The sequence below is a fragment of the Thauera sp. ZXT1-4 genome (assembly GCF_052598215.2).
Genome location: NZ_JBQWSN020000011.1, coordinates 54,468 through 109,060, shown reverse-complemented (window position 1 = coordinate 109,060; position 54,593 = coordinate 54,468). Strand labels below are relative to the sequence as shown.

Sequence of the window (54,593 nt, the reverse complement as noted above, 5' to 3'; positions counted from 1 at the left end):
CCGAGCCCCGGCCGCCCGCGGCGGCGCCCCTGGTCGAGCCCGCCCCGCCGCCGCCGCCGCGCCAGGCCGCCGCCGCCGCCCCCGCTCCCGCCCCGGTCCGGGCCGGCACATCGGCGGACCCATCGGCGGACGCGCTCTATCGCGCGCTGCTCGAAGGGCTCGCCGTGGAGGCCCTGCAGGACCGCAAGGGCCTCGACGAGGATTTCATGCGCCTGATCGGGACCCTGCTGAGGCAGAGCGTGGAAGGGGCCGTACGGCTCATGACGGCGCGCGCCACGGTCAAGCGCGAGGTGCGGGCCAACGTCACCCTGATCGCGCCGGAGCGCAACAACCCGCTCAAGTTCTCGCCCGATGGCCGGGTGGCCCTGATGTACCTGCTGGGGCGCCGCTATCCGGGCTTCATGGAGGCCGACGAGGCGGTTCAGGAAGCCTTCGCCGACCTCTACGACCACCAGGTGGGCGTGCTCGCCGGCATGCGCTCGGCCCTCAGCCACGTCTTCGAGCGCTTCGACCCGGAGACTATCAGCCGCAACGCCAACGACCACGGCGTCATCGAGAGCATCCTGGCGGTGGGGCGTAAGGCGCGCCTGTGGGATGCCTACGGACGCTATTTCGAGAACACGCGGGACCAGGCGATCGATCGGTTCCAAGACTTTTTCGGGGCCGTTTTCGTGGACGCCTACGAGGAGGCGTCCGCCAAGGCAGACGGCCAGAAGCAGAGGGAGCGGCAGGGATGAACCTTTCCGTGGCGTACTGCTCCGCCTTGGGCGGACGCGAGGAGAACGAGGACTGCGTGGGCTTTTGCGCCGACGAGCGCATCGGCTGCTTCGCCCTGGCCGACGGCACCGGCGGCGCCAAGGGCGGCGCGCTGGCGGCCCGGGCTGTGGTGGGCGAGGTGCTGCGCAGCTTCCAGCAGGTACCCGGCGTGCGCAGCTGCAACGTGGACTGGACCCTCGCCGCCGCCCGCCGGGCCCTCGGGCTGGCACGCCAGCGCCATCCCGACTGCGCCCAGATGAACACCACCCTCGCCACCCTGGTGATCGACACCCTGGCGGCGACGGCCTCCTGGTGCCACCTGGGTGACAGCCGCATCTACCTCTTCCGCAAGGGCAGGGCGCGTATCCTGACCCACGACCACAGCGTGCTCCAGGCCATGCTGGACGCGGGCCTCGCCCGTGGGGAGGTGCGGGCCAGGCCGGAGCGCAGCGCCCTCTACGCCACGGTCGGCTCGCGGGACATCCCGCCCACCGCCATGTGCGCCGGGCCGCTGAAGCTGATGTCGGGCGACGTGTTCCTGCTGTGCAGCGACGGCTTCTGGGATTCGGTGGACGAGGGGGCCATGGAGGAGGCGCTCGACGAGGCCGCTTTCCCGGAGACCTGGATGGATGGAATGCTCGGCCGGATTCCGGACCTCTCCGCTTCCCACATGGACAACGCCAGCGCCGTCGCGGTCTGGGTCGGGCCCCGCATCGAGATGACCCGGGTCATGCGTGCCCCCTGCGCCGACGCCCACCGCGCCGGATAACCGCCTAATGGAACTGCCCTTCATGCGCCGCAAGGAGGAGCCCCTGGCCGGCTGGTTCGGGAAGCTTCCCTCGGTCGGGGACTTCGTCGGCCGCGGCCTGCCGGCGGCCCTGTGCGAGCTCATCCACGGTTGGATCGCGGAGGGGGTCGCGGAGTTGCCCCGTCAGGTGGGCGAGGACTGGCGGGACGCCTACCAGCTTGCCCCCCTGTGGCACTTCGCCATGACCCCCGGCATCTGGGAGGCACGGGCGCTCCTCGGTTGCGTCGCGCCGAGCGTCGACCGGGTCGGTCGCTGCTCGCCCGTGATCGCCCTGCGGACGGTCCATGCGGAGAACCTAGAGCTGTATCTACCACCCAGGAGCCAATGGCTCCACGAGGTCGACGCCCTGCTGCGCCGGGCCATCGCCGGCAGCAGCGCGCCAGACGCCGTGCAGTACGCCTTGGAGTCTGCCTCGGTTCGGGAGGGGGCGGCGGATGCCGATACCGAGTCCGCAGGGGAGATCCTCGCCGAGCTTGGCATCTCGGGCTCGGTCAAGCCCGGCACTTATTTGTCCTGGCCCAACCTAGTGCAGATTTTCCGGGAAAGGCCCCGCCGCAGTTTCTGGTGGTGTGAGCGTTCGCCCCGCGAACCGCCCCGCCAGGTGACCCACAGCGGCGATCCGGACGCCGACCTCTTCGTCTTGCTGCTGAGCGTGCGGAGAGAGGCGTGAACGCCAAGCGTTTGGGCGGAGTTTTCCTCCCCACCTTGCTGGACCGGCTGATCGAGCATCCCGACGGAGCGCCGGGGCCGGCTTCCCGGGCCGCCTATGAGGAGGCGGTCCTGCGGGACCTGCGTTGGCTGCTCAACTCTACCGCCGTGCTGTCGGAGGACGCGCTCGAGCCCAATCCCTGGGTCCGCACCTCCGTGCTCAACTTCGGCATCCGCAGCAACTACGGATCTGCCCTTTCGGGAGACAGAATTAGGACAATGGCGTCCGAGATTAAGACCGCAATCCTTGCGTTTGAGCCGCGGGTGTTGCGCGATAGCGTGTCGGTATCGCCTGAAAGCGAGATTGAAGATGGGCGCTCGGCCCAGGTGACATTCAAAATTAACGCCACCTATTGGTACGAGCCCTATCCAATCGAACTTTCAATGTGGGCGAGGTGGGACATCGATTGTGGCTTGTTGGCACTTGACACGGAGAGGTGATGCTTCCCCATTCTCACTGAGCGGTCTGCATAGCAGTGACCGGCCGCCCGTAGGTTGTCGGCGATGTGGCCGAGGGACGGCCCGAACAGCTTGGACCCGCCGGTGTCGATCAGCACGAGATTACTGCCGGTTTTGACCAGGTAAGCGTTGATCGCGGCCTCCATGGCCGACCCCTTGAGGAAGGCGGGCGCCAGGAGCCTGCGCATGTCCCGGGGCCACAGCGGTTCTTGACTTCCATGTCCATCAGGCGCTGAGCCACGAAGGCGATCATGTCGCGAACGATATCGTCGGCGCCGGCCTTCTCAAGCAGCTCGGAAAGCTGCATCCTGCCTTGGGTCATCGGGTTCTTCCTCACGCTGTTACGCCACTTCCCGGGACACCGCCCACGTTTCGATGCGAATCCGCCTGCGCATCCTGATCATCGAAGAGGTCTGCGAACGTACGCCTGGTTTGGGTTGACGGGTTGTCTTGCGCGAGGCTAGGCAGGGACGGATTGCCCGGCATGGCCGGAACAGTGCCGGCGCTCTTTGGGTGCGGTGCGGATCTCGTCCAAGCGGGATGCGTTTGCGTCTGGGGTGCCTCCAGTTGAACTGACGTGGGCGCTTGGGGGGAGCGGCTCTGCGGTGTGACGTATTTGTCACAATCGGGCCGGACAATCCAGGCTCGTGTACCCGGAGCCCGTCATGGAGAAAACCGAAGCTGTAGCCAGTCTGGGCCAGACCGAACTGCTGAAGCCGGCGCGCGTGCGCGCCGCGCTGGCTGCCAACGACCGGCTCAAGCTCTATCTGAGCGCCCTGCAGGCAGCGCAGGCGCATGCCATGGGCGGCGAGTCGCAGGCGGTCGATCTTTCGCACGAATTCGCTGCGGTGGGTGTGAAGGCGCCGTGGCTGCTGGAATTGCCCTCCAGCGCGTTTCGCGATGGCTCGCGGCTGCACATCCCCGATCTGCCGAGACTGCGTTCCAGCATCCTCGTGGATCTGCGGATCATGGGGCGCCCCGTTGCGGGGGATCCGTCCCTGGATGGCCGCATAGATCACTGGTGCGCGTGGCTGGAGCAGTTGCAGCCCGATACGCTGTCGGCAGGCGACATCCAGGCGCTGACGAGCGGCAAGCGCGGCAAGGACGACAGTCTCCATTTGCTGGTCATGGACCTGCACAAGGCGATCAATCGCCTGGCCGCGGATCTGTCGAGCGAAGCCATCGACGGCGCGCACGTGTGGCAGATCGATGATGCTGACCGTGCGCGTGTCGCGGCCTTCATGCGGGGTGTCAACCGTACACGCCCGCTCAAGCTTGAGCACCCGGGGCTCGACACGGCCGCGACGCGCGACGGCGACCGGCTGCTGTTACAGAACGATATCGGCACCAATGATGCGCACGTTTTGGTCATGCAGGTGCAGGACCGGGTCATCACCTTGACATACTCGGATCTGCACCACCGCCGCTTCGCCTTCTTTCAGTCGCTGTTGAGCGAGGTTGCTGCGGTGTGGAGCGAACCTCAGGCGCGCAGCACTGCCGGGCTGAATCTCGGCGCCACCTATTACGTCGGCACCGCGCGCTTCGAGTGCGATGACGACGAGGAGGTGGCGCAGACGCTGGAGTGCATCGGCGAGCGCATCGTGTTCCTGATCGACTGGAACCGTGCGCGCAAGCGTCTTGAGCAACTGGTCAGCAAGTCCGATGCCGTCGCCATCCTGAATGAGGCTGCACGCAGGCAAGTTGGTCACATGGCCTGGCTCGAGGCGGGGGGCGAGAAGCTGGTGTTCGGGGCCATGCAGGCGCTGGGTGCAGGCTATTTCCGCATTGGCGACCGGCTCGACGTGGTGATGGGAAGCGAGAAGGCGACGGCGTTTCTGCTCGACGTGATGGCGCAAGCCCTGGCGGCGGTGCGGCAACGTCAGCCCCAGACACTGGTCGCCGACGATACGCGCTTGCTGCTCGCGGGCTATCTGCGCAGACATGACGAGTTCGACCTGCTTGCCGAGCACGCTGCCTACTGCCATGCCATGGCAGAGGGCTTGCGCGATGGGCTTGCGCACAACCATGAACGCGACAAGAAGGCCGCGCGCAGGTTTGCAGAGCGGGCGAAGGAGTGGGAGCGCAGTGCCGACCAGCTGGTGATGGATGCGCGTGCACGGGCCGAAGCACGCCCGCGCTGGGAGGCGTTCGCCGAGTTGGTCGAAACCGCCGATGACGTCGCTGATGCGCTCGAGGAGGCCGCATTCCTGCTTTCGCTCATCGCCGCGGATCATCACCAGGGGTGGCGGGGTCAGGTCCACCAGACCATGCAGTTGCTTGCCGACACGGTGCTCGGTGCCGCACAGGATCACGTGCGCGCGCTCGAGATCGCTCGCACGCTCGGTGAGGACAGCAATGCTGAGGATCATGAGGAGTTCGTGTCTGCGCTCTGGCGGGTGCTCAATGCAGAGCGCCAGTGCGACGTGCTGCTTCGTGACGTGCGCCGTGCGCTTGCAGAACACATCAGCGATGCGGCGACACTCAGCCTGAGCACTGATTTTGCGCAGGCACTCGAATCCGCCTCGGACTGGATGCTCGCCACCGGTTATGGCTTGCGGCGGCTCGCCTTCAGCCGGGTAGGGGGCGGACAATGAGCGGGCGTGCGGCGGATGTGAAGGGTGCGGAAGCAGTGCCGATGCGGGCGGACGAAAGGTGTGTCGTGCAGACGATCGAACGGGATGCGCCGCTGCCTGCCCATGGGAGTGCGCGCGTGCTTGGTGCCAAGGCCTGGAATCTTGCGCGAATGGCTGCGCTGGGCTTGCCGGTGCCGCCAGCCTTCGTGATCGGGACGGGCTGGTGCGCGCAGTCGAATGGCATCAGAAGCCATCACTGGCTGCCGGCGCTGGAAACGCTGGAGCGATCCTGCAGGCTGCGCCTGGGGGATCCACGTCACCCCTTGCTGGTTTCGGTGCGCTCCGGAGCGCCAGTGTCGATGCCAGGCATGATGGAAACACTGCTCAACGTTGGCCTGACGGAAGAAACCCTGCCGGGGTTCGTGCGCATCACCGGGCATCCGCGTTTGGCCTGGGACGCTTACCGGCGACTCATTGCCGGTTATGGTGAAACCGTGGCGGAGATCGATGCAGCACACTTCGAGGAAGATCTCGAGGTGCTGCGGGGAGCGCTCGACGAGCGGGAACTCGATTTCGCCACGTTGCGCGAGCTTTCACGACGCCACCTCGCAACCTACCAGCGCGAGGCCGGGGAAGCTTTTCCGCAGAATGCACACGAGCAGCTAAGGCAGGCAATCGCTGCCGTGATGGCCTCCTGGCAGCGTGAAAAGGCGGTCACCTACCGCAGGCTGCACGGTATAGACGATGACCTGGGGACGGCGGTCATCGTGCAGCGTATGGTGTTCGGCAATGCCGGCGGTGTTTCCGGGGCCGGAGTTGGCTTTACGCGTGACCCGAGCAGTGGCGAGCGCCGTCCATGGGTCGATTTCCTGTTCAATGCACAGGGCGAGGACGTGGTGAGCGGGCGACGCAGCGCGCTCGGGCACGATGAGCTTGCCTCGGTCGCACCGGCTGTCTGGCAAGCGCTGCTTGAGCTTGTGGGCTTGCTCGAACGCAACTTCGGGGACATGCAGGACTTCGAGTTCACCGTGCAACATGGGCAACTCTATCTGCTGCAGACGCGCAACGGAAAGCGGACGCCGCTCGCGGCAGCGCGCATTGCGCTCGATCTGATGGACGAGGGCGTGATCGACGCCGGTACGGCGGCCCGACGGACACACGGCCTCGACGCTGCCGCATTGACGCAGCGGCATGTCGCCGCGAGCGATGGCACCTCGATCGACCCGGTCGCGCGAACCTTGACACTGGCTGGGCGGCTGTTGCACGAAGGGGCTCTGATCACGCTCGATGGCAATGAGGGCACGATCTACCTGGGCGCAACGAAGATCGTCGAAAGCGTCCCACAGGAGATCCTCACCCGCCTCGAAGGCTTGCGTTGCGGGCAGTCGATGGCGTCGGGTGGGTGATACCCGGTGTACGTTTCGGTATCGACGTATCTGCCGGTCTGGTACGGGCGCTCGACGAGATCGACGCACGACCCGGAGAAGGTGTGCAGTGCGGGGATCGGGCAGGTCAGATGGTGGAGGCAGGGTGGCGCAAGCCGGTGTCGATCCCCCGATCGACGTGTTCCGTCGCCTGTACCAGGATCCGGTCGAGGATCTCCGGCACCTCGAACAAAGCCCGGTTTTCCATCTGGCGGACGCGGGCCTTGAATGCATCCATGCCACTGAGAAGTTGGGCTACTGCGCGCTCGATGGTGCGGAAGCTGCCGTGGACGATGCCCACGCCGTTCTCTCGCACCCATTGTGCGTTGTAGCGCTCCTGCGGCATGGTCCATGCGTTGTCGACGACGATCACCGGGAGGCCCTGCTGCACGGCCTCGCTGATGCTGCCCGGCCCCGGCTTGCCGATGAAGAAGTCGGCAAGTTGCATGTAGTAGGGGATGTCCGAGGTGAACTCGACCACCCTTCTCGGTGCGATCACGGGAAGCTGGCGCAGGCGTGCGGCGAGCGCCCTGTTATGGCCGCAAATCAGGATGAGCTGCGTCGTTGCTGCCAGGCGCTGCGCGATGCCGAGCATCGCCTTCGAGCCGTGGCCGCCGAAAAGCACCAGGCCGGTAGGGCGTCTGGGGTCCAGACCGAGGCGCAAGCGTTCTTCCGCACGGTCGACCTTGGCGGGTGCATAGAACTCCGGGCGGATGATCATCCCCGAGGTGAGATGAATGCGCCTCGTGTCGTGGCCGAGGATCCGTGCCTGCTCGGCGGCCCGGGGCGTACCGCAGATGAAGTGCTGTAGCTGATCGGGTTCGATCCAGAAGCTGGGCGGCAGATCGGCCAGATCGGTCAGCAGCGTGACATAGGGCACCCCCGGAAGGCTTGATGCAAGGCTTTCGTGGAGCGCCCGGTTGAAGTTCGGTACGAGCGAAACGACCAGATCGGGCTCGGTACGCAGCCAGTGCTGCTGCAGGGACCGAAGCAGCAGGGGGTGGGCGAAGCGTATCGCCGCCTGCAGCAGCTTCAGTTCCTGCGCCATCCCTAGCGTCCAGCCGCGGGAGAGGCGCTTGTTGTACCAGTCTTCCGGGCCGCTGCCGGTAATGGACCGGAACTTGTCCTGCGGATCGAGCACTTCGAACAGGTTCACCAGGCGTACCTGCCAGCTGGGCGCCTGGCGGTGCAGCGCCGCCTCCAGAGCCAGCGCCGAGGCGCGGTGCCCGCCACCGGCATTGAAATAGATCAGATCGATCTTCGTCGTCATGCGCCTCTTCCTACTGCGTCGCCGGGGGCCGGATCGGGGTGGGTTTCCATCTCCAGCCCGATCGGAGGGAGAAGGTCTTCCAGTGCGAGCGTGTGCAGCAGTTTCTCCCTGAACTCGGTTGGTGAGGCATGGATGAAATCCTCCGGGACGCCATGCGTTTGGCGCAGCCGGCTCCGGTCCTCTGCGCCGTAGGCGACGATCAAGGGATACATGCCGGCACCGATGGCCGCGAGGTAATCGCTGAACTCGTCGCCGCAGGCATAGCAGCGCGCCGGGTTGATGCCCAGGCGCACGCGCGCATCGCGGAAGGACGCCGTCTTGTCGCCGCGCAGGGGAATGCATGCGAAGTGATCGAACGCATCGATGTCGATGGCGTGGCGTGCGAACAAGCGCCGGAGCGTCTGTTCCGGGTCGATCGTCACATTGCGCGTCACCATGCCGATGCGAACGTGCGGCGTGGCGATCAGGGTCTGCAGCAGGGCTGCGATGCCGGGGTAAAGAACGGCTTCGTCGCGGTAGAAGTCGGTCAGTGTCTCCAGCAGGCGCTTCCGATTCTGCTTGCCGAACTGCTGGCGCAGGTTGTTCGGGAACTCGCGCAGCCCGCCCAGATACTTGAACAGCTTGCGCCGTCGCTGGAAGCGTTCGAGATCGCCGATGGCCATGCCATGGCGAAGAAAACTCTGCTCGATCGCATGGAAGGCGTCGATGGTCGTGCCGTCGGCGTCGAAGATGACCAACTGATCTCGGTTTGGGTAGGGGACCATGCAGCAAAACTAAGCGAACATTGCGACGAACGCGTGACAGTCCTGTATGTAGCGCTGCTACAGGCCCGGTTCGTTTGCTCAAGCAGGAACAGGCAAGGATCGGATGGCGTCCAGGGGGCGGCGTGACTCCTGACACAGCTCCAGCCTCAGGCGTCTGGTTGTAAGGATTTGCCAGCGCCTCCGACCAAGGAACAAACCGACCCGGAGCAATGCAATGCGCGATACCTTCCCCCTGTTGGTCAAGACCGACTTCCCCGCGCTCACGCGCGGCCGTCTCGAAGTGCTGCAGGCAAACCTTGGCTATCGCTGCAACCAGGCCTGTCTGCACTGCCATGTGGCAGCCAGCCCGCGCCGCACGGAAGAAATGAGCTGGGACACGATGGCGCTGTTGCTCGAGGTCGCCCGCCGACATCGGGTGAGCACGCTGGACCTCACCGGCGGCGCGCCGGAGATGAATCCCAACTTCCGGCGGCTTGTCGCCGAGGCTCGGGCGATGGGGCTTCATGTCATCGACCGCTGCAATCTCACCATCCTGGGCGAGCCGGGCTATGAAGGACTGGCCGATTTTCTGGCCGCGCAGCGGGTCGAGGTCATTGCCTCGTTGCCGTGCTACCTGGAGGACAACGTAGATGCCCAGCGGGGCGAGGGCGTGGGCCGGCAAAGCATGGAGGGTTTGCACCGGCTCAATGCGCTCGGCTATGGCCAGGCGGACTCAGGGCTTGTGCTCAACCTGGTCTACAACCCGCTCGGCCCCAGCCTGCCGCCCGACCAGCAGGGACTGGAGCAGGCGTACAAGCGCGAGCTGGCGGCACGTTACGGCATCGTATTCAATCAGCTCTTCGCGCTGGCCAACATGCCCATCCAGCGCTTCGGCAGTCAGCTCGTTTCGCGCGGGCAGTTCGATGACTACATGGCATTGCTCAAGGGCGGCCACCGGCAGGAGAACCTGGGCGGGGTGATGTGCCGCACGCTGGTGTCGGTCAGCTGGCAGGGGCAGGTGCACGACTGTGACTTCAACCAGATGCTCGGGCTGCCGCTCGGCGCCCGGCCACAGGTCACGCATCTGTCGGATCTTCTGGGCGATGGCCTGGAGGACGGAGAAATCCGGGTTGGCGAGCATTGCTACGGCTGCACCGCCGGGCAGGGGAGCAGTTGCGGCGGCGCGCTCGAGCATTGAGCGAATCGGCAGGCATCCGGATGAATCCGCGCAAACTCGTCGTGCTGATGGTTCTCGCTGCCGCGATCGGCAGCTTCTTCCTGTTCGATCTCGGCCAGTACCTCAACCTGCAGACGCTCAAGACGCACCAGGCCGCCATTGCGGATTATCGTGACCACAACCCGGTCTCGAGTGTCGCCCTCTACTTCGTCATCTATGTGCTCGTCACCGCCTTGTCCGTACCCGGCGCGGCCTTGCTGACGCTGGCCGGCGGTGCCGTGTTCGGGGTGCTGTGGGGCACCGTGATCGTCTCCTTCGCGTCCACCCTGGGTGCCACCGCGGCTTTTCTCATCGCGCGCTTCCTGCTGCGTGACTGGGTCGGGCAGCGCTTCAGCCAGCGCCTGACGGCCATCGACGAGGGCATCCAGCGCGAGGGTGCGTTCTACCTGTTCACGCTGCGCCTGGTGCCGGTGTTTCCCTTCTTCCTGGTCAACCTGCTGCTCGGCCTGACGGCGATGCGCACCTGGACCTTCTTCTGGGTCAGCCAGCTGGGCATGTTCGCAGGCACCGTGGTGTATGTGAATGCCGGCACCCAGCTCGCGCGCATCGACAGCCTGGGCGGCATCCTGTCGCCTGCCTTGCTCGGCTCGTTCGCCATCCTCGGCGTGTTCCCGCTGCTTGCGCGGCGCGTGGTGGAACGCATCCGCCGCAACCGGGTCAATGCGCGCTGGCCCCGGCCGAGGCGGTTCGATCGCAACCTGGTGGTGATCGGTGGTGGCAGCGCAGGTCTCGTCACGTCCTACATCGCCGCGGCGGTCAGGGCCAAGGTGACGCTGGTCGAGCGCCACAAGCTTGGCGGCGACTGCCTCAACACCGGCTGCGTGCCGTCGAAGGCGCTGATCCGCTCGGCGAAGTTCCTGTCGCACGTCGCGCGCGCGCCCGAATTCGGCATTGCCGCGGCCGATGCGCGCTTCGACTTCGCCGAGGTCATGGAACGCGTGCAACGCATCATCGCCCAGGTCGAGCCGCACGATTCGGCCGAGCGCTACGCCGGGCTGGGGGTCGAGGTGGTGCAGGGCGCTGCGCGCATCGTGTCGCCGTGGGAGGTCGAGATCGACACCGCCGACGGCGAGCGCCGGCGCCTCACGACGCGCGCCATCGTCATCGCCACCGGCGCGCGGCCGACGGTGCCCGCGCTGCCGGGCATCGAGGACATCGATTACCTGACCTCCGACACCGTCTGGTCGCTGCGCACGCTGCCGCGCCGACTGCTGGTGCTGGGCGGCGGACCGATCGGCTGCGAGCTCGCCCAGGCCTTCGCCCGCTTTGGCGCCCAGGTCATTCAGGTCGAGCGCGGGCCGCGGCTGCTGCCGCGCGAGGACGCGGATGTGTCCGAGCTGGTGATGCAGCGCTTTCGCGACGAGGGCATCGACCTGCGCCTTCAGCACCAGGCCAAGGCTTTCGTGAAGGAGGGCGAGCAGAAGATCCTGATCGCCGAGCATGCGGGCGAGGAGGTACGCATTGCCTTCGACACCGTGCTGATCGCCCTCGGGCGCAGCGCCAACCTGAGGGGCTACGGGCTGGAGGAACTCGGCGTGCGCTGTGGTCGCACGATCGAGACGAACGCGCTGCTGCAGACCAACTACCCGAACATCTACGCCGCGGGCGACGTGGCGGGGCCTTACCAATTCACCCACACCGCGGCGCATCAGGCCTGGTATGCGGCGGTCAACGCCCTGTTCGACCCGATCAAGACCTTCAGGGCGGACTACCGCGTCATCCCGTGGGCCACCTTCATCGAGCCCGAGGTTGCCCGGGTCGGACTCAACGAGCAGGAGGCCCGCGAACAGGGCATCGCCTATGAGCTCACCACCTTCGGCATCGACGACCTCGACCGCGCCATCGCCGACAGCGAGGCGCACGGCTTCATCAAGGTGCTGACGGTGCCGGGCAAGGACCGCATCCTGGGCGTGACCATCGTCGGTGAGCACGCGGGCGACCTCATCGCCGAGTACGTGCTGGCGATGAAGCAGGGCATTGGGCTGAACCGCATCCTCGGCACCATCCACATCTACCCGACCCTGGCCGAAGCCAACAAGTACGTCGCCGGCAACTGGAAGCGGGCACACGCACCCGAGCGCCTGCTGCGATGGGTGGAACGCTTCCATACCTGGCGCAGGGGGGCTGATGAAGAGAGCGCAAGCCATCGTGCCCTCGCCAACGGCTGCAGATCTCGTTGGTGGGCCGTCGATCGTGATGCCAGTGCTCGATGAGGCCGTCGGCATCGTCGCGCGCCTTCAGTCGCTGCAGCCGCTGCGCAGGCAGGGGGTCGAGCTGATCGTCGTCGACGGCGGCAGCCAGGATGAAACCGTCGCACTGGCGGGGCCGCTGGCGGACCGGGTCGTGGCCACGGACAGGGGGCGCGGGCGGCAGATGAACGCCGGTGCCGTCTGCGCTCGTGGCAACGCGCTGCTTTTTCTCCATGCCGACACCGTGCTGCCCCCCGACGCGATGTCGGCGGTGCGCCAGGCGCTCGCAGGCGGTGCCGCGTGGGGGCGCTTCGATGTTCGCATCGTGGATGGGCCTGCGGGCGTCGCGGTGGTCGCCTGGGCGATGAACCTGCGCTCGCGCATCACCGGCATCGCGACCGGAGACCAGGCCATGTTCTGCACGCGCGAGGCCTTTTCGGCGGCGGGGGGCTTTCCCGAGATCGCGCTGATGGAGGACATCGTGCTGTCGCAGCGACTGCGTGCGATCTCGCGCCCGGCCTGCCTGCGCCAGCGGGTGGAGACATCCGGCCGGCGCTGGGCGCGTCATGGGTTGGTGCGCACGGTGCTGACCATGTGGTGGCTGCGGCTTCGCTTCTGGCTCGGCGCCTCGCCGGATGCGCTTGCCCGCGCCTACGGATATACCCCCCGATGAACGACGACGCCTCGACGCGCATCGAGCTGGCAATCCTGGCCAAGGCGCCGCTGCCCGGCTTGTGCAAGACCCGGTTGATTCCGTACCTCGGCGCGGCCGGCGCGGCGGCGCTGCAAGGCTGGCTGCTGCAGTGCACGATGGCCACCGCGGTGACCGCCGACATCGGGCCGGTCAGTCTGTGGTGTGCCCCTGACGAGACGCATCCCGACTTCCAGCGCTGCCGGGCTTTCGGGGACGTCCGTCTGCTGCCCCAGCCACAGGGCGATCTTGGCGCACGCATGCAGGCCGCCGTTGCCGCATCGCGCACACCGGCGGGCACGCTGGTCATCGGCACCGACTGCCCGGTGCTAACGCCCGACTTGATCCGGCAGGTGGCCGATGCCCTTGACCGCCACGATGCGGTGCTGGTCCCGGCCGAGGATGGCGGCTATGTGCTGATCGCGCTGCGTCGCGCAGATCCATGGCTGTTCGAGGCCATCGACTGGAGCACGGATCGTGTCATGGCACAGACGCGCCAGCGCCTGCGCGCGCTCGGCCTCGACTGGCACGAAACAGCGCCGTTGTGGGATGTCGACCGCCCGGCGGATTTCGAGCGGCTGGCCACACGCTTTCCGGCGCTGCGCTCGGTGCTCGCCTCGTCGGGGCAGGCATGAAACGGCTCGTACTTGCAGGCGCAGGGCACGCCCACCTGCACGTGCTGCGCGCCCTCGGCGAGGCACCGTGGGCGGGCGTGGAGGTCGTCCTCGTGACACCGTATCCGCGCCAGATCTACTCCGGAATGGTGCCGGGCTGGATCGCCGGGCACTACCGTCTCGACGAATGCGTGGCCCCCGTCCTGCCGCTGGCGGGTGCGGCTGGTGTGCGCGTCGTCCAGGATGCCGTGTGCGCGCTGGATGCGAACCGGGGCCATGTCACGCTGGCCGACGGAGGCACCATCGAATTCGACGTGTTGTCGCTCGACACCGGCGCACGTCTCGCCATGGATGCAGGGCTCGCGAATCACCCGGGGTTGCTGCCGGTGCGCCCGCTCGAGTCCTTCGTGGCGAAATGGGAGCAGGCGCTGCCAATGCTTCTCGGCGATGACAACGCGCGGGTGGCGGTAATCGGCGGCGGCGCGGCGGGTGTCGAACTCGCACTTGCGGTCGCGTACCGGCTGCGTCGTGAAACCGGCGTCACCGCGCCGCGGGTGATGCTTGCGTGTGGGGGTGGGCTGTTGCCCGGGCACGCGCCTGGCGTTGTCCGGCGGGCACGCGCGGCACTGGCAGGGCAAGGCGTCGAGCTTGTCGAGCAGCGGGTGCGGGCCGACGGATCCGCGCTGGAAACTGAGGCGGGCGTGCCGCTTGCCGCTGACTGGGTGATTGCGGCAACGGGTGTGGGCCCACCGGACTGGCTCCCACAATCGGGGCTGACGCTCGCGCCGGATGGCTTCATCGCGGTCGGGCAAGGCCAGCAGAGCGTGTCGCACGCGAACGTGTTCGCCGCGGGCGATGTGGCCTCGCGCATCGATGCACCCCATGCCAAGTCGGGCGTCTACGCGGTGCGCGCCGGACCGGTACTGACCGGGAACCTGCAGCGTGCGCTCGCGGGGCGTCCCCTCGAGCCCTATCGGCCGCAACGCCGCAGCCTCTACCTGCTGGCCACCGGGCCCCGGGAGGCGATCGTCTCCTGGGCGGCATTCTCCGCGAGCGGCCGGCTTGCGTGGCGATGGAAGGACTGGATCGACCGGCGTTTCATGAGGCAGTATCAGTCGTCGACTCGCCGCGGGACACTCGCCGACAGCCGGAGCCGTAACTGAAACGCATCTGCTGGCGTATGCGGGGCTGTGGCGCATGGCTCCTGCGGAGTCCTCGTGCTGTCACGAGATCTTCATATTGGCGTCACACTCGCGCATCTATACTTCAAAACTTCTAAAAATATCGTTGTATTGGAGTGTGACATGAGAGTGGGTATCAACGGCATGGGCCGCGTCGGTCGTCTGGCGCTGCGCGCGGCGATGGGGGCGGCGGAACGGCAGGCGGACGATCCACGTGCGGGCAACCGGCTGGAGGTGGTGCACCTCAATGAACTGAAGGGCGGCGCCGCAGCGACCGCACATCTGCTGGCCTTCGACAGCGTGCAGGGCAGGTGGCGTGCGGACTTCCGTGCCGAGAGGGAAGATACGATCCGCATCGAAGACCGCACGCTCTCCTTTTCCTCGCATGCCACCCCAGCCGACATCCCTTGGGGGGATCTGGGCGTGGACGTCGTACTCGAATGCACCGGCAAGTTCATCACGCCTGAAACCCTGCAGGGCCATCTGGATCGCGGCGCCAAGCGGGTGATCGTCGCCGCGCCGGTAAAAACGGGCGGCGTGCTGAACATCGTCGTCGGCATCAACCATGAGGCCTACGATCCCTCGCGCGACCGTATTGTGACGGCGGCCTCCTGCACGACCAACTGTCTCGCCCCCGTGGTCAAGGTGGTGCACGAGAGCCTCGGTATCCGCCACGGCCAGATCACGACCATCCACGACCCCACCAATACCAACCTGGTGGTCGATGCGCCGCACAAGGATCTGCGTCGCGCGCGCAGCTCGCTGATGAGCCTTGCACCCACGACGACCGGCAGCGCCACCGCGATTGCGCTGATCTATCCCGAGTTGAAAGGAAAGCTCAACGGCCATGCGGTGCGGGCGCCGGTGCTCAATGCCTCGCTGACCGACTGCGTGTTCGAGCTGCAGCGGGAGACCACGGCGGAGGAGGTCAATGCGCTGTTCAAGGCGGCCGCGGAAGGCCCGCTTGCCGGCATCCTCGGTTATGAGGAGCGCCCGCTGGTGAGCGTTGATTACGCCCGTGATACACGCAGTTCGATCGTCGATGCGCTGTCTACGCTGGTCACCGACGGTACGCTGCTCAAGGTGTATGCCTGGTACGACAACGAAATGGGCTACGCCTGCCGCATGGTTGACCTCGCCTGCCACATGGAAGCCATTGGCATCTGAATCATGGACAGGCCTGCACGCTCAACGCGCTCGCTACCCCCCGAGGGGGCTGATCCCCCCTTGGGGAGGCCCGGCGGAGGCCCGCACCACGCCGTGCGCAATTACGCCATCGTCACCGCTGCCTACTGGGGCTTCACGCTCACCGATGGTGCGCTGCGCATGTTGGTGCTGTTGCACTTCTATCGCCTGGGCTACTCGCCGTTCACGCTCGCCTTTCTGTTTCTGCTGTACGAGGCGGCGGGCGTGCTGGCGAATCTGGTGGGTGGCTGGCTGGCGACGCACTTCGGTATTGCGCGCATGCTTGCGGTCGGCCTGGTCACGCAGATCACCGGCTTCGTGCTGCTGTCGGCGCTCGATCCGGGGTGGACAGCGGCGATGGCGGTGGCCTGGGTGGTGCTGGCACAGGGGGTCTGCGGCGTGGCCAAGGACCTGACCAAGACGGCGAGCAAGTCGGCCATCAAGATCACCCAGGCGGAGGCGAAGGCCGAAGGCGCCGGCCAGCTCTTCAGGTGGGTCGCGTGGTTCACCGGCAGCAAGAACGCGATGAAGGGTATCGGCTTCTTCCTCGGCGGCTTGTTGCTCGAGGTACTGGGCTTCCGGGGTGCCCTGTGGGCGATGTCGGGCTTGCTGGCCGTGGTGCTGTTGGGTGTGCTGTTGTCGCTGCCGCCGATGATGGGCAGGAAGAAGGCTTCGCGTTCGGTGCGAGAGCTGTTCGCTAAGAGCCCCGGCATCAATGTGCTGGCCGCCGCTCGCGTGGTGCTCTTCGGTGCGCGTGACGTGTGGTTCGTGGTCGGGGTGCCGGTGTTCCTGTATTCGGCGGGGTGGACCTTCACCATGGTCGGCACCTTTCTCGCCGTATGGACGATCGCCTATGGCCTGGTGCAGGCGCTGGCGCCGCAGATCGTTCGGCGCAGCACCGACGGCTTGAGCCGCGAGGTGCCGGCCGCACGCCGTTGGTCTGCTGCGCTGGCCGTGATTCCTTCCGCCCTCGCGGCGGCGGTGTGGCTGGAGGCGCCCAATCTGGAGTGGGTGGTGGTAGGTGGCCTCGGACTGTTCGGCTTTGCCTTCGCGGTCAGTTCATCTGTGCATTCGTATCTCGTGCTGGCTTATGCGGGCTCGGAGAAAGCGGCCGAGGACGTGGGTTTCTATTACGCCGCCAACGCGCTCGGTCGCTTCATCGGCACCCTGCTGTCGGGGCTGCTGTACCAGTGGGGCGGACTGCTGTATGCACTCATAGGCTCGGCGGTGATGCTGGTGTTGTGCTGGCTGGTGACGCTGGCGCTGCCGCTCGAACGACCTGCATTGACCCGGACGGTGCCTTGAGTGTCGGCCCAAGGAGAACGATCGATGGAAAAGAGCGCCGCCGTTCCGGTCTTCGAGGCCTTGTCCTCGGGCGTGCGACTGGATGTGTTCCGGCTCTTGGTGCGGATGGGCCCGCAAGGCATGGTGGCCGGTGAGCTTGCCGCCGCGCTCGATCTGCCCGCGACCAACATGTCCTTTCATCTCAAGACCTTGGCTCAGGCTGGGCTGGTCTCGTCCGAGCAGGAAGGGCGTTACCAGCGTTACCGCGCCAACATGCCGCTGATGCGTGCGTTGATCGCCTACCTCACTGAAGAGTGCTGTACGGGTATGCCAGAAGCCTGCGGCATCCCGCTGCGTCGCAACGATGTTTCCCAGACCAAACCGGAGTTTTCCATGTCGGACAAGACTTACAACGTGCTATTCCTGTGCTCGGCCAACTCTGCGCGCAGCATCATTGCGGAGGTCGTGCTCAATGAGCTCGGCAAGGGGCGCTTCAAGGCCTACAGTGCCGGGAGCCACCCGAGTGGCGCGGTGCATCCGCTGACCTTGCAGGTCCTGCAGGCGCAGGGTTATGAAACCGGGCATCTGCGCAGCAAGAGCTGGGAAGAGTTCGCCCGCCATGATGCGCCAAAGATGGACTTCGTGTTTACCGTGTGCGACCAGACGGCCGGTGAGGTCTGCCCGACCTGGCCGGGCCAGCCGCTGACCGCGCACTGGGGATTCGCCGACCCCGTGAAGGTCGAGGGCAGCGAACAGCGCCGACTCGATGCCTTCAGCCTGGTGCAGAACCAGCTCGTTAATCGCCTGCGCCTGTTCCTGAGCCTGCCGCTGGACAAGCTCGACCGCCTTGCGATCAGGCAGGAGATCGACCGCATCGGGCTGGAGCCGGTCGACACGGGGGCCTGAGGTGGGGGTATTCGAACGCTACCTGACGGTCTGGGTCGGCCTCGGCATCCTTGCGGGCGAAGGCCTCGGGCTGCTCGCGCCCGAGGCCTTCGGGCTCATTGCCGGGCTCGAGTGGGCCCGGGTGAATCTCGTGGTCGCGGTGTTCATCTGGGTGATGATCTATCCGATGATGATCCAGATCGACTGGCACGCAGTGAAGGACGTGGGCAAGAAACCACAGGGCTTGATCCTCACGCTGGTGGTGAACTGGCTGATCAAGCCCTTCACAATGGCTGCGCTCGGGGTGTCGTGTTGCCGCTGCTGGCCGGGATGGCGACGCGGAGCGTGCTGGAGCAGCGCTCGGCGCTCGCGGTGGGTGCGTTCGTCGGCCGCCTGATTGGTACCTCGAATTTCTTCGAGCTTGCGGTGGCGGTCGCGATCTCGCTGTTCGGGCTGAATTCGGGTGCGGCGCGCGTTGCGGCGCGAAACGCGCCCCCGGAGCCGAGGTAGCGTTGAGGTTCGTAATATACGGTTGTATATTACGAACCTCAACGACTCCGAGGATGGCTCCATGGGGCTGCGCAGGATCACGAAAGAAGTGCTTGCGGCGATTGTGTTCGCTGCCGCGGCAGGGTGCGCACATGCGGGCGAATTGACCGTTTCCGCTGCGGCAAGTTTGACCAATGCGTTCAGGGAGATCGCCCAGGACTACGAGGCGCGGCATGCCGGTAGCAAGGTGCTGCTGAATTTTGGCGCCTCGGGCGCATTGTTTCAGCAGATGGCGAAGGGGGCTCCGGTTGACGTATTCGCTACTGCGGATCAGGAAACCATGGACGAGGCGGAGCGGCAGGGCCTGCTGGTTGCCGGGGCCCGACAGGACTTCGTGCGCAACACGCTGGTGGTGATCGTCCCCATCGAGAGCACGCTTGTTCTTGAGGACCTGCGCGATCTGCGGCAACCCGGTGTTGCCCGGGTTGCCGTCGGTAATCCCGCAAGCGTGCCGGTTGGGCGCTATGCCAAGCGTGCGCTGGAAGGTGCGGGCCTGTGGTCTGTGATCGAGGCGCGTGCGGTTGGCACACAGAGCGTCCGTCAGTCGCTGGACTACGTCGCGCGTGGAGAGGTCGACGCTGGTTTCGTGTATGCGACCGATGCCGCGGTGATGAGGGACAAGGTACGGATCGCTTTCGAGGTGCCGATCGAGGTGGCGATCCGCTATCCGATTGCGCGCATCGCGGCCAGCACCAATGCGGAAGAGGCGAATCGCTTCGTTGCGCACGTGCTGTCGCCCGCGGGGCAGGCTGTGCTGAGCAAGTACGGCTTTCAGAAACCCTGACCGGGACGTGGCTGCAGGATGGATACGGCATGGACCGCGCTCGCCCTTTCCCTGCAGGTGGCCGGCTGGGCGACGGGGATCAACCTGGTGCTCGGCGTGGCGGTTGGTCTACTGCTGGCACGCGGCCGTTTTCCCGGGCGTGACCTGCTCGACACTGTGCTGACCTTGCCAATGGTGATGCCGCCCACCGTGCTGGGCTACTACCTGCTCGTGCTCATCGGCCGCCACGGCACCCTGGGTGCGTGGCTGCACGAGACCTTCGGAATCAACCTGATCTTCACCTTGAAGGGTGCGGTGATCGCCGCGACCGTCGTGTCCTTTCCGCTCGTCTTCAAGCCAGCACGTGCGGCCTTCGAGGCGGTCGATGGCCAACTGGAGCAGGCCGCGCGCGTACTCGGCCTCGCGGAGGCGGCGGTGTTCTTCCGCGTCACCCTGCCGTTGGCCTGGCGCGGCATTCTCGCCGGCGTGCTGCTCGCCTTCGCACGTGCGCTGGGCGAGTTCGGCGCGACGCTGATGGTGGCCGGCAGCATTCCCGGCAAGACGCAGACCCTGTCGGTGGCGGTCTACGAGGCGGTGCAGGCCGGGCAGGACGACGCTGCCAACCTCCTCGTGCTGATCACCTCGGTGGTGTGCATCGCAGTCCTGCTCGGTGCCGGGCGGCTTGCCCCGGGCCGTATCGCCAATCGTGCGGGATGAGTCCTCATGCAGCTTGATCTCGACATCCGCAAGACCCTGAACGCGGGCAGGCGCACCTTCTCGCTGCACGTGCGCCTGCGGTCGAATAGCCAGCGCATCGTCATCGTCGGGCCCTCCGGTTCGGGCAAAAGCCTGACCTTGAAGGCGATCGCTGGCCTGCTGCGACCGGATGCGGGCCACATCCGTCTCAACGGCCAGGTGCTGTTCGATGCGGCGGCCGGTATCCACCTGCCGCCGCAGGCGCGCGAGGTGGCCTACGTGTTCCAGGACTATGCGCTGTTCCCACACCTCACCGTGCGCCAGAACATTGCTTTTCCCCTCACGCCCGGCTGGTTCAACCCGGGTTCGCGCCACCGCGATGAGACGGTCGAGTACTGGCTGGCCGCCTTCCGCTTGCGCGCGCTTGCGGACCAGTTCCCCTGCGAACTCTCCGGCGGGCAGCGTCAGCGCACTGCGCTTGCGCGCGCGCTGGTGTCGCGCCCGCGCGCGTTGTTGCTCGACGAGCCGTTCTCGGCGCTCGATCCGATGCTGCGCGCGACCATGCGCAATGAACTGGACGAACTGCAGCTGCGCCTGCAGGTGCCGATGGTGCTGATCACCCACGACCCGGAGGATGCTGCAGTGTTCGGGGAGCACGTGCTGAACCTGCAGGACGGTCGGCTGGAGCCGATCGGGACCGCTCATCCCATGGCGGAGTGGGCCACATGAGCGGCGGGCGTCCGACCGGGGCAAGGCATGCCCGCGATTTCGATGTGCGTTTCATCTACAGCGGCCGATGCATGGCCGTGCGGGGCACCGGTTGCTCAAACACATGAAGTTGGGAGCCGAAGGATCATGAAGGGTACGAGTTGTCTGCACGACCACGAACTGGCCCGCTTGCTGGCCGAGGACGCCCCATACGGCGACCTGACCACGGAGGCGCTGGGGATTGGAGGCGAGGGTCATGTGGTGTTCCGTGCGCGCCACGCAGCGACGGTGTGTGGCGCCGAGGAGGGGGCTCGGCTGCTCACGCTCGCTGGCGCAACGCCCACCGTCCTGTGCCCAAGCGGCAGCCTGGTCGAGCCCGGCACCGTGCTGCTCGAGGCCACGGGGCCGGTGGCGGCACTGCACCGCACTTACAAGAGCGTCCAGGTCCTGATGGAGTGGGCTGGCGGCATCGCCAGCGCTGCCGCGGCGATCGTGGCCGCGGCGGGTGGCGTGCCGGTTGCGTGTACGCGCAAGAACGTGCCGGGTACCCGCGCACTCTCGGCCAAGGCGGTGCGGGCGGGCGGTGCGCGACTGCACCGGCTGGGCCTGTCGGAAACTCTGCTCGTGTTCGACGAACACCGGTTGTTCCTCGATGAGGACCCGACGACGACGATTCTTCGCCTGAAGGCGGCAGAGCCGGAGAAGAAGATTGTTGTCGAGGTCGCAGAGGTCGATGAGGCGCTGCGCTGGGCGCAGGCCGGAGCCGACGTGCTTCAACTGGAGAAATTCGCGCCGGAGCGTGTCGCGGCCTGCCGTCGCATCGTGGACGTTGCCCGCCCCGGCGTGAAGCTGGCCGCGACCGGTGGCGTCGATGCGGGCAATGCGCGCGCATATGCGGCCGCAGGCGTGGACCTGATTGTCAGCTCGGCGCCCTACTGGGCGCCGCCGCGGGATGTGAAGGTGGTGTTCGCTCGTTTGGGTGGCCCCTGCGTTGTCCCTGCTTGAGCGACGCCGGGGATCTCATCGAGCATCGTCTCGGCTCGGCGGGATCGTGGTTCTGCTCAGGCAGGTGTTGGTTCGGCACGCTCCGTCGTGCGGTGCCCGGAGCCGCAAACAGCTATCCTCTCCCCGGTTGCGAACAGGGAGTCGGTGCATGGAAGGCAAGAAAGCGGGGATCGAACTGCACGGATCGATCTGGATGACAGTGGGCGGTGCCAACCTGGGCGGCCCAGGCCGGATCGAACTGTTGTCGAGGATCGCCGACTGCGGCTCGATCACACAGGCGGCCAAGGCGATCGGGATGAGCTACAAGGCCGCTTGGGACGCCATCGACACGATGAACAATCTCGCCGGCGAGCCACTGGTAGAGCGTGTCACGGGGGGCAGGGGAGGCGGTGGTACGCGGCTCACCCGGCGCGGGGAACAACTGGTGGAGAACTTCCGCCTGATCGAGCGCGAGCACCGCCGCTTCGTGGACCTGCTCAGCCAGCAGGCCGAGGGCATTGCGGACGACTATCTTCTGATACGGAGAATGAGCATGAAGACCAGCGCGCGGAACCAGTTTCTGGGCAAGGTCATCGAGGTGCAGCGGGGTACGGTGAATGACGAGGTGGCGCTTGAAGTGGCTGGCGGCCACCGTATCGTCGCCATCGTCACCCACGGCAGCGCGGAGGGCTTGTCGTTGCAGCAGGGTGCGGAAGCCTTCGCCCTCATCAAATCGTCGTCGATCATTGTCGTGACCGATGACGAGGGCGCGCGCTTCTCCGCGCGCAACTGCCTGTCCGGCACCGTGTCGCGGGTGCAGCCGGGCGCGGTGAACACCGACGTGGTCATCGACCTGCCCGGCGGCGGCGCGGTTGCTGCGATCGTCACCAATGAGAGCAGCGATGCGCTCGGGCTCGTGGTGGGCAAAGCCGCTTCGGCAATCTTCAAGGCCTCGAGCGTAATCATCGGCGTCCCGGCCTGATGCTCCAGCGAGCGATCCCTGCCTTGCCAAGGGTCGGAACGCTTCCCTGGCCGAGCGAGGGCGAAGCAAGCCTGGACGGGGCGCGCCCGTTAATGGGGATGCTCATTGCGGCGCAAGGATGTGGCTGCAGCGAGCCCCGCGAGCATCATGATCATCACTGCCGAATAGACTTGGTCGAGTGCCAGTGCGAGCCCAAAGGCGAGCACATGGGCCGTGGCCCCAAGCGTCGCTGCCTGCAGTACGGCAGCCAAGGCAACAGCTGGCGCGCAAGCAGGGACTTCGATACGGCACCGAGCAGCATGATCCCCGATGCGGCTGAGGTACCGTACACGGCTACGTCCCGCCACTGCACGAGCAGGAGCTGCCCCTCGACTGCAGACGCTGAAAGCAAGCGCACCTGTGCGTGGTTGTCGGCTAGAAGGAGGCTGGCGCTCCAAGCCAGAAGCATGACCAGGAGGTGACGTGAGCTTGCCGCCACGGTTGCTGGCTTCGGGGCCCACAGGCTGACGCTGGCCGCCAACATCGCGAGCCCCCAGGCGCCGATCAGTGCCGGCAAGCCTGTGATGGCGGCGATCATCGCGCCGAGCACGGCGACCTGAGCGTGGCTGAAGGCCGATAGCGCCTCGTCGCGCAGACGCAGGAGGACGCCGAGCGCTGCGAGCACTGCGGAAAGCACCAGCCCGAGCACGAAGCCGGGTGCGAAGAGCATCATCTGTTCAAGCATCGGGCAAAGCCTGGAGGTGAACGCGACTTGCTGCCTGGATCGTCTCGGCGTCGTGCGTTACCACCACAATCGCAGGGCCCCGGGACCGCGCGGCGGCCCCTTCCAGCCAAGCCAGGAAGGTGAGGCGGCTTGCGGCGTCAAGATGCTGGGCCGGTTCGTCGAGCAGCAGCAGGTCGCAGGGGGCCGTGAGCGCCATGGCGAGCAGCAGACGCTGTCGCTGGCCGCCGCTGAGCTGATCGACCCGCTGCCTGGGGTTGCCGGGCACCCACGGGTGAACAAGCGCGGGTGTTCCCGCCAGACGGAGTAGGTCATCTACGCTGAATGGCCCTCCTGGCAACTGGGCCGCATGTTGACTGAAATGGCAGATGCGCAGGCCAGGTGCGGGCTGCACAGTGCCTGCGAAGGGTGCCTGCTCCCCGGCCAAGGTGCGCATCAGGCTGCTTTTTCCGACGCCGTTCTCCCCGCTTACCAAGGTGACGGAGCCGGCATGCAGGGCCAGGTCGATCGGTGCGAACAGGGCGGTGGCCAGCCCGGCTTGCAGGCCGCGCGCCTGGAGCAGCGTTGATGTATTCATCGCGCGAGGTTGTCCACCCAATGCTCCATGAGGGCGAAGTAGGCCTCGGCGTCTGCACGCGCAGGCTCAAGCGCGAGCGCGTGCAGGGACCACCCGAGCTCGTCGGCAACCCGCCGGGCTCACGATAGGTCGCGACCACCGACTGCTCGTATGCTTCGATGCGCGCGCGCCGTGCCCGGCGCGGGGTGACGAAGTCCATCGTGTCCGCCATCAAGATTGATGGACACGATCTTCAATGGGCCAAGCCGCTGGGGGAAGGTGGGTTCGCCGGGCGTGGGTTCGCCGGGCGCTTACGATTCTGCCAATCTCTGGCTGCCACTGCTTGAACAATAGGGCGAGATGATGGATGGCATGAAACCAATCATCGCTCTAGATGCCGACGGCGTTCTGCTCAATTATCAGGAGGCCTAGTCAGGCCGAGGGCGGCAGCTTGTCTTGGGTGCGGGTGTCGAAGTCGCTGGCGTCGTGGCGCTCGTGCAGCTGGTTGTCCAGCGGTCCCATCACGCGGTTGACCATGCGCCCGCGCTGCACCGCAGGGCGTGCGGCGATCTCGTCGGCCCAGCGGACGACGTTGCGGTAGTCCTGCACCTGCAGGAATTTGCCGGCGTCGTACAGAAGGCCCTTCGCCATGCCGCCGTACCAGGGCCAGATCGCCATGTCGGCGATGGTGTATTCGTCGCCGGCCACGTAGCGGTTGTCGGCCAGGCGGCGGTCGAGCACGTCCATCTGGCGCTTCGTTTCCATCGCGAAGCGGTCGATGGCGTACTCGATCTTAGTTGGCGCGTAGGCGTAGAAATGGCCGAAGCCGCCGCCGATGTACGGCGCGCTGCCCACCTGCCAGAACAGCCACGACAGGCACTCTGCGCGTCGGGCAGGGTCGGTCGGCACGAAGGCGCCGAACTTCTCGGCCAGGTACAGCAGGATGGCGCCCGACTCGAACACCCGCACCGGCTCCGGTCCGCTGCAGTCGAGCAGGGCGGGGATCTTGGAGTTCGGGTTCACATCGACGAAGCCGCTGCCGAACTGGTCGCCCTCGTTGATGCGGATCAGCCAGGCGTCGTACTCGGCGCCGCTGTGCCCAGCGGCGAGCAGTTCCTCCAGCATCACCGTCACCTTCACGCCGTTGGGCGTTGCCAGCGAATACAACTGCAGGGGGTGCTTGCCGCGCTGCAGCGCGCGGTCGTGGGTGGGCCCGGCGATGGGGCGGTTGATGCTGGCAAACTGCCCGCCGCTCGGCTTGGTCCAGCTCCAGACCTTTGGTGGGGTGTAGTCGGGGGTGTTTGACATGGCGTGGCCTCCGTGAGGTGCGATCCCAAGTCCGCATCATAGAGCGATGAACCCCGGCGCGCATCGGAGGTTGGCCACCCACTTAAGCGTGGATTAATCCTGGCTCCTCACCTTGGCGGCAACTCGTTTCCAAGGACCGTCATGTCTGGCGCACTCCAATGTGCTTCAACCGTTTGTCCCATGGCGCGTCGTTATCCCACGTGGTGGCGGGACACCCTCTTCGCCGCGCCGCCGAGGCATTCATACGGGCCACGTTCAGGAAAGCCTACGCGGCCGACGTGCCCGCGTTCGCGCCGAATCTCACGTTGATCGAGCAGGATGCACGTCCGCTCGCTGCAGTGGGCTGGCGCAGCGCGGCCGAAGAGGGGCTGCTCCTCGAACGCTATCTCGATGCCCTCGCGTCCCACGACAAGGATGCGCCCCTGCTCGTCTCCGGCCAGCGGTGCTGGTGGGCGGCCGAGATCGCGGACGAACTGCGCGTGCTGCAGCCACGGCTGGCGGAATCGAAAGTGGTCGCCGTGCTTGCGGACAACGGGCCGGCGTGGGTGATGGCCGATCTTGGCATCCAGCTTGCGGGCAAGGTCCATCAGCCGCTTCCGGCCTTCTTCACTCAGGCCCAGTTGCGTCATGCACTCGAGAGCAGTGCGGTGGACGCCGCCCTCGCCGACACGCCGGAGCGCATCGGCGCACTCGACCTCGGTTTCTGCCACACGGGGCGGTGGCAGGGCCTTTACTGGATGCGGCGGGTCGTTCCGGTGGCAGCCTTGCCCGAGGGCAAGGCGAAGATCTCCTTTACTTCGGGCAGCACGAGCACACCCATAGGGGTGTGCCTGTCGCGCGAGGGCTTGCTCGACACGGCCACCGCCGTTGGCGAGGCGACGCTGACACTGGGGTCGATCGCCATCTGGCCGCGTTGCTGCTGGCGCTCTGCTCGAGAACGTGGCCGGCGTCTATGCGGCGCTGCTGCGTGGCATTCCCGTCCATCTGCCGCCGCTTGGCGAGATGGGTTGGCAAGGCGGCGCGGGCTTCGATCCGGCGCCGGGTGCCGATTCCGCAGCCCTCGCGGCGCTGATATCTCGGCAGGGTGCATCGTTTGACCAGAACCGTTTCCGCAGCCGAGTGCATCGGTCGCGCAGTACTTGTCGCATCCCCAGCAGATACGTTCGGGATGCTTTGGGTTCAAGGGAAAAGGTTTGCGCATGTCATGCTCTCCTTCGGATGTCGAGGGTTCGCGCTGGTGTGCCTCGCTGCCGTGCCTTTGGGGCCAACGCGGAGCCCGCGCAGAAAAAGAACAGCGACACTTTACATCATGCTGTGATATAAAAGATCTCCTTCAGCTCTCCCCGCTCCCGATCGATCATGTTGCCCCTTCACCTGCCGCCAATGCTCTGGTCCTCTGATGCTGCTTGGGGCGAGCTCTCCCGCCGTCCGCCGTCGTTGATCGCGACCGCCTTCGGGCTGGCGCTTCCGGCAGCGATGGTGCCCCCCGCCATACTGTTGCACGCCACGGATCTCGGCTCTGCGCACTACTTGCCTGCGCTTTCAGCCTCGGGTTGGCAGTTCGTCGAGTTGGCGCTGATTGCCGCACAACTGGTGGGTTTCCTGATGGTTCTGTGGTTGGTCAGGGCGGTTGCAGGGACACGTGGCGCAAAAGCGAGCGCGCGCGATGCATTCATGCTTACGACGGTGTCCCTGTTGCCACTTTGGCTGTCGTCCTTGGCGCTCATCCAGGACGAGATCCTTCCCGTTCTGGCGATCCCAATAATGGCAATCTGCGCTTCCGTCGCACTGCTGAAGAGGGGCGTGCGCTGCGTGCTGGGAATCCGAGAAGACATCGTTGCACTCGAGCTTGGCCTCGTCGCAATTCAAGGGGGAGTCCTGGCTTGGGCTGCAACGATGGTCGTGCTTCTGATTCCCGGCCTTCCGGCTGCGCCTCACCCGGCTAATTGACGCAGGCCTCCACCCCGCAGAGCGTATCCAAAGGCGCGCTGCGTAAGGCGTGCGGGCATGGCAGCGGCCGGCACTGCGTCACCCTGTGGTCTATGGTTCGAATACGAGCCATTCCGCCGCCGCTGGCGGAGGCTCGAACTGTCGGGGGGCCCATATGGAAAGGCATTCTCGTCGCTTGCCGGTATTCCTGAATCTGGCGCAGATCCGCTTTCCGATCGGTGCGATCGTGTCGATCGCGCACCGGGTGGCAGGGGTGCTGCTGTTCATTGCCCTGCCCGTCGTTGCCCTGATGCTCGACGCCTCGCTGCGCACCGAGGCGGGTTTCGTGGCGGCGCGCGATCTGTTTTCGTCGCCCTTATGGGGCGTGACGGCGGCGGTGCTGTTGTGGGCGCTCGTGCATCACGTGCTGGCCGGGGTTCGCCACCTGCTGATGGACGCTGGCGTGGGCAGCGAGCTTGTGCGGGCACGAGCCAGTGCGCGCTTGATCCTGGTCGCCGCGCCCGTGCTCACTCTGCTGTTTCTCGTCTGGGGGCTGACATGAGGCTGTTCGACGGCCAGCGGGCATGGGTGGTGCAGCGCATCAGCGCCTTGCTGCTGCTTGCGCTGATCGTGTTCGGCGTGCTCGCGCTGCCCTTTGCCGCGCCGCTCGATTTCGCCGGGTGGCGCGCCTTCGCCGGCGGCGTGCTGGGCGGGCCGCTGATCGCGCTGCTGTTCGGCGCCTTGTGCGTGCATGCCTGGGTCGGCATGCGTGACATCGTGCTTGACTACATCCAGCCGCGCGGACTGCGGCTGGCGGTGCTGAGCCTGATCGCGGTCGTGCTGCTCGGCGTGCTCGTGCGCGTGCTGCTGAGCCTGGCCACGGTGGTGCTGGCCGCCTGAGAGGCGAAGGGACGGACATGAAACTGAGCATCTATCGCTACGACCCGGAGACGGGCGATCCGCCGCGAATGCAGACCTACGACGTGCAGCCGGAGGCGGGTGACAAGAAGCTGCTCGACCTGCTGATGCGGCTACGTGTGCAGGATGACAGCCTGTCGTTCCGGCGCTCGTGCCGCGAGGGCGTGTGTGGCTCGGACGCGATGAACATCAACGGCCGCAACGGCCTCGCCTGCCTCACCTGCCTCACCACCCTCGACGGGCTGAAGGAGCCGATCGTGCTGCGGCCACTGCCGGGCTTCCCGGTGATCCGCGACCTGATCGTGGACATGACACAGTTCTTCGCCCACTACCACTCGATCAAACCCTGGCTGATCAACGACCAGCCCCTACCCGAGCGTGAACGGCTGCAAAGCCCAACGGAGCGCGAGCGCCTGGACGGGCTGTACGAATGCATCCTGTGTGCCTGCTGCAGTGCGTTCTGCCCGTCCTACTGGTGGAATCCGGACAAGTTCATCGGGCCTTCGGGCCTGCTGCAGGCCTACCGCTTCATCGCCGACAGCCGCGACACCGCCATCGCCGGGCGTCTCGACTTTCTCGACGACGTCTATCGCCTCTACCGCTGCCGCACGATCATGAACTGCACCGAGGTCTGCCCGAAAGGCCTGAGCCCCTCGCGCGCGATCGAGCACATCCGCCTGGCGCTGCTGCGGCATTCATCCTGAAACACCGCGCCCTGCTGCGTTCCCTTCACCGCGCGCGCAAACGAAAGTGGGCGCTGCAGCCTTCGAGTTCGAGCAGGTGAGGCAGCAACTCGGAGTGCTCGTGTACGTGGAACACGAAGCGCGGCACGTCCCGCCCGGTCGCCTGGGCCATGAAAGGTTCGCCCCAGAAGCTCAGCAGGGCCTCGCAACTGCCGCTGTGCTGGCTGTCCGCGAGAATGAAGGAGAGTGTGCGCTCCAGCTTGCACCAGCGTGGCGGGCGAACGCGCGCATGACCGGCGCAAGCGGCGATCTGGGGCGCGATCGTGCTGTCCCACAGCTCGCGCTGGCTTTCATCGAGCACAAACTGGATCGACCCGACCGCCGGGTTGTCGATAGCCGGTCGCAGCAGGGCATCGAAGAGCGCGGGGGTGCGGTACATCGACAGGCACACGTTGAACCAGATCGAGTCTCCGCTCATCGCAAGCAGGAACCGGTGATACGCCGTCTGCAACTGGCGCGGCCCGATCAGGGCCGAGCCCGGACGCTCGAGTGTGGCCTGCAGGCTGTCGACCGTATGCCCCATGCGCTCGACCTGCTCGGCGGTCAGCTCGTTGTTGCGGCTGTGGCGCATGAAATTGATGAACAGCAGGCCCACGAGCGCCAGCAGGATCGGAAGCACGACCGTCTCATCGACGATGTGCAGCAGGTGCAGAACGATGGCCACGAAGGCGGCGGCGATGCCGGCGATCGCGTCCCACTCCCAGTTCATGGCCTGACGGATCTTCATCGCTTTCCCTCCACTATTTTTCCAACATAGCACAGCCCCCCCGAAAGGCCTTGGCACCGGCCTTGGCTTCGGTCCGGCGCTCGGCCAGTTCCTTGATGGTGACGCGCCGCTCGGGGCAGGCCTCGAGGTAAATGAGGGCCCGAAGCGCGTAGCCGGTGTGCTGCGTGATGTTCATAGCCACAGCGTTCAGGTAAGTGACTGCCAACAGCATGCTAGCAACAATAGAGTCATATCAGTTGACTCTTCAAAAGAGGAGTTCTAAATTCTTCTTTAAAAGAGTCATCACAGGAATCCGCCATGAAGCGCCACACCCGCCTCGCCCAGTTGTCCCGTGAGCATCACACCGCGCTGCGTCTCGGCAGGCACTTGCTCGCCGGCGGCGCCCGGGCCGAACTCGGCGCCGAGCTTCCCGGCATCGAAGCCCATTTCGTGCAGGAAGAGCGCGACCTGCTGCCGCTGCTCGTGACCGATCGCCACGGCGCGCTCGCCGAACGGCTGCGTGAAGAACACACACAGCTCCGGGACCTGCTCGCGGCGGCGCTGAGCGGCAGGGACGAAGCGCAGGCCGGGCAGGCACTGATCGATCACGTGCGCTTCGAGGAGCGGGAGCTCTTTCCCGTGCTCGAGACCCTGTTCGAGGAGAAAAGGCCATGACCCATGTCGTCACCGAGGCGTGCATCCGCTGCAAGTACACGGATTGCGTGAGCACGTGTCCCGTCGATGCCTTCCGCGAAGGCCCGGATTTCCTGGTGATCGATCCGGAGGAGTGCATCGACTGCACCTTGTGCGTGGCCGAATGCCCGGTGGATGCGATCGTGCCGGAAGGTGAGCTCACCGATGCGCAGCGTGAATACCTCGCGCTCAATGCCACCCTGGCGAAGGCGTGGCCGCGCATCGTCGAGGCGCATCCGGCGCTTCCCGATGCGGACGTGTGGGCGAAGGTGGGCGAAAAGCGGGAGTGGCTCGAAGCCTCGGGAACGAGTCACACAAGCGGTGCTTCGCCGGCCGTTCGGCCAGTTGCCGTCGCTTAAAGCGGTCGCTCGAACGGCGGCGTCACTCAGAAAACTGTCCTGTGATAACACCAGCATGTTCTTCGGGTAGTGTTCTGATCACTTTGCAAGATCGTTTGCACTGGTCACAAACACAGGCGCAAACCCTCCGCCGGGCGTCCGGAAATTGGTTGTCTGTCCCTTGTACAGCCTCGCTGCGACCAGACGGATGGCGCCGGCATACGCATAAGCACGGACATCGAGCTTCAGATCGCTGCTTTGCCCATCAGCTGCAACCCGCCGTTCTGAAGGGACGGCAAGACTTTGCGCGACATAGCCACCAGCGAGAATCTCCTGCCAGACGCGTTGCGTGAGCTTGTCGCCTCGGTAGGTTGCGCGACTGCCGAAACCGGCGAAGGGTTTGAAGAACAGGCTGCGCCGTGCTGCCCACAATGCCTCTGCTCCCTCAGGAGTGACTTCGACCGTGTGGGGCACCCCCGTGATGAGGCGGTTGATAACGGGCTTTGGAACGCCGAGTTCGGCAAGGCGTGCGGCATTGCTCAGGATGCAGAGGTTGCGCTTGTCCGCATATAGCGCGTGGGCGCGCGGGTGTGGAGTCAGCACGATCGCACCGGCTTCATGGGCCGCCCGCAAGGGCGCCAGCGCCGGCGCTTGCAGGTAGAAATCGGTCAGGCGGTTGTAGACCAGGTCGATCGGCGCGCCGGCATGCATCAGACGTCCCGATTCGAATGACAGGTCGGCGGGGTCGCAGATGACGGCGTCGATGCCCGCACGGCGGAACAGGTGGCGAAAGAGCAGGAACTCGGGATGCAGATACTGCGTCGTGGGGTGTTCGTCCACGATGGCTACGCGTGCAGGCCGGCCGTTTCGCCCCTGCAGCGACCATTCGGCGAAAAAGTCGTCCAGCCAGCGCTGGTCGAGCGTCTCGAGTTCTGCGGTAGGCCGAAGGAAGGGCCGGATCTGCTCGCAGCAGGCTCTTTGAGCGCGTGCCAGGGCGCTGTTGAGCAGGGCGCCGCCAGCGTTGGTGTTGATCTCGATGAGCCGAGGGCCGGCTTCACCCAGATGGAAGTCAAAGCCCATGAACACCGACTTCGGCCCGAAATCGACGCGGGCAATCGGCGGGGTGCGGTCGAACGCCATGGCCTGGTAGGCGGGCAGCGCGAGGACCGATTCGACCGCCGCGATGATGCGTTCAATGGCCAGGAGCGTTTCGGGCGCAATGAATACGGCGGTCGCCGAGAACAGATGCGGCCGGCTGCGACCGATCTCTGCCGCGAGGCCGAGCAGGCTCGGCTCGGCCTCGAGCTGCAGGCGCAAGCGCTCAGGGTCTAGGCTTCGGCAGTCGCAACCGTGGTTGATCGCAGTGGCCAAGTCGAGCGCACCAACCTGCCGGGTGAAGCTGAAATCGGCTGAGTCCATGCCCATGCTCACTGCGCGGCTTCAAGGCGCAAATACGCCCGGCTCACGTTCCCCCGATGCAACTCTTCGTAGTTGGCGAGGCGGGCGGCCCTGGTTCGTCACGAGAGCTTCACTCTGTCCTTACATGCTCGCCTCTACGTTTCAAGAGTTCTATAAATATCATTATAATTGCTTCCGATGCGCTCGTCGGTTCGTAGGTGATGCTGCTGATCTGCTGGATGGTGATGCCGCCCCGTCACGATGCCGCCTAGGTGGGGCCCTGAGCGGCACCCTGAGCGATGGACCCGGAGAACAAAGTATGGAAAAGAACGCCGCACTGCCGATCTTCGAGGCCCTGTCCTCGGGCATCCGCCTGGACGTCTTCCGCCTGCTCGTGCGAGTCGGCCCTGCGGGCATGGTGGCGGGCGAGCTGTCGGCCGCGCTCGACGTCCCGCCCACGAATCTGTCCTTCCACCTCAAGACGCTGACCCACGCCGGCCTGGTGTCGGCGGAACAGGAGGGCCGCTTCCAGCGCTACCGCGCCAACATGGCGCTGATGCGCGAACTGATCGCCTACCTCACCGAAGAGTGCTGCACCGGCATGCCCGAGCTGTGCGGCGTCGATGCCTGTGCTTCGGGACTGAATTGCTGAGCGGAACGATCGCCCAGCCCGGGCTCATAACGACAGATAGGCCTCCAATGTCCGACAAGATCTACAACGTGCTCTTTCTGCGCTCGGCCAAGCCGCGCCGGTCCCCACTTGACCATATCGGCCAGACGCCGACAGAGGGCTGAGATGGGGCTGTTCGAACGTTACCTGACGGTCTGGGTCGGGCTGGGGATTCTCGCCGGCGTCGGCCTGGGGCTGGTCGCGCCGGGCGCGTTCCAAGCCATCGCCGGCCTCGAGTTCGCCCAGGTCAATCTGGTGGTGGCCGTGTTCATCTGGGTGATGATCTACCCGATGATGATCCAGATCGACTGGCATGCGGTGAAGGACGTCGGCAAGAAGCCGCAGGGCCTGCTCCTGACCCTGGTGGTCAATTGGCTGATCAAGCCCTTCACGATGGCGGCGCTCGGCGTGCTGTTCTTCCAGCATCTGTTCGCGCCCTGGGTCGATCCGGCTTCGGCCAGCGAGTACATCGCCGGCATGATCCTGCTCGGCGTGGCGCCATGCACCGCGATGGTGTTCGTGTGGAGCCAGCTGGTGAAGGGCGACCCCAACTACACCCTGGTGCAGGTGTCGGTGAACGACCTCATCATGGTGTTCGCCTTCGCCCCGATTGCCGCCTTCCTGCTCGGTGTCACCGATCTCACCGTGCCGTGGGAGACACTGCTGCTGTCGACGGTGCTCTACGTGGTACTGCCGCTCGTGGCCGGCATGGCGACCCGGCACGTGCTCGAACGCCGCTCGTCACAGGCGGTCGCTGAATTCGTCGGCCGGCTGAAGCCCTGGTCCATCGTCGGCCTGATCGCCACCGTAGTGCTGCTGTTCGGTTTCCAGGCGGGTACGATCGTGGCGCAACCACTGGTGATCGGCCTGATCGCGGTGCCACTGCTGGTGCAAAGCTACGGCATCTTCCTGATCGCCTATGTCGCAGCGAAGGCGATGAAGCTGCCGCACAACGTCGCAGGGCCGGCCTGCCTGATCGGCACGTCGAATTTCTTCGAGTTGGCGGTGGCGGTGGCGATCTCGCTCTTCGGCCTGAACTCAGGCGCGGCGCTGGCAACGGTGGTCGGCGTGCTGGTGGAAGTGCCGGTGATGCTGTCGCTGGTGGCCATCGTCAACCGCACCCGATACTGGTTTCCCGGTGCCGCCGAGGCGCGCCGCAACTGAACAAGGACAGACATGAGCGATATCACGATCTACCACAACCCGCGCTGTGGCACTTCGCGTAACACCCTGGCGATGATCCGCAACAGCGGGGCTGAGCCGGAGGTCATTGAGTACCTCAAGACGCCGCCCACCCGTGAAACGCTGGTTGCGCTGGTCGCGGCTGCCGGTCTCGGCGTGCGCGGCATCATGCGCGCCAAGGAGACGCTCTTCACCGAACTCGGCCTTGACGACCCGGCGAAGACCGAGGACGAGCTGATCGATGCGATGATCGCCCACCCCATTCTGATCAACCGCCCGATCGTCGTCACCCCGCTCGGCACGTGCCTTTGCCGGCCCTCCGAAGTCGTGCTCGACATCCTGCCGCAGCCGCAGTGCGGCGCCTTTGCCAAGGAGGACGGCGAGCAGGTGATCGATGCGGAGGGGCGTCGTGTCTGAGTCGCTGCGCGGCACTTCCCTCCCTGATCTGTCCAACATCGAGGCCGCGCTGTTCCGCGTGCCAGATCCCGCGCGATTGCAGGTTCAGCAACCGTCCGTCCATCCGCCACGTATCGCGCTGCTCTACGGTTCGCTACGCGCACGCTCTTTCAGCCGCCTGCTGACAGAAGAAGCTGCACGCCTGCTGCGCGCCATGGGCGCAGAGACACGCATCTTCAATCCCAGCGGCTTGCCGCTGCCCGACGATGCCCCCGACACACACACCAAGGTGGTCGAACTGCGCGAACTCACCCAATGGGCCGAGGGCATGCTGTGGTGCTCGCCCGAGCGCCACGGCGCGATGACCGGCATCATGAAGGCGCAGATCGACTGGATTCCGCTGTCGGTCGGCGCCGTGCGTCCGACCCAGGGCAAGACGCTGGCAGTGATGCAGGTATGCGGTGGCTCGCAGTCCTTCAACGCGGTGAACCAGATGCGCGTGCTTGGGCGCTGGATGCGGATGCTGACCATCCCCAACCAGTCGTCAGTCGCCAAGGCCTTCCTCGAGTTCGACGACCACGGCCGCATGAAGCCCTCGGCCTACTACGACCGCGTTGTGGACGTGATGGAAGAACTGGTGAAGTTCACGCTGCTGACGCGCGACATCGCGCCTTACCTGGTCGATCGCTACAGCGAGCGCAAGGAGAGCGCGGCCGAGTTGTCGGCGCGGGTGAATCAGAAGTCGATCTGACGATGCCAGGAGCGCACGCGTGACGGTCCCATGCTTGCTTGAGGCTTGGTCGGCGCATGAAGCCGGGCTCTTGCGCTACCTGCGGCATCGCCCCTGCCAGCCGGCCGAGGCCGAGGATGTGCTGCATGGTCGGCGGCGGTGGAGTGGCTGATCAGGTATCGCCTGTGGGTCGAGTCGAGCGGATATCAGGTTGCAGGATTCCTTGCTGGAGCGGGTAAAATGGACATGGTGCTTTCCTGGGTGATGCCCGTCCTGTACGGCGGTACGGGCAACCTTGCCGCCTATCTCGCAGCGCATGTTCTGCTCTGCCTGCTGCCCGCGTTCTTCATCGCCGGCGCGATGTCTGCGCTGATTCCCAAAGAGACGGTTACCCGCTTCCTCGGTCGCAACTCCAGCAAGGCGGTGTCGTATCCCGCTGCAGCTGCCGCCGGGTCCTTGCTTGCGGTGTGCTCGTGCACCATCGTTCCGCTCTTCGCCGGCATCTACAAGAAAGGGGCGGGGCTCGGACCTGCGATCACCTTCCTGTTCTTCGCCCCGGCGGCAAATATCCTGGCGCTGGTCTACACCGGCGGCATCATCGGCCCCGACCTCGCCGTAGCTCGCTTCCTGCTCTCGCTGACTTTCGGCATCGGCATCGGCCTGATCATGGCCTTGATCTTCCGCAGCGACGATGCCGCGCACGACCGCGCCACCGACACCGCCTTCGGCGCGCAGGGCGCGGGCATGGGGCGCATGGCGCTGGTGTTCCTGTTCGTGTGGGTGGCGCTGTTGCTCGCGGGAACGCTGAAACTCGACGTGCTGACCGGGACATATCTCGACTTCAGGCTGCCGCTCGCCGACGCGCAAGGCTGGCAGGCCGTGCTCGACCGCCTGGTGCCCTACGACGCCGCCAGGGGCCAGGAGGGCGTGTCGCTGCAGGGCGTGGTGCTGATCGGGCTGCTCGGCGCGATCGGCTTCGCCGCCTGGCGAGGGATGGAAAACATCGCCGACGGTGCCAATGCATGGACTTGGATCAGTCTCGCACTGATCGCGGCGACCTTGCTGGTGGCCGCGCTGGCGGTGCAGCCGGTGGAAGGCGGGCTCCGCGTCGGCCTCACCGGCAAGTTCTTCGGCGTTGCCGCCGCGCTCGCGGTGCTGAGCCACATCGTCCGTCACCGTCTGAACGAGGACGAGCTGCGCGACTGGCTGTGGGAGTCCTGGCGCTTCGTGAAGCAGATCTTTCCGCTGCTGGTCGTGGGCGTGTTCATCGTCGGCATGATCCGAGTGCTGATCCGCCCCGAATGGATCCAGATGCTGGCGGGCACCAACTCGCTCACCGGCAACATGGCGGGCGTGGTGTTCGGCGTGTTCATGTACTTCCCGACCCTGGTCGAGGTGCCGATCGCCAGGATGTTCCTCGAGCTCGGCATGCATCGCGGCCCGCTGCTCGCCTACCTGATGTCCGACCCCGAGCTGTCGCTGCAGAGCATTCTGATCATCTCGGCGATCATCGGTCGCAAGAAGACCTTTACCTACGTCGGGCTGGTGGCGCTCTTCAGTGCCGCCGCCGGCCTCATCTACGGCGCCTGGATCGACGGCGCCTCACTGCTTGTGCTCGCGCTCTACCTCGTGGGCTTCATCGCGCTGCTGGCGGTGCTGCTGTCGGTCGCGAGCCGCCACGCGTCCTCACTGAAAGGAGTCTGATCATGCTCGAAATCAAGGTGCTCGGCCCTGGCTGCGCCAACTGCCGCAAGCTGGAAGAACTCGTCCGCGAAGCCCTTGCCACGACGGGGATCGAAGCCAAAGTCCTGAAGGTCACCGCCATGGACGAGATCCTCGCCCATGACGTGCTCAAGACCCCGGGGCTGGTGATCGGTGGCAAGCTAGTTTCGTCAGGGCGGATTCCGACGACGGCGACGATTGCGGAGTGGATACGGGCAGCCTGAAATCGACCGACCGCAACAAACGCGGAGTGATATATGGGCCCCGCTTGACAACTCTTGCCATGTCTCCTGCTCCGATAATGAGGAGACAGGTGTAGCTACCTCTGATCGATTGCAGCAAAAATGCAGCAAAAAAGTCGATCAAACCGGGTCGAGCCTGATGGTGCTACGCAAGCCGTTGTTTTTTAATGGTACCCGGGACGGGGCTCGAACCCGTAAGGCTTGCGCCGGCGGATTTTAAGTCCGCTATGGTTACCAATTTCATCACCCGGGCGCCCGTTGCTTAGCGGTTCTGCTCCGGCAGCACGATGTTGACCTCGAGCACGTCCATGTTGTCCTGCTTGTCGAGCTGGACCTTGATGTCGTCCGGGTTGACGGCGACGTACTTCGAGATGACTTCGATCAGCTCGCGCTGCAGGGCGGGGAGGAAGTCGACGGTTGGCGTGCCGCCGGCGCGCTCGTGGGCGATGAGCAGGGAGAGGCGGTTCTTCGCAATCTCCGCGGTCTTCTTCTTTTCGCCGAAGAGTTTGGACAGGAAGGACATGTCACTTCCCTCCGAACAGGCGCTTCATCAGGCCGGGCTTCTCGTAGTTGACGAAGCGCAGCGGGCGGTCCTCGCCCAGGAAGCGGCTGACCACGTCCGCGTAGGCCTCGGCGACATCGGTGCCCTTGAGGTGGATGGCCGGCGTGCCTTGGTTGGATGCGTGCAGGACGGATTCGGACTCGGGAATGACGCCGATCAACTGCACGCGCAGCAGTTCCTGCACGTCCTTGTACGACAGCATCTCGCCGTCCTCGACGCGCTTGGGCGAATAACGGGTGATGAGCAGGTGCTCCTTGACCGGCTCGCCGCCGTCGCGCGCGCGCTTCGACTTGCTCTGCAGGATGCCGAGGATGCGGTCGGAGTCGCGTACCGAGGACACCTCGGGGTTGGTGGTGACGATCGCCTCGTCGGCGAAGGTCAGTGCCATCACGGCACCGCGCTCGATGCCGGCGGGGGAGTCGCACACTACGTAATCGAAGCCCATGTGCTCGAGTTCCTGCAGCACCTTCTCCACGCCTTCCTCGGTCAGCGCGTCCTTGTCGCGCGTCTGCGAGGCGGGGAGGATGAAGAGGTTTTCGCAGTGCTTGTCCTTGATCAGGGCCTGGTTGAGGCGGGCTTCGCCATTGACCACGTTGACCAGATCGTAGACCACGCGGCGCTCGCAACCCATGATCAGGTCGAGGTTGCGCAGGCCGACGTCGAAGTCGATGACCGCGGTCTTGAAGCCGCGCAGGGCAAGGCCGGATGCGAAGGCTGCGCTGGTGGTGGTCTTGCCGACGCCACCTTTGCCGGACGTAACGACGATGACTCTCACGGTTTCCCCTTGTGGATATGGTGCAGCTGGCTCAGTCGAGCTTCAGCGCTTCGAGGTTGAGTGTATGCTCGGCGCCGGTCAGCCGCACCAGGGTGGGTCTGCCGGCGAAGGATTCCGGGATGCCGCGCTCGAATGTGCGGTACACGCCCGCGATCGACACCAGCTCCGGGCCGAAATTGCTGCTCATAATGCGCGCCGCATGGTCGCCCTGCGCGCCTGCGATCGCGCGACCGCGCAACGGACCGTAGCAGTGGATGCTGCCGTCGGCAATGACTTCTGCGCCCGGGCTTACGCCGCCGAGCAGCACGAGATCGGCGCCGCGGGCATAGATCTGCTGCCCGGAGCGCAGGGGGCGGTCGATGAACATCGTGGCGTTCGGGGCGGGCTGCGCAGCGGGTGCCGGGGCCGGCGCATCGGCTACCGGCTTGGGTGTGGGTGCCGGGGCGGTGCTGTTCTCGGCGGGGGGCCGGGCGCCGCTCAGGGCGCCGTCGAGCAGTGCCAGGCCGGCGCGGCGGGCGTCGTCGTGATGCGCTTCGGCCAGTCGCGTCACGCCGATCGGTTGCAGGCGGTAGCGGCGCAGCAGCGATTGCAGGCCGGGCCAGTCGAGGCGCTGGGTCGTGCTGGCGAGACCGCCGCAGTCGAGCACCACGGCTTCGCCATTGAAGAAATCGGGCATTCCGCCAAGCATCTTGTGCAGGGCATCTGCAAGCTCGGCAGGCTCGGCGGCCTGCAGCACTGCGACGGTGACGCCCAGCGTGGTGTTACGGAATTCGATGGGGCGGGTGCTTGCGCTGGCGGCCATGGGTCGGGAGGGCTACAAAGTCATGCGAGTGTACTGACCAGCCGGGATTCGGGCAAGGCGCGCAACGGTGGCGCACAATCGCCGCGCGCATGCAGCGCGGCGCCGGGAGATCGGGGCGGGCGAGAGGCGTAGGGGCAGGGCAGGGGCGAAGCCGCGGGTGCAGGCGTGTTCGCCGCGCGTCCGACCGGGTGGGGGCTGGCGTAGCTGCTCAGTCGCCGTCGATCAGCAACTCTCCGTCCGGCCCCCTGCGGACCTTGGTGATGCCGGGGGATTCCGGCTTGAGCCCGCGCAGTTCGAGCTCCTGCGGGCTGATGCGTCGGGGCATGGGGTTACCTCGGAATGCGCACGAAGACCTGCAGTTGGGGCAGGTTCTCGGCCTCGGCATAGTCGGCGATCTGGCGGATGATGCCGCGTGTGAGCGTGAAGTCCGCGGCCAGCATCAGATAGCCTTGCCTGGACATCAGGTCGCGCGTCAGCACCATGCCCGGCTCGAGCATGTCCACGTTGAGCGCGCGCTCTTCAGTGTTGCTTGCAGGCGCTTCCACGGCGCTGGTGACGGCCAGGAAGGCCTCCACCACGTCCGGGTCGTAGCGCTTGCCGCTGTAGTCGACGATGAGCCGGGTCGCGGCCTCTGCGCTCATGCGGCGCGGGGCGATGGTGCCGATCTGCAGGCTGTCGAAATCGTTGGCGACCGACAGGATGCGCGCGCCGATCGGGATGAACTCGCCGAGAAGGCCGTCGGGAAAGCCCTTGCCGTCGAAGCGTTCATGATGCCCGCGCACCAGCTTCGCCGCGCCGTGCAGGTCTTCCAGCGCCATCAGTGCCTGCTCACCCGTTACAGGGTGCTTCCGATAGAGGTGCGTATCCTCGCCGTTCATGTCGGTCACCGAGCGCGCGAGCAGGGTGTCGGGGAGCCCGATCTTGCCGATGTCGTGGAGCAGGCTGGCGAGGAAGGCCAGATCGGCGGGAAGCTGGTTGCGCCGTGCCAGTTCCTGGGCAGCGATGGCGGTTGCGGTGGAATGGCGCCAGAAGTGCTGCAATGAGAGCCCGGGGCATTCCCTTGGCTGCGCGCCCGACAGGCTGGCGGCGATGGCCAGCGAGCGCACGCCGCGCAGGCCGATCAGCATGATCGCATCGCGGATCGAGTGGATCCGGCCCGGCATGCCATAGAAAGAGGAGTTGGCGATGCGCAGCAGGCGCGCCGCCAGGGTCTGGTCGCGCGAGATGATCTCGGCCAGTGACTCGGCGTCCGCCTCCTCCGCGTCGAGCGAGGTGATCAGTTCCACCGCCACGCTGGGCAGGGCGGGCAGGCGGGCTGCGGCTGCGCGCAGGCTGTCCGTGTCGAGTGGGGGCAGGGGCGCATTCATGGCTCGGCCCCAAAGTGCAGCGCAAAGGCGATGCGGTGCTGCCCATGGCGCGGCAGTCGGCACGAAACGCGCCGCCATCCAGCGTCAGCCTTGTGGAGGCGGGATCGGTGCCCCGCATGAGCGGTTGCAGGGGGGCAGGTAGCGCCTCGGCGGCAATGCTGCAGAGCAGGGGTTGGTTGGCAGACAGCAAGCGCTCGGCATGTGCGTTCACGAACACGATCATGCCTTCGGTGTCGACGCCGAAGATACCCGCGGGAACTGCGTGCAGCACTTCTCGGGCGACATCGAGCGCGGCATTGTCAATAACCAGCTCATGCTCCTTGGTGGTAAGCAAGGCTTCCAAGCGTGCGTTCGCGGCAGCCAACTCTGCATTCGAGACCCGCAGTGCTTCGGTGAGGCGATGGTTCTCCTGGGCCAGTTCCCTCAGCTTGAAGGCCTCGGCGATGTTCGTACGCAGTTGCTCATCGTCCCAGGGCTTGGTCAGGAACTTGTAGATCGCGCCTTCGTTGATGGCATCGGAGTTCGCCGTGAGGATGTCGTAGCGGTCGCGACGCAGCGCGCGCTTCAGTGCCGCGAGGATGTTCTCCTCGTCATCGACCAGGAGCAGGGTGCGGCGGCGTGTCTCCACTGCAGGTGGGGCGGTTTGCTCAGGACGAGTAAGGGTGGACATCTTGCGGCTCCCGGGGATGTGCCGGTGTGGTGGAATCCGTTTCGGCAGACTCCAGGGGTAGTTCGATGCAGACCCGGGTGCCGGCGCCGGGTTGGCTGTCGACGAGGATCTGGCCGCCGTGGTCGCGCACGACGCTCCACGACACACTCATGCCCAGGCCGGTGCCCTTGCCGACGGGTTTGGTGGTGAAGAAGGGTTCGAACACGCGCTCCAGGTCTTCGCTCGCCATGCCGACACCGTTGTCTCCGATCTCGATCCAGGCCCATGGCCCACGGGTACCGGTGCGTACGGTGATGAGTCCGTGCGTCTGGATGGCTTGTGCGGCGTTGACCAGTACGTGGGTGAACACCTGATTGAGTTCGGACGGGCTGCACACCAGGGGCGGGACGATGCCGTATTCGCGGCGCACTTCCGCCTTTTCGAGGACGATGTGCCCGACCAGCCCGAGCGTGCTGTCGATCTCGTCGTGGATGTCCACCGTTCGCCGACCCCGGCTGCCAGGGCGGGCGTAGTCGAGCAGATTGCGCACGATGCGGGTGATGCGCTGCAGCCCGTCATCGGACTCATCGAGCAGCATCGCCATGTCCTCGCGGATGAAGGATAGGTCGCAGTCGACGCATAGCTTGCGCAGTGCCGCCTGTGTCTCGGGAGCCTGAGCGAGGAGCGGCTCGGCCTTGGTGTAGGCGTCGATGATCTCCAGCAGATCGCAGGCGTAGTCACGCAGGGTACTCAGGTTCGAGCGCACGAAGCCGGCCGGGTTGTTGATCTCGTGTGCGACGCCTGCCGCAAGCTGGCCGGTTGCGGCCATCCTCTCGCTGTGCATGAGCCGGGCCTGCGTATCGCTCAGGTCGTGCAGGGCAGCCTCGAGCGCGCGCTTCTCTTCCTGGAGGTGCGCGTTTGCCTGTGCCAGTTCCTGGGTGCGCCGCTGCACCTGTTCTTCCAGGCCCTGGTTGGTTGCGGAGAGTGAGTCGTAGAGGTTGTGGATGGTATCGAGCAGGGTGCGGACCATGAAGCCGGACTGGTCAGGGTCGGAGGATGCATTGGCGCTCGCTGCATCCCTATTACCCGAAAGCAGTGGCTTGTCCTCCTGCAGGATGTGGTAGGTGAGCCATGACAGCGTGAAGCGATGGATGGCCTTGAGCTTCTCCCGGTTGGGCAGGGCGGCGCGCCGGATGCGATCGAGGTCGGTGCCGAAGCTGGCGTGACGTGCGTGATGATGTGCGACGGCGCTCGGCGTCACGCCCGCCCGCGTCATGCACGCCTCCTCGTTGGCGAAGTGCTCGAGGGCGTAGCGACCGAGCTCCGCGCAGAAGTGGTCGCAGCGGGACTCGTTCTTCTCCACGATCGCATCGCCGAGCTCGTTGGCGAGCTCGATCAGGCGCCGGTGCTGGGCATCCACGCTGGCTACCCCCGTTTCGAAATGTTCACTCCATTCAATGACGCGGGCGGGCATGCGCAGATCCTCAGGAAAGGTGCGGCGAAGGGAGGTGGTCGTTGAAACGGTCGAAGGCCATGCGCACCTCCTGGCGCAGCTCTTCGGGGTCCCACGGTTTGGTCAGGTAGCGGAACACTTCGCCACGGTTGATCGCGCCGGTCACGGAGTCGATGTCGGCGTAGCCTGATAGCACTATGCGCACGACGTCCGGGTAGAGCTTGCGCACGCGCTGCAGGAACTCGACCCCGGTCATGCGCGGCATGCGCTGGTCGGCGATCAGCACGCCCACCGGATTGCGCGCGAGCAGGGCAAAGGCCTCGTCCGGCTCGGTTGTCGTCAGGATGCGGTAGCCGCTTCGGCGGAGCACGCGATTCAGGGCATTGAGGATTTCCTGCTCGTCATCGAGCAGCAGCAGGGTGGGGCGGTGTTCTCCGACGTCCCGGGCGGACTCTGACAGTGCGGTGGCATCGCAGAGGTATTGCGTAGCCTGCGCGGCAGGCAGGGGGCGGCTGACCAGATAGCCTTGGATCTCGTCGCACAGATGCTTGCGCAGGTAGTCGCGCTGGGCTTCTGTCTCCACGCCCTCGGCGATGGCGCGCAGCCCCAGGCTGTGCGCCATGGCGATGATCGCGAGCGAGAGCGAGGCATCACCCGGATCGTTCACCAGGTTCTGGATGAAGCTGCGGTCGATCTTCAAAGTGTTGAACGGCAGGCGGCGCAGATAGCTCAGGCTCGCGTGCCCGGTGCCGAAGTCGTCCAGTGCTAGTGAAACACCCAGCGCGCTGATCTGCTCAAGAATGGCGCTTGCACGGTCGATATCGTCCATGACCGCCGACTCGGTGAGCTCGAGCTCGAGCCAACTGGCCGGCAGTGCGTGCCGCGCCAGCGCCGCGGCGACCGCATCGGCCAGCCCGGCTGTCCGGAGTTGGTGGGCGGAGACGTTGATCGCGACGCGGATCGGCGGCAATCCGGCGTCCATCCATTCGCGCGCCTGGCGGCAGGCTTCGTTCAACACCCATTCACCCATGGGCTGCACGAGGCCGAGGGTTTCGGCCAGGGGAATGAACTCGCCCGGCGGCACCAGCCCGCGCTCGGGGTGTTGCCAGCGCACCAGGGCCTCCACACCGCAGATGCTTCCATCGTGCAGATTCAGCTTCGGCTGGTAGTGGAGAACGAATTGTTCGCGCCGCAGCGCATGGTGGAGTTGGTTCTCCTGCGCGAGCAACTGGTGCGAGCGGCGGTCGGAGTCGGGGGAAAAGCAGCAGAACCCGTTGCCGCCGCTGCGCTTGATGCGGTGCATGGCGAGGTGCGCGTTGCGCATCAGGTCGTCCGGGGTCACGCCGTCGTGCGGGTGCACGGCTACCCCGATGCTGGCGGTGAGGAAATACTCGACCTGATTGACCCGGAAGGGCTTTGCGAGCGTGCGCAGTACGGCGTGGGTCGGACGGGTCGGGTCGTCACCCGGACGCAGTCCGTCCAGCACGATGGCGAACTCGTCATCACCCAGGCGCGCAACGGTATCGCCCTCGCGCACGCATTCGCGCAGGCGCTGACCGAACTCGATCAGCAGCTTGTTGCCGGCGAAGTTGCCGAGTTCGTCGTTGATGAGCTTGAAGCGGTCGATGTCGATCAACACCACGGCTGCATGCAGGTCCTGCCGGTCCGAGCGGGTCATGGTCTGCGAAAGCCGGTCGATGAGCAGCGAACGGTTGGCCAGCCCGGTCAGGCGGTCGTGCGTGGCGAGGTAGCTCAGCTGCTCGGACTGTTCGATCCGGTCGGTGACGTCGGTCAGGATGCTGACGAAGTGGCTGACCGTTCCCGTGTCGTCGTGGACCGGAGCGATGTTCAGGTCGGCCCAGAACAGCCCGCCATCCTTGCGCTGGAAGCGCAGCAGCACCGCGGCGGTCTGCCCCCGGCGCAAGGCGTCGCGCAGCTGGGTGAGGGCGGGCTGGTCGGGGTCGTGGGCGACCAGGAAACGGGCGTTGCGGCCGACAACCTCTGCCGTGCTGTAGCCGGTGATGCGGGTGAACGCGGGGTTGGTGAAGATGATCGGCCGGTCCCCGGCGGTCGAGTCGGAGATCATGATCGCGCTCGCCGACGATAGGACGGCAGTGCGATACATGCGGGCGAGCGTCTCACCGTCGGCACCCCCGTCGGGGTGCGCGATGGTGTTTCGCAAGGCCGTGTTACCTGTCATTACGCTAACCCTTGTGTTCTTGGGCCTGCGTGGCGGTCTTGCGCGAGCGCCTGGACACAGAGCCGGATCGTCCGGCGGATGCTAGGTTGTACGCCCGATCATTGCAGTGGCGGATTTCACGGATGGGGTGAGATCGTGCGGGAGCGGACAGCGGTGGCTCAGTGCAGCGTGGGCGGGCGAAACAGGGCGTCGACGTCGTCTGCGTCGAAACGGTAGGTGTGGTTCGAGAGGTCGTCATGGACCACCACTTCGCCATGTTCGTCGAGGATCGCTCGGACCTCGTCCTCGCCCAGCGCGCGCAGCATGGCCGTGACTTTGTCCGGGTCGGCAGGCCAGTCGTGCGTGACCGGGCGGGCGTCGAAGAGGCGAACGTTTTCTTCCGCGAACAGGCGGCGCAGGATCTCGGCGGCGTCCAGGCCGAGCAGTTCGTCGTCGCGTATGGTGTTTGCGAGCTGCTGAATACGGGACCAGCCGTCCAGATCCTTGAGGTCGGCGCCCGGCAGCTTCTGCACGAAAAGCGCGACTGCGGCGTTGGGGCTGCAGGCCAGCCACAGGCCTGCCGGCTGCTGTTCGGACTGGGCGAGGTAGTGCTCGAAGACTGCGCCGATGCTGTCGCCTTCCAGCGGGACCAGGCTTTGGTAGGGCTGATCCATCGCTTCGATGTCGAGCGAGAGTTGCAGACGGCCGTCGCCGACGAGCTCGGCCAGGGTGCCTTCGGCTGGGGCCGACTCCGCCTTGGCGTATCCGCGCAGGTTGAGCGTTTCGGCGCAATCGATCACGAGCAGGCGCACCGGTCCGTGGCCGCTGATCTGGAAGGTGAGTCGGCCAGGCTGCTTGAGGTTGCCGGCGATCACGGCGGAGACCGCACTCATCTCGCCGAGCAGGTGTGCGACCGCCGGGGGGTAGTCGCGCCCGGCTTGCATGGCCTGCCAGACGTCGGTCAGGCGCACCACGGCGCCGCGGATGTCGAGGTCTTCCAGCAGGAAGCGCTGGATGTAGCTCTTGGGAAGCGTTTCGCTCATCGATGAGGGTCCAGTGTGCGAGGCGGGGTTCAGCGTGCGCTCAGGCGTTCGAATGCTGCGGCATCGAGGCCGACGACCAACTCGCCGCTTGCAAATTCGACGACCGGTCGGCGGATCAGGCTGGGTTGTGCCTGCATGAGGGCGATTGCACCCTCGGGATTGGTGATGCGCTGCTGCTCGGGAGCGAGTTTGCGCCAAGTCGTGCCGCGTTTGTTGATCAGCACTTCCCAGCCGAGTTTGTCGCACCAGCGCGCGAGCGTGGCGGTGTCGATGCCGGCCTTCTTGTAGTCATGAAAATCGTAGGCGACACCGGCCCCTTCGAACCAGGCGAAAGTCTTTTTCATGGTGTCGCAGTTCTTGATGCCGTGGATGATCGGGTTCATGAAGGCGTCCGTTTGTTGGTCGATTCGCGCAGAAGCCGGGCTCCCACGCACAGGGGAGCGATTCTGCCGGCGATGGGCGCCAGGTTGCGGGAGCGGGCTTGCCCACGCACCGTTGCGCTCGATCGGTGCGTTCACTTCCCCCCGCGGGCCCGGGCGAAGGCCTCGGCCAGCGCGTTGCCGGCCGCGGGGCGGGAGGCTTCCTGCCGTGCGCCGCCCTTGCCCTGCGCGGGCGGACGGCGATTTTCGTTGCCGCGCGGGTGCTGCTCGCCACGCGGCGGCTGGCTGCCTTCCGCGCGCCGCGGCGCGCGTTCGTCGCGTCGGGCGCCCGATTCGCCGCGCTTTGGTGCGACCTCGTCGCCCAAGCGCATGGTGAGCGCGATGCGGTGGCGCGGGATGTCGACCTCCAGCACCTTCACCTTCACCACCTGGCCGGCCTTGACCACGCTGTGCGGGTCCTTGACGAAGGTGTTCGACAGGGCGGAGATGTGCACCAGGCCGTCCTGATGCACGCCGATGTCCACGAAGGCGCCGAAGTTGGTCACGTTGGTGACCACGCCTTCGAGCAGCATGCCGGGCTCCAGATCCTTGAGCGTCTCCACGCCCTCGCGGAAGCTCGCGGTGCGGAACTCGGGGCGCGGGTCGCGGCCGGGTTTCTCCAGCTCGGCGAGGATGTCCTGCACCGTGGGCAGGCCGAAGCGCTCGTCGGTGAACTCCCCGGGCCGCAGGCTCTTGAGGAAGCTGCCGTTGCCCATCAGCTCGCGCACGCTCTTCTGCACCTTGGCGAGGATGCGCTCGACCACCGGGTAGGCCTCCGGGTGCACTGAGGAAGCGTCGAGCGGGTTGTCGCCGCTGGGGATGCGCAGGAAGCCGGCGGCCTGCTCGAAGGTCTTGGGGCCGAGGCGGGGCACGTCCTTGAGCGCGCTGCGGCTGCGGAACGGACCTTTGGTGTTGCGGTACTCGACGATGTTGCCGGCGAGCGTGGCGTTGAGCCCCGAGATGCGCGCGAGCAGCGGCGCCGAAGCGGTGTTCACGTCCACCCCGACCGCGTTCACGCAGTCCTCCACTACCGCATCCAGACTCTTCGCCAGGCGGCCCTGGTTGACGTCGTGCTGGTACTGGCCGACACCGATCGACTTGGGGTCGATCTTGACCAGCTCCGCCAGTGGATCCTGCAGGCGGCGGGCGATCGACACCGCGCCTCGCAGGCTCACGTCCACGTCCGGGAACTCCTTCGCCGCCAGCTCGGACGCCGAGTACACCGAGGCGCCGGCCTCCGACACCATGACCTTGGTGAGCTTGAGCTCGGGGTAGCGCTGCATCAGCTCCGCCGCCAGGGCGTCGGTCTCGCGCGAGGCGGTGCCGTTGCCGATGGCGAGCAGTTCGACCGCATGCTTCTTCGCCAGCGCGGCGATGGTGGCGATCGAGGATTCGCGGTCGCGGCGTGGCTCGAAGGGATACACGGTCGCGGTGTCGACCAGCTTGCCGGTGGCATCCACCACCGCGACCTTCACGCCAGTGCGGATGCCCGGGTCGAGGCCGAGGGTGGCGCGCGTGCCAGCGGGCGCGGCGAGCAGCAGGTCCTTCAGGTTGCGCGCGAAGACGCGGATCGCCTCTTCCTCGGCGCGTTCGCGCAGTTCGCTCATCAGCTCGAGCTCGAGGTGGATGGAGATCTTCACGCTCCATGCCCAGCGCGCGGTTTCGGCAAGCCAGCGGTCGGCCGGGCGGCCCTGGCTGCGGATGCCGAAGCGTACCGCGATGCGGCCTTCGCAGGGGTGAGGTGCCTCGGGGTCCGGGCGGTCCACATCCAGCGCGAGGCGCAGCACGCCCTCGTTGCGGCCGCGCAGTAGTGCCAGCGCGCGGTGCGAGGGCATGGTGGCGATCGGCTCGGCAAAGTCGAACCAGTCGCGGAACTTGGCGCCTTCGTTCTCCTTGCCCTCGATCACGCTCGAGCGTACCTGGCCGTGCTCGTGCAGATAGCTGCGCAGTTCGCCGAGCAGGGTGGCGTCCTCGGCGAAGTGTTCCATGAGGATCTGACGTGCGCCGTCGAGCACTGCCTTGGTGTCGGCGAAGCCCGCTTCGGCATTGAGGTACTTCTCCGCCTCACGCTCGGGTGTCAGCGTCGGGTCGGCGAGCAGGGCCTCGGCCAGTGGGCCGATCCCCGCTTCGCGTGCGATCTGTGCCTTGGTGCGGCGCTTGGGCTTGTAGGGCAGGTAGAGGTCTTCGAGGCGCTGCTTGGTGTCGGCGTGCTCGACCTCTGCACGCAGTTCGGCGCTGAGCTTGCCCTGCTCCTCGATCGAGGCCAGCACGGTGGCGCGGCGGTCCTCGAGTTCGCGCAGGTAGCCGAGGCGCTCTTCCAGGTTGCGCAACTGGGTGTCGTCCAGGCCGCCGGTGACTTCCTTACGGTAGCGGGCGATGAAGGGTACGGTTGCGCCATCGTCGATGAGCTGGACGGCGGCGATGACCTGGCGCGGCGAGACGCCGAGCTCGTCGGCGATGCGGTGTTCGATCGGGGGGAGCATGGGGCGGAGGCGGTGAAGCGCAAAAGGGAAGGGCGGGATAGTGCAACAGGCTACCGGCCAGGATCAACCCGCCGGCAGCACGATGCCTGGTCCGAAGCCCGGCTGCAGGGTGGAAAAATCACCACCGGAGCGGGCTTGCCCGCGAAAACGGAGGCCGGCGGACCATTTTTTTGAAGTCACGCCCTCACAGGCGGGTGCGCCTGCAGGGCAGCCTCAGAGCGCGACCAGGGTCTGCCGGCCCCACCAGGTCCCGCCTGCCGCCAAGCGTATCGGTTCGCGCGCAGCGGCAGCCTCGATGCACAGCATGCGACGGAAACCGTCGTTGGGCAGGTCGGCGAGGGCCGCGCTGCGCTCGACCCAGGGGTTCCATACCACCACGTCGGGGAAACCGTCGGCGTTGATGCCCAGGCTGCGATCGTATTCACGCAGCAGCACCGGGCGGGTGACGTCTTGATAGACGCGGTCGGTCTCGGCCTCGATCAGCACCGCGTCGCCGGAGTCGCGTCGGACGCGGTTGGCGTCGGTCTTGTCGCGGTAGGAGAAGCCGTGCAGACCTTCGATGCGCGACTCCTCGACCTCGCGCACGGCAAGATAGGTATGCAGCGCCGCGGTGAATTCGAAAGGCTGATCGCTGGTGTTGCCGATCTCGAGCTCGAGATCCAGCCGGCTGTCCTCGATCAGGATCGAGAGCTCCGCACGAAAGGCATGCGGCCACTGCGCGCGCGTGTCGGCATCATCGGCGAGCTGCAGCCCGATGAGGGCGAAGTCCTCCCCGCAGCGCTCGGTGACGAGCGTCCACGCCCGGTTGCGTGCGAAGCCGTGGGCGGGCAGGGCGCCAAGGTCGGCGAACTGCGGAAAACAGACCGGAATGCCGCCCCGGATCGCGCTGTGCCCGTCGAACAAGGCTCGCGGGCTCAGGTACAGACGCTCTTCCCCGCCGGGCGGCGTCCAGGACAGCACCTGCGCACCCTGCAACGCCACCACCGCGCGTGCGCCCGCGGCGGTCGACAAGCGCAGCGCAGGCTGGCCGTGAAACTCGATGCGCTCGATCGTTGCAGCCATCGCTCAGTCCTGCAGCGCCAGCACGCCCAGCTTGACCGAGCTGTCTTCCGGGTCGCTGCTGAGCACGAAGCCGAGCTTCTGCACGAATTTCAGCATGCGCTCGTTGTTGGCGAGGAAGACCCCGTTCATGTACTGGATGCCGCGGCTGCGCGCGGTCTCGATCAGCACGCCCATCAGCTTGCGGGCGAGGCCGCGGTGCTGCCAGTCATCGGCCACCACGACCGCAAACTCGCAGGATTCGCCGTCCGGATTGACCGCGTAGCGGCACACGCCGATCTCCTTTTCCATGCCGTCGACCGCGAGCGTGGCGACGAAGGCCATCTCGCGGTCGTAGTCGATCTGGGTCAGGCGCGCGACCATGGCGGGCGGCAGCTCGCGCATGGTGTTCATGAAGCGGTAGTACTTGGTCTCGGCCGACAGCGTACGCACGAAGTCGACCTCGAGCTCGGCGTCTTCGGGCTTGATCGGGCGGATCGTCACCGTGGTGCCGTCCGGCACCGTCCAGGTGCTGATCAGGTGCGACGGGTAAGGGTGGATCGCCATGTGGTCGTAGCGGTCCGCGGTGGGCGAGACGTTCTCCACCGTGATGCTGCCATCGACCGCGACCACGCCGTTCTCGTCCACGATCAGCGGGTTGATCTCCATCTCGGTGATCCACGGCAGTTCGCACACCATCTCCGAGATGCGCAGCAGCACCAGTTCCAGTGCGCCCATGTCCACCGCGGGCATGTTGCGGTATTCGCCCAGGCGGGTCGCGATACGCGTGGAGCGGATCATGTCCTTGACGAGGAAGCTGTTGAGCGGGGGCAGTGCCACGGCGATGTCGCGGTTCTCGTCCGCGAGGTTGCCGCCCTCGCCGAAGCTGATCGCGGGGCCGAACACCGGGTCGCGCTTGACCGCCACCACCAGCTCGCGCCCGTTGCGCTTCTGGATCATCGGCTCGATCGCGATGCCGTTGATCACTGCGTCCGGCTGCACGCGCTTGACCTCGTCGATGATCTCCTGATAGGTCGAACGCACCGCGGCCAGGCTGCGGATGTTCAGCCGAACGCCACCCACGTCGGACTTGTGCACGATGCTCGGCGAGTCGATTTTCATCACCACCGGAAGGCCGATTTCGGCCGAGAGCACCATGGCTTCGGCGGCCGAGCGTGCGACCACGGTCTGTGCGATCGGGATGCGGAAGGCGGCGAGCAGGGCCTTCGACTCCATCTCGTTGAGCTTCTTGCGCCGTTCGGACAGCGCCATCTCGATGACCAGACGCGCGCTCTCGATGGAGGGCGAGGGCAGGTGCGAAAGTGAAGACGGCGTCTGCATCAGCAGCTTCTGGTTCTGGTAGTAGGCCGAGATGTGGCTGAACAGCTCGACCGCCGGCTCCGGCGTGCGGAAGTGCGGAATGCCACCGGCGCTGAACTTCTGCCGCGCTTCGGTGACGAGTTCCTCGCCCATCCAGCAGGTCACGACCGGCTTGTCCGCCGTCTTCTCGAGTTCGATGACGACATCGGCCACCCCTGCCGGATTGCTCATCGCCTGCGGCGTCAGCATCACCAGCACGCCGTCAACGTTGGGGCCTTCGAGTACGGCCTTGAGCGCCTTGCGATAGCGCTCTGGGTCGGCGTCGCCGAGGATGTCCACCGGGTTGCCATGCGACCAGCCCGTGGGCAGGGCGGCGTTGAGTTTCTCGACTGTGCCTTCGGACAGGTTGGCGAGCGGGATGCCGATGTCGGCAGCGCGGTCGGCCGCCATGACGCCCGGCCCGCCACCGTTGGTGATGATGGCGAGGCGGTTGCCGCGCGGGCGGAAGTGCGAGAACAGCGCGTTTGCCGCGGCGAAGAGCTGGCCCATGTTGTACAGGCGTATGACGCCGGCGCGGCGCAGCGCGGCGTCGAACACCGCGTCGTCCCCCATGGGTGCGCCGCTGTGCGACAGGATTGCGCGCGAGGCGTCGGGATGACGGCCGGCCTTGATCAGCAGCACGGGCTTGACGCGCGCCGCGCCGCGCAGGGCGCTCATGAAGCGGCGTGCGTCGCGGATACCCTCGACGTAGAGGAAGATGCTCTCGGTGCGCGGGTCCGAGATCATGTACTCGAGCACTTCGCCGAAGTCGATGTCCGACGAAGAGCCGAGCGACACGACCGAGGAGAAGCCCACATTGTTCGGCTTGGCCCAGTCGAGGATGGCCGCGCACAGCGCGCCCGATTGCGAGATCAGGCCGATGCTGCCCTTGAGCGCGCTGGCATGGGCGAAGGTGGCGTTGACGCCCAGCTGCGGACGCATGATCCCCAGACAGTTGGGGCCGAGCAGGCGGATGCGATGGCGGTGCGCGGCTTCGATGACCTGGCGCTCCATCAGCGCGCCGCGCGGCCCGGCCTCGGAAAAGCCCGAGGACAGGATGATCGCGGCCTTTACGCCGGCGCGTCCGCACGCGTCCATGATCGCGGGTGCCTTCTCGGCGCGCACGGCAATCACCACCAGGTCGAGGCGTTGCGGCACGTCCTCGACGGATTTGTAGCAGACTACCCCGTGCACCTTCTCGTGCTTGGGGTTGATGGCGAACAGCTTGCCCTTGTAGCCGGCCTCGAGCATGTTGCGCATCAGGACATTGCCCAAAGACGCCTCACGTTCGCTCGCGCCGATGATGCCGACCGAGCGCGGTTCCAGCAGCGGAGTCAGATAGTGCTTGTCTTTCATGATGGGAGCCTGGTCATGGTGTGCAGGGTTGGATATGCGATTTGCAACATGTCTGTCATCTCATCCGGCGGAGAAGGCGCGGGGGGACTGGACGCGATCTGATTATACTGCAGTGCACAATCGCGGGACGGCCACCTGTCGCTTTTTGTGCACTTTACGACAGTACGTGCGAATTCGCAGGCCGTAGAAGCACGCACGCGGAAGCACATGGAGGCTGTCCCGTGCCGCGCCAACCGGGTTGCTGCGGCGCTAGAATGGCCTCGGCCTTCAACCCGAACCGAGCGAATCCATGCACCCGGCGCCTTCTCCGATTTCGAGCCACGACGCGCATCTCCCGACCGGTGAGCCATCGCCATGGGTCGTCCGCTTCACGCCCTTGCTGCCCCCCGGAGGGCGGGTGCTGGACCTGGCCTGCGGATCGGGCCGCCACACGCGCTGGTGTGCCGCGAACCGCCTGAAGGTGGTGGCGGTGGACCGGGATGTCGAGGCACTGTCGCACCTGCAGGGACTCGAGGGCGTGGAAACCCGGGTTCTGGACCTGGAGGCCAAGGCCTGGCCGCTGGATGGGGAGTCGTTCGATGTCGTGCTGGTGAGCAACTACCTCTTCCGGCCGCATTTTGAGGCGCTCCTCGCATCGGTGCGCCCGGGCGGCGTGTTGCTGTACGAGACCTTCATGCGCGGCAATGAGCGCTTCGGCAAGCCCTCCAATCCGGATTTCCTGCTGCGACCGGGAGAGCTGCTGCAGCGCTTGGATGAGGCATGGACCGTGGTCGCCTTCGAACAGGGAGAGGTTGCCCGTCCACGGCCCGCCGTGGTGCAGCGTCTGTGCGCGGTGCACGCAGGTGGTGGCGGAGAGGGATACAGGCTGCCCGCGCTGCCGTGAGTCTGCGCAGTTGCCGTGCTCCCGGCGCGCAGTTTCAGCCTGCGTCCGGAGAGGTGGGCGGTGCGGCGTGCTGCGCCAGGATGCGTTGTGCGATTTCGCGGATGCCTCCATCACCGAGATCGGCACTCTGCACCCGCAGGGCGTCGGCGTAGCCGGCGTAGTTTGTGTGCTGCGAGCGGTTGTAGAGCGGGTCGTAGTGCAGGTCGATGAGTTCGCCGAAGAGTTCGGGCAGCGCGTGGGTTGCGGCGAGCGCCTTCCAGCGCTCCAGGGTTTCGCGGCTCTGGTGTTCGCGCAGCCGGTGCAGTTTGTCCTGCAGCGCGGCGACATCGTCACCGAGGTAGGCGTAGTCACGGACCAGGAACGCGAGCCTCGCCTCGCGCGTGGCGTCGACCAGGATGCACGGTGCGCGACGCATGGCCAGGATCAGTGGCTCGGGCACGAAGACAAGGCCGATCTTGCGGCTCTCGGCTTCCACGAACACCGGCTGTGCCGGGTCGAGCCGGCGCATCCTGTCCCACAGCAGGGTTTCGAAGCGCTTTTGCGCAGGCTGCGGGCGGTCGGGCAGGGCGCCGAGCACCGAGCCCTTGTGCGCGGCCAGGTCTTCGAGGTCAAGCACCTGTGCGCCTTCGGCGGCGAGCGCCTCGAGGATGCGCGTCTTGGCGCTGCCGGTGGGGCCGCTGACGATGCGCAGGTCGAGCTGCTGGGTGATGCGCTCGATCTCGGCGATGACGTGGTGGCGGAAGGACTTGTAGCCGCCCTCGAGCTGGCATGCATCCCAGCCCACCATGCGCAGCCAGGTGGTGAATGAGCCGCTGCGCTGGCCGCCGCGCCAGCAGTAGATCAACGGGCGCCAGTTCTTCGGCTTGTGCTGGAGCTTCTCCAGCATGTGGCGCGAGATGTTTGCCGCCACCAGCGCGCCGCCAAGGCGGCGCGCGTCGAAGGCGGACTGCTGCTTGTACATCGTGCCCACCACGATGCGCTGCGCGTCATCGAGCACGGGCAGGTTGATTGCGCCGGGAATGTGATCCTCTGCGAACTCCGCAGGCGTGCGCGCATCGATGATCTCGTCAAACCCGGACAGCTGTGCTACGGTCGCCACGCCTTTCTGCATGATGCTCACGCGGCTGCGGGCGCCTTGCGCGCAGTCAGCCGCTTTCTCCTTTTCAGAACATGAATCAGATCAAACTGACCGAATTCTCCCATGGCGGCGGCTGTGGCTGCAAAATCGCGCCCGCCGTGCTCTCCGAACTGCTCGCCAGCATGCCGGCCGGGCTGGTGCCGCCC

General features: G+C 66.1%; 54 protein-coding genes, 1 tRNA gene and 3 pseudogenes (2 of these 58 cut by a window edge). 35 read left to right on the top strand and 23 right to left on the bottom strand.

Translation table 11 applies throughout. From position 1 onward, the window contains the following. The 4 genes in view from tagH to tssE are tightly spaced (at most 7 nt apart) and all read left to right on the top strand, a layout consistent with a single transcriptional unit that may run on beyond the window. A protein-coding gene (gene tagH / locus ACUH78_RS10795; protein WP_445333395.1) for a type VI secretion system-associated FHA domain protein TagH crosses the window boundary here: on the top strand, positions 1–737 show its end. It extends 1,072 nt beyond the left edge of the window; the window shows 737 of its 1,809 coding nt (coding positions 1,073–1,809); its start codon lies beyond the left edge, outside the window; the stop codon is at positions 735–737. Next, positions 734–1,525, top strand: coding sequence for a PP2C family protein-serine/threonine phosphatase (locus ACUH78_RS10790; RefSeq protein WP_445333396.1), 792 nt, complete (start codon positions 734–736; stop codon positions 1,523–1,525). Before tagH ends, ACUH78_RS10790 begins: the two co-directional genes overlap by 4 nt. Before the next feature lie 7 nt (positions 1,526–1,532). After that, on the top strand, positions 1,533–2,234 hold the full coding sequence (tagF, locus tag ACUH78_RS10785; protein ID WP_435750873.1) for a type VI secretion system-associated protein TagF: 702 nt from the start codon (positions 1,533–1,535) through the stop codon (positions 2,232–2,234). After that, the gene (tssE, locus tag ACUH78_RS10780; RefSeq protein ID WP_435750874.1) at positions 2,231–2,713 is read left to right on the top strand and encodes a type VI secretion system baseplate subunit TssE; all 483 of its coding nucleotides are present in this window, start codon (positions 2,231–2,233) and stop codon (positions 2,711–2,713) included. The genes tagF and tssE overlap by 4 nt, the downstream gene beginning before the upstream one ends. Positions 2,714–2,927: 214 nt before the next feature. On the opposite strand, the pseudogene ACUH78_RS10775 reads toward tssE, so the two are convergent. Further along, positions 2,928–3,053, bottom strand: a pseudogene (locus ACUH78_RS10775) (IS256 family transposase); the annotation flags it as partial. Positions 3,054–3,396: 343 nt separating this feature from the next. Between ACUH78_RS10775 and ACUH78_RS10770 the strand changes: the two are divergent. Both ACUH78_RS10770 and ACUH78_RS10765 read left to right on the top strand, forming a co-directional pair. Beyond that, a complete protein-coding gene (locus ACUH78_RS10770) occupies positions 3,397–5,325 on the top strand; it encodes a DUF47 family protein (RefSeq protein WP_445333397.1) in 1,929 nt (642 codons plus the stop codon). A gap of 65 nt (positions 5,326–5,390) precedes the next feature. Then, the gene (locus ACUH78_RS10765) at positions 5,391–6,710 is read left to right on the top strand and encodes a PEP/pyruvate-binding domain-containing protein (RefSeq protein WP_445333398.1); all 1,320 of its coding nucleotides are present in this window, start codon (positions 5,391–5,393) and stop codon (positions 6,708–6,710) included. Between the two features lie 106 nt (positions 6,711–6,816). Here the strand turns inward: ACUH78_RS10765 and ACUH78_RS10760 are convergent, their stop codons facing one another. Further along, a complete protein-coding gene (locus ACUH78_RS10760) occupies positions 6,817–7,998 on the bottom strand; it encodes a glycosyltransferase (protein ID WP_445333399.1) in 1,182 nt (393 codons plus the stop codon). After that, on the bottom strand, positions 7,995–8,762 hold the full coding sequence (locus tag ACUH78_RS10755; RefSeq protein WP_445333400.1) for an HAD family hydrolase: 768 nt from the start codon (positions 8,760–8,762) through the stop codon (positions 7,995–7,997). The genes ACUH78_RS10760 and ACUH78_RS10755 overlap by 4 nt, the downstream gene beginning before the upstream one ends. 214 nt (positions 8,763–8,976) lie before the next feature. Between ACUH78_RS10755 and arsS the strand changes: the two genes are divergently transcribed. The 14 genes and pseudogenes from arsS to modE all read left to right on the top strand — a co-directional run bounded on the left by arsS (position 8,977) and on the right by modE (position 22,689). Continuing rightward, complete coding sequence (arsS, locus tag ACUH78_RS10750; protein ID WP_435750878.1) at positions 8,977–9,939, top strand: arsenosugar biosynthesis radical SAM (seleno)protein ArsS; 963 nt, start codon at positions 8,977–8,979, stop codon at positions 9,937–9,939. Positions 9,940–9,959: 20 nt separating this feature from the next. Continuing rightward, positions 9,960–12,191: a dihydrolipoyl dehydrogenase family protein gene (locus tag ACUH78_RS10745; protein ID WP_445333401.1), complete on the top strand. Its 2,232-nt coding sequence runs from the start codon at positions 9,960–9,962 to the stop codon at positions 12,189–12,191. Further along, the gene (locus ACUH78_RS10740; protein ID WP_445333402.1) at positions 12,175–12,840 is read left to right on the top strand and encodes a TIGR04283 family arsenosugar biosynthesis glycosyltransferase; all 666 of its coding nucleotides are present in this window, start codon (positions 12,175–12,177) and stop codon (positions 12,838–12,840) included. The genes ACUH78_RS10745 and ACUH78_RS10740 overlap by 17 nt, the downstream gene beginning before the upstream one ends. Continuing rightward, complete coding sequence (locus ACUH78_RS10735) at positions 12,837–13,493, top strand: TIGR04282 family arsenosugar biosynthesis glycosyltransferase (RefSeq protein ID WP_445333403.1); 657 nt, start codon at positions 12,837–12,839, stop codon at positions 13,491–13,493. The genes ACUH78_RS10740 and ACUH78_RS10735 overlap by 4 nt, the downstream gene beginning before the upstream one ends. Next, positions 13,490–14,635 carry a slr1591 family oxidoreductase gene (locus ACUH78_RS10730; RefSeq protein WP_445333404.1) on the top strand — a complete coding sequence of 382 codons (1,146 nt, stop codon included), beginning with the start codon at positions 13,490–13,492 and terminating at the stop codon, positions 14,633–14,635. The genes ACUH78_RS10735 and ACUH78_RS10730 overlap by 4 nt, the downstream gene beginning before the upstream one ends. 141 nt (positions 14,636–14,776) lie before the next feature. Continuing rightward, the gene (locus ACUH78_RS10725) at positions 14,777–15,820 is read left to right on the top strand and encodes an ArsJ-associated glyceraldehyde-3-phosphate dehydrogenase (RefSeq protein ID WP_445333405.1); all 1,044 of its coding nucleotides are present in this window, start codon (positions 14,777–14,779) and stop codon (positions 15,818–15,820) included. Between the two features lie 93 nt (positions 15,821–15,913). Next, a complete protein-coding gene (gene arsJ / locus ACUH78_RS10720; RefSeq protein WP_445333406.1) occupies positions 15,914–17,143 on the top strand; it encodes an organoarsenical effux MFS transporter ArsJ in 1,230 nt (409 codons plus the stop codon). Between the two features lie 24 nt (positions 17,144–17,167). Continuing rightward, positions 17,168–18,028: a metalloregulator ArsR/SmtB family transcription factor gene (locus ACUH78_RS10715; RefSeq protein ID WP_445333407.1), complete on the top strand. Its 861-nt coding sequence runs from the start codon at positions 17,168–17,170 to the stop codon at positions 18,026–18,028. Between the two features lies 1 nt (position 18,029). Continuing rightward, positions 18,030–18,478: pseudogene (locus ACUH78_RS10710) on the top strand (arsenic resistance protein); the annotation flags it as partial. A 4-nt stretch (positions 18,479–18,482) separates the two neighbouring features. Further along, positions 18,483–19,340, top strand: coding sequence for a molybdate ABC transporter substrate-binding protein (modA, locus tag ACUH78_RS10705; RefSeq protein ID WP_445333408.1), 858 nt, complete (start codon positions 18,483–18,485; stop codon positions 19,338–19,340). 18 nt (positions 19,341–19,358) lie between these two features. Next, on the top strand, positions 19,359–20,036 hold the full coding sequence (gene modB / locus ACUH78_RS10700; protein ID WP_435750887.1) for a molybdate ABC transporter permease subunit: 678 nt from the start codon (positions 19,359–19,361) through the stop codon (positions 20,034–20,036). A gap of 6 nt (positions 20,037–20,042) precedes the next feature. Further along, complete coding sequence (locus tag ACUH78_RS10695; protein WP_445333409.1) at positions 20,043–20,744, top strand: sulfate/molybdate ABC transporter ATP-binding protein; 702 nt, start codon at positions 20,043–20,045, stop codon at positions 20,742–20,744. A 126-nt stretch (positions 20,745–20,870) separates the two neighbouring features. Next, positions 20,871–21,728 (top strand): ModD protein, encoded by an 858-nt coding sequence (gene modD, locus ACUH78_RS10690; protein WP_418362596.1) that lies wholly within the window; start codon positions 20,871–20,873, stop codon positions 21,726–21,728. Positions 21,729–21,876: 148 nt separating this feature from the next. After that, the gene (gene modE / locus ACUH78_RS10685; RefSeq protein ID WP_445333410.1) at positions 21,877–22,689 is read left to right on the top strand and encodes a molybdenum-dependent transcriptional regulator ModE; all 813 of its coding nucleotides are present in this window, start codon (positions 21,877–21,879) and stop codon (positions 22,687–22,689) included. Positions 22,690–22,843: 154 nt separating this feature from the next. On the opposite strand, the gene ACUH78_RS10680 is transcribed toward modE, so the two are convergent. From ACUH78_RS10680 to yghU, 3 genes are all read right to left on the bottom strand, one after another. Next, positions 22,844–23,413, bottom strand: coding sequence for an ABC transporter permease family protein (locus ACUH78_RS10680; RefSeq protein WP_418362598.1), 570 nt, complete (start codon positions 23,411–23,413; stop codon positions 22,844–22,846). After that, positions 23,406–23,987, bottom strand: a complete 582-nt coding sequence (locus ACUH78_RS10675) for an ABC transporter ATP-binding protein (protein WP_445333411.1) — start codon at positions 23,985–23,987, stop codon at positions 23,406–23,408. Before ACUH78_RS10675 ends, ACUH78_RS10680 begins: the two co-directional genes overlap by 8 nt. Before the next feature lie 411 nt (positions 23,988–24,398). After that, complete coding sequence (yghU, locus tag ACUH78_RS10670; protein WP_445333412.1) at positions 24,399–25,274, bottom strand: glutathione-dependent disulfide-bond oxidoreductase; 876 nt, start codon at positions 25,272–25,274, stop codon at positions 24,399–24,401. 158 nt (positions 25,275–25,432) lie between these two features. On the opposite strand from yghU, the gene ACUH78_RS10665 reads away from it, so the two are divergent. Then, complete coding sequence (locus ACUH78_RS10665) at positions 25,433–26,371, top strand: thermostable hemolysin (RefSeq protein WP_445333413.1); 939 nt, start codon at positions 25,433–25,435, stop codon at positions 26,369–26,371. On the opposite strand, the pseudogene ACUH78_RS10660 reads toward ACUH78_RS10665, so the two are convergent. Further along, positions 26,347–26,475 (bottom strand): annotated as a pseudogene (locus ACUH78_RS10660) (DUF3079 domain-containing protein); the annotation flags it as partial. The gene ACUH78_RS10665 and the pseudogene ACUH78_RS10660 overlap by 25 nt on opposite strands. A gap of 158 nt (positions 26,476–26,633) precedes the next feature. On the opposite strand from ACUH78_RS10660, the gene ACUH78_RS10655 reads away from it, so the two are divergent. From ACUH78_RS10655 to ACUH78_RS10640, 4 genes are all read left to right on the top strand, one after another. Further along, on the top strand, positions 26,634–27,224 hold the full coding sequence (locus ACUH78_RS10655) for a YIP1 family protein (RefSeq protein ID WP_445333414.1): 591 nt from the start codon (positions 26,634–26,636) through the stop codon (positions 27,222–27,224). Positions 27,225–27,378: 154 nt separating this feature from the next. Beyond that, entirely contained in the window at positions 27,379–27,765 is a 387-nt protein-coding gene (gene sdhC / locus ACUH78_RS10650; protein WP_445333415.1) for a succinate dehydrogenase, cytochrome b556 subunit, read from the top strand. Further along, the gene (sdhD, locus tag ACUH78_RS10645; RefSeq protein ID WP_445333416.1) at positions 27,762–28,103 is read left to right on the top strand and encodes a succinate dehydrogenase, hydrophobic membrane anchor protein; all 342 of its coding nucleotides are present in this window, start codon (positions 27,762–27,764) and stop codon (positions 28,101–28,103) included. Before sdhC ends, sdhD begins: the two co-directional genes overlap by 4 nt. A 17-nt stretch (positions 28,104–28,120) precedes the next feature. Further along, positions 28,121–28,825: a succinate dehydrogenase iron-sulfur subunit gene (locus ACUH78_RS10640; RefSeq protein ID WP_445333417.1), complete on the top strand. Its 705-nt coding sequence runs from the start codon at positions 28,121–28,123 to the stop codon at positions 28,823–28,825. A gap of 25 nt (positions 28,826–28,850) precedes the next feature. Here the strand turns inward: ACUH78_RS10640 and ACUH78_RS10635 are convergent, their stop codons facing one another. Then, entirely contained in the window at positions 28,851–29,591 is a 741-nt protein-coding gene (locus ACUH78_RS10635) for a hypothetical protein (protein ID WP_445333418.1), read from the bottom strand. A gap of 13 nt (positions 29,592–29,604) precedes the next feature. Continuing rightward, the gene (locus ACUH78_RS10630; protein ID WP_445333419.1) at positions 29,605–29,766 is read right to left on the bottom strand and encodes a hypothetical protein; all 162 of its coding nucleotides are present in this window, start codon (positions 29,764–29,766) and stop codon (positions 29,605–29,607) included. 122 nt (positions 29,767–29,888) lie between these two features. Between ACUH78_RS10630 and ACUH78_RS10625 the strand changes: the two genes are divergently transcribed. Continuing rightward, entirely contained in the window at positions 29,889–30,245 is a 357-nt protein-coding gene (locus ACUH78_RS10625) for a hemerythrin domain-containing protein (RefSeq protein ID WP_445333420.1), read from the top strand. Further along, entirely contained in the window at positions 30,242–30,622 is a 381-nt protein-coding gene (fdxA, locus tag ACUH78_RS10620) for a ferredoxin FdxA (protein WP_445333421.1), read from the top strand. Before ACUH78_RS10625 ends, fdxA begins: the two co-directional genes overlap by 4 nt. A 78-nt stretch (positions 30,623–30,700) precedes the next feature. Here the strand turns inward: fdxA and ACUH78_RS10615 are convergent, their stop codons facing one another. Next, a complete protein-coding gene (locus ACUH78_RS10615) occupies positions 30,701–32,026 on the bottom strand; it encodes a hypothetical protein (protein WP_445333422.1) in 1,326 nt (441 codons plus the stop codon). A gap of 292 nt (positions 32,027–32,318) precedes the next feature. On the opposite strand from ACUH78_RS10615, the gene ACUH78_RS10610 reads away from it, so the two are divergent. The 6 genes from ACUH78_RS10610 to ACUH78_RS10585 all read left to right on the top strand — a co-directional run bounded on the left by ACUH78_RS10610 (position 32,319) and on the right by ACUH78_RS10585 (position 36,923). Next, positions 32,319–32,651, top strand: coding sequence for an ArsR/SmtB family transcription factor (locus ACUH78_RS10610; RefSeq protein ID WP_418362632.1), 333 nt, complete (start codon positions 32,319–32,321; stop codon positions 32,649–32,651). A 144-nt stretch (positions 32,652–32,795) separates the two neighbouring features. Further along, positions 32,796–33,833: an ACR3 family arsenite efflux transporter gene (arsB, locus tag ACUH78_RS10605; protein WP_445333423.1), complete on the top strand. Its 1,038-nt coding sequence runs from the start codon at positions 32,796–32,798 to the stop codon at positions 33,831–33,833. Between the two features lie 12 nt (positions 33,834–33,845). After that, positions 33,846–34,268 (top strand): arsenate reductase (glutaredoxin), encoded by a 423-nt coding sequence (arsC, locus tag ACUH78_RS10600; RefSeq protein WP_445333424.1) that lies wholly within the window; start codon positions 33,846–33,848, stop codon positions 34,266–34,268. Then, a complete protein-coding gene (gene arsH / locus ACUH78_RS10595) occupies positions 34,246–34,998 on the top strand; it encodes an arsenical resistance protein ArsH (RefSeq protein WP_445333425.1) in 753 nt (250 codons plus the stop codon). The genes arsC and arsH overlap by 23 nt, the downstream gene beginning before the upstream one ends. 219 nt (positions 34,999–35,217) lie before the next feature. Next, positions 35,218–36,681: a permease gene (locus ACUH78_RS10590; RefSeq protein ID WP_445333426.1), complete on the top strand. Its 1,464-nt coding sequence runs from the start codon at positions 35,218–35,220 to the stop codon at positions 36,679–36,681. A 2-nt stretch (positions 36,682–36,683) separates the two neighbouring features. Further along, positions 36,684–36,923: a thioredoxin family protein gene (locus tag ACUH78_RS10585; RefSeq protein WP_445333427.1), complete on the top strand. Its 240-nt coding sequence runs from the start codon at positions 36,684–36,686 to the stop codon at positions 36,921–36,923. 186 nt (positions 36,924–37,109) lie between these two features. On the opposite strand, the gene ACUH78_RS10580 is transcribed toward ACUH78_RS10585, so the two are convergent. From ACUH78_RS10580 to ACUH78_RS10525, 12 genes are all read right to left on the bottom strand, one after another. After that, positions 37,110–37,194, bottom strand: a tRNA-Leu gene (locus tag ACUH78_RS10580). Between the two features lie 9 nt (positions 37,195–37,203). After that, the gene (gene minE / locus ACUH78_RS10575; RefSeq protein ID WP_418362636.1) at positions 37,204–37,464 is read right to left on the bottom strand and encodes a cell division topological specificity factor MinE; all 261 of its coding nucleotides are present in this window, start codon (positions 37,462–37,464) and stop codon (positions 37,204–37,206) included. Between the two features lies 1 nt (position 37,465). Then, entirely contained in the window at positions 37,466–38,278 is an 813-nt protein-coding gene (minD, locus tag ACUH78_RS10570; protein WP_445333428.1) for a septum site-determining protein MinD, read from the bottom strand. Between the two features lie 31 nt (positions 38,279–38,309). Next, on the bottom strand, positions 38,310–39,080 hold the full coding sequence (gene minC / locus ACUH78_RS10565; RefSeq protein WP_418362638.1) for a septum site-determining protein MinC: 771 nt from the start codon (positions 39,078–39,080) through the stop codon (positions 38,310–38,312). Positions 39,081–39,409: 329 nt separating this feature from the next. Next, the gene (locus ACUH78_RS10560; protein WP_445333429.1) at positions 39,410–40,447 is read right to left on the bottom strand and encodes an HDOD domain-containing protein; all 1,038 of its coding nucleotides are present in this window, start codon (positions 40,445–40,447) and stop codon (positions 39,410–39,412) included. Positions 40,448–41,094: 647 nt separating this feature from the next. Then, entirely contained in the window at positions 41,095–42,570 is a 1,476-nt protein-coding gene (locus ACUH78_RS10555; protein ID WP_445333430.1) for a hemerythrin domain-containing protein, read from the bottom strand. 10 nt (positions 42,571–42,580) lie between these two features. Then, complete coding sequence (locus tag ACUH78_RS10550; protein WP_445333431.1) at positions 42,581–44,731, bottom strand: EAL domain-containing protein; 2,151 nt, start codon at positions 44,729–44,731, stop codon at positions 42,581–42,583. A gap of 176 nt (positions 44,732–44,907) precedes the next feature. Continuing rightward, positions 44,908–45,771: an Hsp33 family molecular chaperone HslO gene (gene hslO, locus ACUH78_RS10545; RefSeq protein ID WP_418362642.1), complete on the bottom strand. Its 864-nt coding sequence runs from the start codon at positions 45,769–45,771 to the stop codon at positions 44,908–44,910. Positions 45,772–45,800: 29 nt separating this feature from the next. Beyond that, the gene (locus ACUH78_RS10540; protein WP_418362643.1) at positions 45,801–46,154 is read right to left on the bottom strand and encodes an arsenate reductase; all 354 of its coding nucleotides are present in this window, start codon (positions 46,152–46,154) and stop codon (positions 45,801–45,803) included. A gap of 131 nt (positions 46,155–46,285) precedes the next feature. Then, positions 46,286–48,673, bottom strand: a complete 2,388-nt coding sequence (locus ACUH78_RS10535) for a Tex family protein (protein ID WP_445333432.1) — start codon at positions 48,671–48,673, stop codon at positions 46,286–46,288. A 213-nt stretch (positions 48,674–48,886) separates the two neighbouring features. Next, on the bottom strand, positions 48,887–49,735 hold the full coding sequence (locus tag ACUH78_RS10530) for a D-hexose-6-phosphate mutarotase (RefSeq protein ID WP_418362645.1): 849 nt from the start codon (positions 49,733–49,735) through the stop codon (positions 48,887–48,889). A 3-nt stretch (positions 49,736–49,738) separates the two neighbouring features. Next, the gene (locus ACUH78_RS10525) at positions 49,739–52,426 is read right to left on the bottom strand and encodes a bifunctional acetate--CoA ligase family protein/GNAT family N-acetyltransferase (RefSeq protein ID WP_418362646.1); all 2,688 of its coding nucleotides are present in this window, start codon (positions 52,424–52,426) and stop codon (positions 49,739–49,741) included. Between the two features lie 289 nt (positions 52,427–52,715). Between ACUH78_RS10525 and ACUH78_RS10520 the strand changes: the two genes are divergently transcribed. Further along, entirely contained in the window at positions 52,716–53,309 is a 594-nt protein-coding gene (locus ACUH78_RS10520; protein ID WP_418362647.1) for a class I SAM-dependent methyltransferase, read from the top strand. A 34-nt stretch (positions 53,310–53,343) separates the two neighbouring features. Here ACUH78_RS10520 and mnmH read toward each other — a convergent pair whose 3' ends face one another. Continuing rightward, entirely contained in the window at positions 53,344–54,420 is a 1,077-nt protein-coding gene (gene mnmH / locus ACUH78_RS10515; protein WP_418363338.1) for a tRNA 2-selenouridine(34) synthase MnmH, read from the bottom strand. 59 nt (positions 54,421–54,479) lie between these two features. On the opposite strand from mnmH, the gene selD reads away from it, so the two are divergent. Beyond that, positions 54,480–54,593 carry the 5' end (the start) of a selenide, water dikinase SelD gene (gene selD / locus ACUH78_RS10510; RefSeq protein ID WP_418362648.1) on the top strand. 927 nt of this gene lie beyond the right edge of the window, so 114 of the gene's 1,041 nt are visible here — the first part of the coding sequence; its start codon is at positions 54,480–54,482; the stop codon falls past the right edge of the window.

What these genes read in the sequence shown, in the direction of transcription:
- ACUH78_RS10635 (WP_445333418.1), bottom strand. Translation starts at nt 29,591, where the DNA reads ATGAAGATCCGTCAGGCCATGAACTGGGAGTGGGACGCGATCGCCGGC.
- ACUH78_RS10790 (WP_445333396.1), top strand. Translation starts at nt 734, where the DNA reads ATGAACCTTTCCGTGGCGTACTGCTCCGCCTTGGGCGGACGCGAGGAG.
- ACUH78_RS10655 (WP_445333414.1), top strand. Translation starts at nt 26,634, where the DNA reads ATGTTGCCCCTTCACCTGCCGCCAATGCTCTGGTCCTCTGATGCTGCT.
- arsH (WP_445333425.1), top strand. Translation starts at nt 34,246, where the DNA reads ATGCGGAGGGGCGTCGTGTCTGAGTCGCTGCGCGGCACTTCCCTCCCT.
- ACUH78_RS10615 (WP_445333422.1), bottom strand. Translation starts at nt 32,026, where the DNA reads ATGGGCATGGACTCAGCCGATTTCAGCTTCACCCGGCAGGTTGGTGCG.
- modE (WP_445333410.1), top strand. Translation starts at nt 21,877, where the DNA reads ATGGAAGGCAAGAAAGCGGGGATCGAACTGCACGGATCGATCTGGATG.
- ACUH78_RS10530 (WP_418362645.1), bottom strand. Translation starts at nt 49,735, where the DNA reads ATGGCTGCAACGATCGAGCGCATCGAGTTTCACGGCCAGCCTGCGCTG.
- arsB (WP_445333423.1), top strand. Translation starts at nt 32,796, where the DNA reads ATGGGGCTGTTCGAACGTTACCTGACGGTCTGGGTCGGGCTGGGGATT.
- ACUH78_RS10675 (WP_445333411.1), bottom strand. Translation starts at nt 23,987, where the DNA reads ATGAATACATCAACGCTGCTCCAGGCGCGCGGCCTGCAAGCCGGGCTG.
- ACUH78_RS10725 (WP_445333405.1), top strand. Translation starts at nt 14,777, where the DNA reads ATGAGAGTGGGTATCAACGGCATGGGCCGCGTCGGTCGTCTGGCGCTG.
- tagF (WP_435750873.1), top strand. Translation starts at nt 1,533, where the DNA reads ATGGAACTGCCCTTCATGCGCCGCAAGGAGGAGCCCCTGGCCGGCTGG.
- sdhD (WP_445333416.1), top strand. Translation starts at nt 27,762, where the DNA reads ATGAGGCTGTTCGACGGCCAGCGGGCATGGGTGGTGCAGCGCATCAGC.
- ACUH78_RS10560 (WP_445333429.1), bottom strand. Translation starts at nt 40,447, where the DNA reads ATGAATGCGCCCCTGCCCCCACTCGACACGGACAGCCTGCGCGCAGCC.
- ACUH78_RS10630 (WP_445333419.1), bottom strand. Translation starts at nt 29,766, where the DNA reads ATGAACATCACGCAGCACACCGGCTACGCGCTTCGGGCCCTCATTTAC.
- ACUH78_RS10525 (WP_418362646.1), bottom strand. Translation starts at nt 52,426, where the DNA reads ATGAAAGACAAGCACTATCTGACTCCGCTGCTGGAACCGCGCTCGGTC.
- fdxA (WP_445333421.1), top strand. Translation starts at nt 30,242, where the DNA reads ATGACCCATGTCGTCACCGAGGCGTGCATCCGCTGCAAGTACACGGAT.
- ACUH78_RS10585 (WP_445333427.1), top strand. Translation starts at nt 36,684, where the DNA reads ATGCTCGAAATCAAGGTGCTCGGCCCTGGCTGCGCCAACTGCCGCAAG.
- ACUH78_RS10770 (WP_445333397.1), top strand. Translation starts at nt 3,397, where the DNA reads ATGGAGAAAACCGAAGCTGTAGCCAGTCTGGGCCAGACCGAACTGCTG.
- ACUH78_RS10640 (WP_445333417.1), top strand. Translation starts at nt 28,121, where the DNA reads ATGAAACTGAGCATCTATCGCTACGACCCGGAGACGGGCGATCCGCCG.
- ACUH78_RS10745 (WP_445333401.1), top strand. Translation starts at nt 9,960, where the DNA reads ATGAATCCGCGCAAACTCGTCGTGCTGATGGTTCTCGCTGCCGCGATC.
- ACUH78_RS10665 (WP_445333413.1), top strand. Translation starts at nt 25,433, where the DNA reads ATGTGCTTCAACCGTTTGTCCCATGGCGCGTCGTTATCCCACGTGGTG.
- sdhC (WP_445333415.1), top strand. Translation starts at nt 27,379, where the DNA reads ATGGAAAGGCATTCTCGTCGCTTGCCGGTATTCCTGAATCTGGCGCAG.
- ACUH78_RS10760 (WP_445333399.1), bottom strand. Translation starts at nt 7,998, where the DNA reads ATGACGACGAAGATCGATCTGATCTATTTCAATGCCGGTGGCGGGCAC.
- modD (WP_418362596.1), top strand. Translation starts at nt 20,871, where the DNA reads ATGAAGGGTACGAGTTGTCTGCACGACCACGAACTGGCCCGCTTGCTG.
- minE (WP_418362636.1), bottom strand. Translation starts at nt 37,464, where the DNA reads ATGTCCTTCCTGTCCAAACTCTTCGGCGAAAAGAAGAAGACCGCGGAG.
- minC (WP_418362638.1), bottom strand. Translation starts at nt 39,080, where the DNA reads ATGGCCGCCAGCGCAAGCACCCGCCCCATCGAATTCCGTAACACCACG.
- hslO (WP_418362642.1), bottom strand. Translation starts at nt 45,771, where the DNA reads ATGAGCGAAACGCTTCCCAAGAGCTACATCCAGCGCTTCCTGCTGGAA.
- yghU (WP_445333412.1), bottom strand. Translation starts at nt 25,274, where the DNA reads ATGTCAAACACCCCCGACTACACCCCACCAAAGGTCTGGAGCTGGACC.
- ACUH78_RS10625 (WP_445333420.1), top strand. Translation starts at nt 29,889, where the DNA reads ATGAAGCGCCACACCCGCCTCGCCCAGTTGTCCCGTGAGCATCACACC.
- arsS (WP_435750878.1), top strand. Translation starts at nt 8,977, where the DNA reads ATGCGCGATACCTTCCCCCTGTTGGTCAAGACCGACTTCCCCGCGCTC.
- ACUH78_RS10730 (WP_445333404.1), top strand. Translation starts at nt 13,490, where the DNA reads ATGAAACGGCTCGTACTTGCAGGCGCAGGGCACGCCCACCTGCACGTG.
- ACUH78_RS10735 (WP_445333403.1), top strand. Translation starts at nt 12,837, where the DNA reads ATGAACGACGACGCCTCGACGCGCATCGAGCTGGCAATCCTGGCCAAG.
- ACUH78_RS10740 (WP_445333402.1), top strand. Translation starts at nt 12,175, where the DNA reads ATGCCAGTGCTCGATGAGGCCGTCGGCATCGTCGCGCGCCTTCAGTCG.
- ACUH78_RS10540 (WP_418362643.1), bottom strand. Translation starts at nt 46,154, where the DNA reads ATGAACCCGATCATCCACGGCATCAAGAACTGCGACACCATGAAAAAG.
- ACUH78_RS10755 (WP_445333400.1), bottom strand. Translation starts at nt 8,762, where the DNA reads ATGGTCCCCTACCCAAACCGAGATCAGTTGGTCATCTTCGACGCCGAC.
- ACUH78_RS10695 (WP_445333409.1), top strand. Translation starts at nt 20,043, where the DNA reads ATGCAGCTTGATCTCGACATCCGCAAGACCCTGAACGCGGGCAGGCGC.
- ACUH78_RS10555 (WP_445333430.1), bottom strand. Translation starts at nt 42,570, where the DNA reads ATGCCCGCCCGCGTCATTGAATGGAGTGAACATTTCGAAACGGGGGTA.
- ACUH78_RS10715 (WP_445333407.1), top strand. Translation starts at nt 17,168, where the DNA reads ATGGAAAAGAGCGCCGCCGTTCCGGTCTTCGAGGCCTTGTCCTCGGGC.
- mnmH (WP_418363338.1), bottom strand. Translation starts at nt 54,420, where the DNA reads ATGCAGAAAGGCGTGGCGACCGTAGCACAGCTGTCCGGGTTTGACGAG.
- modB (WP_435750887.1), top strand. Translation starts at nt 19,359, where the DNA reads ATGGATACGGCATGGACCGCGCTCGCCCTTTCCCTGCAGGTGGCCGGC.
- ACUH78_RS10680 (WP_418362598.1), bottom strand. Translation starts at nt 23,413, where the DNA reads ATGCTTGAACAGATGATGCTCTTCGCACCCGGCTTCGTGCTCGGGCTG.
- ACUH78_RS10520 (WP_418362647.1), top strand. Translation starts at nt 52,716, where the DNA reads ATGCACCCGGCGCCTTCTCCGATTTCGAGCCACGACGCGCATCTCCCG.
- arsC (WP_445333424.1), top strand. Translation starts at nt 33,846, where the DNA reads ATGAGCGATATCACGATCTACCACAACCCGCGCTGTGGCACTTCGCGT.
- ACUH78_RS10590 (WP_445333426.1), top strand. Translation starts at nt 35,218, where the DNA reads ATGGACATGGTGCTTTCCTGGGTGATGCCCGTCCTGTACGGCGGTACG.
- ACUH78_RS10535 (WP_445333432.1), bottom strand. Translation starts at nt 48,673, where the DNA reads ATGCTCCCCCCGATCGAACACCGCATCGCCGACGAGCTCGGCGTCTCG.
- ACUH78_RS10610 (WP_418362632.1), top strand. Translation starts at nt 32,319, where the DNA reads ATGGAAAAGAACGCCGCACTGCCGATCTTCGAGGCCCTGTCCTCGGGC.